This window comes from uncultured Megasphaera sp. (assembly GCF_900539295.1).
Classification (GTDB): Bacteria; Bacillota; Negativicutes; order Veillonellales; family Megasphaeraceae; genus Megasphaera.
In genome coordinates this window covers 57,672-115,342 of record NZ_UQBH01000003.1, presented here as the reverse complement: position 1 = coordinate 115,342, position 57,671 = coordinate 57,672, and the positions used below count along the sequence as shown (strand labels likewise).

The 57,671-nt window shown below is 50.8% G+C and carries 52 protein-coding genes, 1 tRNA gene, 2 CRISPR repeat arrays and 1 riboswitch (1 of these 56 only partly in view); of the genes, 13 read left to right on the top strand and 40 right to left on the bottom strand.

All coding sequences use genetic code 11. From position 1 onward, the window contains the following. Positions 1-1,124, bottom strand: the 5' portion of a protein-coding gene (gene ppk1 / locus QZQ46_RS01835) for a polyphosphate kinase 1 (RefSeq protein ID WP_296826250.1). Its footprint begins 1,036 nt before the window's first position; only the first 1,124 of its 2,160 coding nucleotides appear in the window; it begins with the start codon at positions 1,122-1,124; the stop codon falls past the left edge of the window. 7 nt (positions 1,125-1,131) lie between these two features. Beyond that, entirely contained in the window at positions 1,132-2,676 is a 1,545-nt protein-coding gene (locus QZQ46_RS01830) for a Ppx/GppA phosphatase family protein (protein ID WP_296826249.1), read from the bottom strand. A 418-nt stretch (positions 2,677-3,094) separates the two neighbouring features. Here QZQ46_RS01830 and ppx point away from each other — a divergent pair, with 418 nt between their 5' ends. Continuing rightward, the gene (gene ppx, locus QZQ46_RS01825) at positions 3,095-4,630 is read left to right on the top strand and encodes an exopolyphosphatase (RefSeq protein ID WP_296826248.1); all 1,536 of its coding nucleotides are present in this window, start codon (positions 3,095-3,097) and stop codon (positions 4,628-4,630) included. Positions 4,631-4,707: 77 nt separating this feature from the next. Here ppx and thiC read toward each other — a convergent pair whose 3' ends face one another. Further along, positions 4,708-6,009, bottom strand: coding sequence for a phosphomethylpyrimidine synthase ThiC (thiC, locus tag QZQ46_RS01820; protein ID WP_296826247.1), 1,302 nt, complete (start codon positions 6,007-6,009; stop codon positions 4,708-4,710). A gap of 76 nt (positions 6,010-6,085) precedes the next feature. Further along, positions 6,086-6,189, bottom strand: a riboswitch (TPP riboswitch). Between the two features lie 153 nt (positions 6,190-6,342). On the opposite strand from thiC, the gene QZQ46_RS01815 reads away from it, so the two are divergent. Together QZQ46_RS01815 and QZQ46_RS01810 are read left to right on the top strand one after the other, a co-directional pair. Further along, a complete protein-coding gene (locus tag QZQ46_RS01815; protein ID WP_296826246.1) occupies positions 6,343-7,062 on the top strand; it encodes an SIMPL domain-containing protein in 720 nt (239 codons plus the stop codon). A gap of 129 nt (positions 7,063-7,191) precedes the next feature. Further along, positions 7,192-8,061 carry a phosphoribosylaminoimidazolesuccinocarboxamide synthase gene (locus tag QZQ46_RS01810; protein WP_065360535.1) on the top strand — a complete coding sequence of 290 codons (870 nt, stop codon included), beginning with the start codon at positions 7,192-7,194 and terminating at the stop codon, positions 8,059-8,061. A 59-nt stretch (positions 8,062-8,120) separates the two neighbouring features. On the opposite strand, the gene QZQ46_RS01805 is transcribed toward QZQ46_RS01810, so the two are convergent. The 5 genes from QZQ46_RS01805 to ade form a co-directional block, all read right to left on the bottom strand. Then, positions 8,121-9,185 (bottom strand): ABC transporter substrate-binding protein, encoded by a 1,065-nt coding sequence (locus QZQ46_RS01805; protein ID WP_296826245.1) that lies wholly within the window; start codon positions 9,183-9,185, stop codon positions 8,121-8,123. A gap of 14 nt (positions 9,186-9,199) precedes the next feature. Then, a complete protein-coding gene (locus QZQ46_RS01800; protein ID WP_296826244.1) occupies positions 9,200-9,982 on the bottom strand; it encodes an ABC transporter permease in 783 nt (260 codons plus the stop codon). Next, complete coding sequence (locus tag QZQ46_RS01795) at positions 9,979-10,806, bottom strand: ABC transporter permease (RefSeq protein WP_044504105.1); 828 nt, start codon at positions 10,804-10,806, stop codon at positions 9,979-9,981. The genes QZQ46_RS01800 and QZQ46_RS01795 overlap by 4 nt, the downstream gene beginning before the upstream one ends. Then, positions 10,799-11,869, bottom strand: coding sequence for an ABC transporter ATP-binding protein (locus QZQ46_RS01790; protein ID WP_296826243.1), 1,071 nt, complete (start codon positions 11,867-11,869; stop codon positions 10,799-10,801). The genes QZQ46_RS01795 and QZQ46_RS01790 overlap by 8 nt, the downstream gene beginning before the upstream one ends. Positions 11,870-12,112: 243 nt before the next feature. Continuing rightward, positions 12,113-13,855 carry an adenine deaminase gene (gene ade / locus QZQ46_RS01785; RefSeq protein WP_296826242.1) on the bottom strand — a complete coding sequence of 581 codons (1,743 nt, stop codon included), beginning with the start codon at positions 13,853-13,855 and terminating at the stop codon, positions 12,113-12,115. A gap of 193 nt (positions 13,856-14,048) precedes the next feature. Here ade and QZQ46_RS01780 point away from each other — a divergent pair, with 193 nt between their 5' ends. Then, entirely contained in the window at positions 14,049-15,443 is a 1,395-nt protein-coding gene (locus QZQ46_RS01780; RefSeq protein WP_296826241.1) for an NCS2 family permease, read from the top strand. Positions 15,444-15,533: 90 nt separating this feature from the next. Further along, a CRISPR array of direct repeats spans positions 15,534-15,759; the repeat unit is 31 nt; unit sequence GTTTCAATCCACGCACCCGTTGGGGTGCGAC. 423 nt (positions 15,760-16,182) lie between these two features. Here QZQ46_RS01780 and QZQ46_RS01775 read toward each other — a convergent pair. Together QZQ46_RS01775 and QZQ46_RS01770 are read right to left on the bottom strand one after the other, a co-directional pair. After that, entirely contained in the window at positions 16,183-17,121 is a 939-nt protein-coding gene (locus QZQ46_RS01775; protein WP_296826240.1) for a sugar phosphate isomerase/epimerase, read from the bottom strand. A gap of 26 nt (positions 17,122-17,147) precedes the next feature. Then, positions 17,148-18,326 (bottom strand): Gfo/Idh/MocA family protein, encoded by a 1,179-nt coding sequence (locus tag QZQ46_RS01770; RefSeq protein ID WP_296826239.1) that lies wholly within the window; start codon positions 18,324-18,326, stop codon positions 17,148-17,150. A gap of 294 nt (positions 18,327-18,620) precedes the next feature. On the opposite strand from QZQ46_RS01770, the gene QZQ46_RS01765 reads away from it, so the two are divergent. The 5 genes from QZQ46_RS01765 to QZQ46_RS01745 all read left to right on the top strand — a co-directional run bounded on the left by QZQ46_RS01765 (position 18,621) and on the right by QZQ46_RS01745 (position 24,624). After that, positions 18,621-19,463 (top strand): AraC family transcriptional regulator, encoded by an 843-nt coding sequence (locus QZQ46_RS01765; protein ID WP_298014610.1) that lies wholly within the window; start codon positions 18,621-18,623, stop codon positions 19,461-19,463. 619 nt (positions 19,464-20,082) lie between these two features. Then, positions 20,083-21,399, top strand: coding sequence for a sugar porter family MFS transporter (locus QZQ46_RS01760; protein WP_296826271.1), 1,317 nt, complete (start codon positions 20,083-20,085; stop codon positions 21,397-21,399). Positions 21,400-21,447: 48 nt separating this feature from the next. Next, positions 21,448-22,368: a sugar phosphate isomerase/epimerase family protein gene (locus tag QZQ46_RS01755; RefSeq protein WP_296826238.1), complete on the top strand. Its 921-nt coding sequence runs from the start codon at positions 21,448-21,450 to the stop codon at positions 22,366-22,368. Between the two features lie 21 nt (positions 22,369-22,389). Beyond that, on the top strand, positions 22,390-22,710 hold the full coding sequence (locus tag QZQ46_RS01750) for a PTS lactose/cellobiose transporter subunit IIA (protein WP_296826237.1): 321 nt from the start codon (positions 22,390-22,392) through the stop codon (positions 22,708-22,710). A 957-nt stretch (positions 22,711-23,667) separates the two neighbouring features. Beyond that, positions 23,668-24,624 (top strand): C-Myc-binding protein, encoded by a 957-nt coding sequence (locus QZQ46_RS01745; RefSeq protein WP_296826236.1) that lies wholly within the window; start codon positions 23,668-23,670, stop codon positions 24,622-24,624. Between the two features lie 112 nt (positions 24,625-24,736). Here the strand turns inward: QZQ46_RS01745 and QZQ46_RS01740 are convergent, their stop codons facing one another. The 9 genes from QZQ46_RS01740 to QZQ46_RS01700 all read right to left on the bottom strand — a co-directional run bounded on the left by QZQ46_RS01740 (position 24,737) and on the right by QZQ46_RS01700 (position 32,906). Next, entirely contained in the window at positions 24,737-25,645 is a 909-nt protein-coding gene (locus QZQ46_RS01740; protein WP_296826235.1) for an HAD family hydrolase, read from the bottom strand. 49 nt (positions 25,646-25,694) lie between these two features. Further along, positions 25,695-26,303 carry a dTDP-4-dehydrorhamnose 3,5-epimerase gene (gene rfbC, locus QZQ46_RS01735; protein WP_296826234.1) on the bottom strand — a complete coding sequence of 203 codons (609 nt, stop codon included), beginning with the start codon at positions 26,301-26,303 and terminating at the stop codon, positions 25,695-25,697. A 47-nt stretch (positions 26,304-26,350) separates the two neighbouring features. Further along, the gene (gene rfbD, locus QZQ46_RS01730; RefSeq protein WP_296826233.1) at positions 26,351-27,253 is read right to left on the bottom strand and encodes a dTDP-4-dehydrorhamnose reductase; all 903 of its coding nucleotides are present in this window, start codon (positions 27,251-27,253) and stop codon (positions 26,351-26,353) included. Positions 27,254-27,285: 32 nt separating this feature from the next. After that, entirely contained in the window at positions 27,286-28,308 is a 1,023-nt protein-coding gene (gene rfbB / locus QZQ46_RS01725; protein ID WP_296826232.1) for a dTDP-glucose 4,6-dehydratase, read from the bottom strand. A 60-nt stretch (positions 28,309-28,368) separates the two neighbouring features. Next, entirely contained in the window at positions 28,369-29,253 is an 885-nt protein-coding gene (gene rfbA, locus QZQ46_RS01720; protein ID WP_296826231.1) for a glucose-1-phosphate thymidylyltransferase RfbA, read from the bottom strand. Between the two features lie 426 nt (positions 29,254-29,679). Further along, a CRISPR array of direct repeats spans positions 29,680-30,162; the repeat unit is 31 nt; unit sequence GTTTCAATCCACGCACCCGTTTGGGTGCGAC. A 159-nt stretch (positions 30,163-30,321) separates the two neighbouring features. Continuing rightward, positions 30,322-30,612, bottom strand: coding sequence for a CRISPR-associated endonuclease Cas2 (gene cas2, locus QZQ46_RS01715; protein WP_296826230.1), 291 nt, complete (start codon positions 30,610-30,612; stop codon positions 30,322-30,324). A gap of 8 nt (positions 30,613-30,620) precedes the next feature. Then, positions 30,621-31,652, bottom strand: a complete 1,032-nt coding sequence (cas1c, locus tag QZQ46_RS01710; protein WP_296826229.1) for a type I-C CRISPR-associated endonuclease Cas1c — start codon at positions 31,650-31,652, stop codon at positions 30,621-30,623. Beyond that, positions 31,649-32,314 (bottom strand): CRISPR-associated protein Cas4, encoded by a 666-nt coding sequence (gene cas4, locus QZQ46_RS01705; RefSeq protein WP_296826228.1) that lies wholly within the window; start codon positions 32,312-32,314, stop codon positions 31,649-31,651. Before cas4 ends, cas1c begins: the two co-directional genes overlap by 4 nt. Before the next feature lie 106 nt (positions 32,315-32,420). Beyond that, complete coding sequence (locus tag QZQ46_RS01700; protein ID WP_296826227.1) at positions 32,421-32,906, bottom strand: hypothetical protein; 486 nt, start codon at positions 32,904-32,906, stop codon at positions 32,421-32,423. Between the two features lie 432 nt (positions 32,907-33,338). Between QZQ46_RS01700 and QZQ46_RS01695 the strand changes: the two genes are divergently transcribed. Next, positions 33,339-33,674, top strand: coding sequence for a DUF898 family protein (locus tag QZQ46_RS01695; protein WP_296826226.1), 336 nt, complete (start codon positions 33,339-33,341; stop codon positions 33,672-33,674). 283 nt (positions 33,675-33,957) lie between these two features. Here the strand turns inward: QZQ46_RS01695 and QZQ46_RS01690 are convergent. From QZQ46_RS01690 to trmL, 15 genes are all read right to left on the bottom strand, one after another. After that, positions 33,958-34,046, bottom strand: a tRNA-Ser gene (locus tag QZQ46_RS01690). Between the two features lie 228 nt (positions 34,047-34,274). Continuing rightward, a complete protein-coding gene (gene rsmA / locus QZQ46_RS01685; protein WP_296826225.1) occupies positions 34,275-35,141 on the bottom strand; it encodes a 16S rRNA (adenine(1518)-N(6)/adenine(1519)-N(6))-dimethyltransferase RsmA in 867 nt (288 codons plus the stop codon). After that, positions 35,141-35,686 carry a ribonuclease M5 gene (gene rnmV / locus QZQ46_RS01680; protein WP_296826224.1) on the bottom strand — a complete coding sequence of 182 codons (546 nt, stop codon included), beginning with the start codon at positions 35,684-35,686 and terminating at the stop codon, positions 35,141-35,143. The genes rsmA and rnmV overlap by 1 nt, the downstream gene beginning before the upstream one ends. Further along, positions 35,679-36,929: a methionine gamma-lyase family protein gene (locus QZQ46_RS01675; RefSeq protein ID WP_296826270.1), complete on the bottom strand. Its 1,251-nt coding sequence runs from the start codon at positions 36,927-36,929 to the stop codon at positions 35,679-35,681. Before QZQ46_RS01675 ends, rnmV begins: the two co-directional genes overlap by 8 nt. Before the next feature lie 33 nt (positions 36,930-36,962). Beyond that, complete coding sequence (gene miaA, locus QZQ46_RS01670) at positions 36,963-37,889, bottom strand: tRNA (adenosine(37)-N6)-dimethylallyltransferase MiaA (RefSeq protein ID WP_296826223.1); 927 nt, start codon at positions 37,887-37,889, stop codon at positions 36,963-36,965. Continuing rightward, positions 37,877-38,677, bottom strand: a complete 801-nt coding sequence (locus QZQ46_RS01665; RefSeq protein ID WP_296826222.1) for a class I SAM-dependent methyltransferase — start codon at positions 38,675-38,677, stop codon at positions 37,877-37,879. Before QZQ46_RS01665 ends, miaA begins: the two co-directional genes overlap by 13 nt. A gap of 5 nt (positions 38,678-38,682) precedes the next feature. Continuing rightward, entirely contained in the window at positions 38,683-40,665 is a 1,983-nt protein-coding gene (gene mutL / locus QZQ46_RS01660) for a DNA mismatch repair endonuclease MutL (protein WP_296826221.1), read from the bottom strand. Then, positions 40,662-43,235 (bottom strand): DNA mismatch repair protein MutS, encoded by a 2,574-nt coding sequence (mutS, locus tag QZQ46_RS01655; protein WP_296826268.1) that lies wholly within the window; start codon positions 43,233-43,235, stop codon positions 40,662-40,664. The genes mutL and mutS overlap by 4 nt, the downstream gene beginning before the upstream one ends. Positions 43,236-43,272: 37 nt before the next feature. Then, positions 43,273-44,601, bottom strand: coding sequence for a tRNA (N6-isopentenyl adenosine(37)-C2)-methylthiotransferase MiaB (miaB, locus tag QZQ46_RS01650; RefSeq protein ID WP_296826220.1), 1,329 nt, complete (start codon positions 44,599-44,601; stop codon positions 43,273-43,275). 212 nt (positions 44,602-44,813) lie between these two features. Then, a complete protein-coding gene (locus QZQ46_RS01645) occupies positions 44,814-45,938 on the bottom strand; it encodes a DUF362 domain-containing protein (protein WP_296826219.1) in 1,125 nt (374 codons plus the stop codon). Between the two features lie 126 nt (positions 45,939-46,064). Next, positions 46,065-47,876, bottom strand: a complete 1,812-nt coding sequence (typA, locus tag QZQ46_RS01640) for a translational GTPase TypA (RefSeq protein WP_296826218.1) — start codon at positions 47,874-47,876, stop codon at positions 46,065-46,067. A 192-nt stretch (positions 47,877-48,068) separates the two neighbouring features. Further along, positions 48,069-49,376, bottom strand: a complete 1,308-nt coding sequence (locus tag QZQ46_RS01635; RefSeq protein WP_296826217.1) for a serine dehydratase subunit alpha family protein — start codon at positions 49,374-49,376, stop codon at positions 48,069-48,071. A 241-nt stretch (positions 49,377-49,617) separates the two neighbouring features. After that, on the bottom strand, positions 49,618-50,544 hold the full coding sequence (gene murB, locus QZQ46_RS01630; RefSeq protein WP_296826216.1) for a UDP-N-acetylmuramate dehydrogenase: 927 nt from the start codon (positions 50,542-50,544) through the stop codon (positions 49,618-49,620). Continuing rightward, entirely contained in the window at positions 50,537-50,881 is a 345-nt protein-coding gene (locus tag QZQ46_RS01625) for a YlbF family regulator (protein ID WP_296826215.1), read from the bottom strand. The genes murB and QZQ46_RS01625 overlap by 8 nt, the downstream gene beginning before the upstream one ends. 37 nt (positions 50,882-50,918) lie before the next feature. Then, positions 50,919-51,407 (bottom strand): tRNA (uridine(34)/cytosine(34)/5-carboxymethylaminomethyluridine(34)-2'-O)-methyltransferase TrmL, encoded by a 489-nt coding sequence (trmL, locus tag QZQ46_RS01620; RefSeq protein WP_296826214.1) that lies wholly within the window; start codon positions 51,405-51,407, stop codon positions 50,919-50,921. 158 nt (positions 51,408-51,565) lie between these two features. Between trmL and QZQ46_RS01615 the strand changes: the two genes are divergently transcribed. The 3 genes from QZQ46_RS01615 (at position 51,566) to fliB (ending at position 53,638) form a co-directional block, all read left to right on the top strand. Continuing rightward, the gene (locus tag QZQ46_RS01615; RefSeq protein WP_296826213.1) at positions 51,566-51,994 is read left to right on the top strand and encodes a hypothetical protein; all 429 of its coding nucleotides are present in this window, start codon (positions 51,566-51,568) and stop codon (positions 51,992-51,994) included. A gap of 25 nt (positions 51,995-52,019) precedes the next feature. Beyond that, the gene (locus QZQ46_RS01610) at positions 52,020-52,685 is read left to right on the top strand and encodes a metal-dependent hydrolase (RefSeq protein WP_296826212.1); all 666 of its coding nucleotides are present in this window, start codon (positions 52,020-52,022) and stop codon (positions 52,683-52,685) included. Between the two features lie 68 nt (positions 52,686-52,753). Continuing rightward, positions 52,754-53,638 (top strand): flagellin lysine-N-methylase, encoded by an 885-nt coding sequence (gene fliB, locus QZQ46_RS01605; RefSeq protein WP_296826211.1) that lies wholly within the window; start codon positions 52,754-52,756, stop codon positions 53,636-53,638. A gap of 75 nt (positions 53,639-53,713) precedes the next feature. Here fliB and QZQ46_RS01600 read toward each other — a convergent pair whose 3' ends face one another. The 6 genes from QZQ46_RS01600 to QZQ46_RS01575 form a co-directional block, all read right to left on the bottom strand. Further along, complete coding sequence (locus QZQ46_RS01600) at positions 53,714-54,568, bottom strand: polysaccharide deacetylase family protein (protein WP_296826210.1); 855 nt, start codon at positions 54,566-54,568, stop codon at positions 53,714-53,716. Positions 54,569-54,578: 10 nt separating this feature from the next. Continuing rightward, on the bottom strand, positions 54,579-54,977 hold the full coding sequence (locus QZQ46_RS01595) for a hypothetical protein (protein WP_296826209.1): 399 nt from the start codon (positions 54,975-54,977) through the stop codon (positions 54,579-54,581). Positions 54,978-55,126: 149 nt separating this feature from the next. Further along, entirely contained in the window at positions 55,127-55,411 is a 285-nt protein-coding gene (gene rpmA / locus QZQ46_RS01590) for a 50S ribosomal protein L27 (RefSeq protein ID WP_020311207.1), read from the bottom strand. A gap of 19 nt (positions 55,412-55,430) precedes the next feature. Further along, entirely contained in the window at positions 55,431-55,739 is a 309-nt protein-coding gene (locus tag QZQ46_RS01585) for a ribosomal-processing cysteine protease Prp (RefSeq protein ID WP_296826208.1), read from the bottom strand. After that, positions 55,739-56,050 (bottom strand): 50S ribosomal protein L21, encoded by a 312-nt coding sequence (gene rplU / locus QZQ46_RS01580; RefSeq protein ID WP_296826207.1) that lies wholly within the window; start codon positions 56,048-56,050, stop codon positions 55,739-55,741. The genes QZQ46_RS01585 and rplU overlap by 1 nt, the downstream gene beginning before the upstream one ends. 231 nt (positions 56,051-56,281) lie before the next feature. After that, the gene (locus tag QZQ46_RS01575; RefSeq protein ID WP_296826206.1) at positions 56,282-57,478 is read right to left on the bottom strand and encodes an N-acetylmuramoyl-L-alanine amidase; all 1,197 of its coding nucleotides are present in this window, start codon (positions 57,476-57,478) and stop codon (positions 56,282-56,284) included. Positions 57,479-57,671: the final 193 nt, after the last annotated feature.

Below are 57,671 nucleotides of genomic sequence, written 5' to 3'. Positions count from 1 at the left end.
AGGACATCGGGGTCGATGGCAGCCTGGTGAATGAAGTATTCTACCGTTTCAAAGGTTTCAAACGGGTGGTGTACCATGATGTCCCGTTCAGCAATGGCCGACCAGATGTCGGTGCTGCCCATGGCGGTCAGTTCCGACGAAGGCTGCGGCTTAACCGGAGGATAACGCAGTTCATTGTACCCGTCGATGCCGACGAAGGAGAAGAACACCTTGCAGTCGAGAGGTCCCGGAATATAGTAGATATCCCGTTCTTCAAGCTGCAGTTCGTCGCGAAGGAGTTCGCGGATCATGCGGCTCGCCGAGGCAGCTAATTCCAAGCGGACAGCAGCCCCTTTGCGGCGTTTTTTCAGGCTCTTTTCGACTTCTACCAAGAGGTCTTCGACGTCATCGTCGATAGCCAAATCGGCGTCGCGGGTAATCCGGAAGGGCTCTACTTCTAAGATGTCACAGCCGAGGAAGAACCGATCGGCATAAGCGGCGATGATATCTTCCAAGAAGAGGAACTGGTGCCCTTCTGCCTGCTGGCCAATAGGCGATACGCTCTGGGGAACCTCGATGATACGGTCGATGACCGATGACGGAACCGGCAGGATGGCCGTTTTGACCGATTTATCACCGTGCTGACGGCGAAGGAGGACGGCCAAATTCAGGTTTAGGCTGGACAGGAACGGGAAAGGATGGCTCGAGTCGACGGCCATCGGTGTAACGACGGGATAGATTTCCCGGCCGAAGAACTCATCGAGCCACATATGCTGATCGTCATTCAAATCGTCAACGCCGATAAAATGGAGGCCGTTTTCATGCAGTTTCTGCTGAATGCCATCGTAATAGCGGTACTGATCAGCTACCAGTTCGTGGACCATGGACTGGATGGCGTCGAACTGTTCCGACGGCGTCATGCCGGCGATATCGATAAATTTACTGCCGCTTTCGACGAGATGTTTGACGCCGGCGACGCGGATCATGAAGAATTCATCTAAATTCGAAGAGGCGATGGCGATGAAATTCAATTGTTCCAACAAGGGGTTGGACGGCACGATGGCTTCGCGCAGGACCCGTTCGTTGAACTTTATCCACGTACACTCGCGGTTTAAAAAATATTGTTCATCTGTAAAATCTGGCATAATTATCTTATCCTTTCACTAATTTCGTCGAAATGCCAAAGACTTCGGAAAAGTAGACAGCCATTTTCATATAGGTCCACCGTTCTAAGGAAATATCGGAATCGGCCGTATAGTATACGATCAATTCATCTTCGCCGAGTTCGGCCCGAAGATCCGTGATTTTTCCCAAATGACTCTTATCCAAAGAGTCGGCCAATCGGAAAATAGCCGTTAATTTTGAGGTAATGACTTTTTGACGGGGCAGCAGCTTGCCATAGACGGGCGACGCATCCTGCAGCGTCCCGTCAAAGGCGTAATACAAGACAGCAGCCAAGATTTCCTTTTCGTCGTCAGCTACGCCGAAGAGGTCCGTCCCGCCGATGAGATTGTATGTACAGAGGTTGTGTTTGCGGATATTGATGAATTTCCCCGTTTCATGGAAAATCGCTGCCATCTGCAGTAAATACTTCGTTTCATACCGGAGACCGATAAACTTATACAGGGCTTCAAAGAGGACGTTGCAGTACTCTTCAATCCGTGTAGAATGGACGGAATCGGACAAGTATTTATAGGCCATGCGGCGCATCATATCGAGGCGCAGGTCCTGCAGGTGTTCCAAATAGGGATGCTTCGTCTTTTTGGCTACGTAATACATGGTGTAGCCTTCCGTAAAGGTCGTCGGCATGACGACCAGCATATCGATGTCCACCAATCGGAGAAGCTCGTAATACAAGAGGATCGTCGGCATGACGACGTTGGCCAGATTCTGTGACAGGCCGAAGCGCTTCATGATTTTAAAAGGCGTGACGCCTTTCATGGAATAGATGAACTGGCGCAGTTCTTGTGCCGTAATCAAGAACAGGCCGTCTTCACTGGCCTTGCCCATGAGCCGCGCGATGAGGTTGCCGCCGCGGCCGGAGAGGACGATGTACTTGATGCCATACTGCTGGACGCCCTTCCATAAGGGGTACAAGGTGCCGTAAATGTACTCGCGGACCGCCGTCGGGAAGGTCAATTCATTACGCTGCTTTTCTGTGAAATTTTCCAAGATGCGCAGCGAGCCGATGTTGATGTTCTGCTGGAACAAGAGGCAGTCGTTCTTCCAGCCCGTGAGGCCGACGCCGCCGGAAGTGATGTCGAGCAGCATGACCGCCTTGTCGGCAAAATTGAATTTCCCTTTCAGCACATTATAATAAAGACCAAAGAATTTATAGAAGATTTCCTTGGTCATGTGGGTTACTTCAACGTGGAACCCCGTGCGGATGCGAATCTGATCGAGCACATTAATCAAATTGTCGGCTTCACTGATAGCCGTCGTCGATAAAACGCGGACGTCTTTCACATCATAGTCGCGAAGCAGCTGTCGGAACCCCAATAAGACCTGGCAGATTTCATTCAGTGATTGAAAGCTGACGTGGCGGCTCTGAAACACCATTTCGCCATATTTTACTTCTTGAGCTACGTTTTCGATGATCTCCATATCGTCAAGCGATGAATAAGAGATGATTTTCATCGTCATATTGACCGTGCCGATATGGATGATGCCCAAAACATTCCGGGTCTGTTTTTCCATTATTCTCCCCACTTTTCTAAGCAAAATCCTCGCTGTTTAGCTGAGGCTACTTCTATTATACATGAAAGTCAGACCCATTATGTATATTTTTTGTAAAAAATCTTCCTCAAATTTTACACTTTTCTTGCATCGTGCCCTACTACGAGACAGTCTGTATTTGTATTTTTCGAGATAAACGTTTCTGTGCCCCAAAGCATTTCTCCCTGTATTTATCCCATTTTTTCGGAAATTTTTCCACCTTATAAACGATTCGTTATAGGTTCTGCCGGTGACGCACTAAAAAAGTCGATATCCATATAAAAAGGACACGACCTCGAGATATCGGCATGATAAAGGAATTTTTCATTTTTTTACTCATTTGTAGTATAATAGAACGGATAACCGATTCCGGTAAACATATAGAGAAATGAGGTATACCATGGAAAAATTAGCCATTATCGACTTGGGCTCCAACTCCATCCGCTTCGTCGTCATGCAAATCACAGACAACCAGTCCTATTCCTTATTGTATCAAGAAAAGGAAGCCATCCGCTTAGGCCACGGTCTGAACCAGACCGGTGCCCTCAGTGAAGATGGAATCCAGCGGGCTTTGACTTGTCTCCATGTCTATAAACATATTATGACCGTCCTCGGCATTAAAGAATGTCGTGCCGTCGCCACAGCTGCCGTCCGCAATGCCAGCAACGGCGAAGAATTTCTAAAGCGCGTCAATGACGAAACGGGCATCACCATGAACATCATCACCGGTGAACGCGAAGCCTATCTCGGTTATTTGGGCGTCATCAACACCATTGCCATGAAGGACTTCCTCCTCTTCGACTTAGGCGGTGCCAGCGTCGAAATGACCTTGGTCCAAGACGGCGAAAACATCCATTCCATCTCCCTCCCCATCGGGGCCGTCACCTTGACGGAAAAATTCAACACCCAGGGCAACCCCGACGAGGAAGCAATTTCCGCCTGCCTGAAATATATCCGCAAAAAGATGAGCGAAGTCGAATGGCTTCCCCATATCAACCTGCCTATTATCGGAATCGGCGGCACAGCACGTAACATTGCAAAAATGGACCAGCGGGCGACAAATTATGAGTTGTCGAAACTCCATAATTACATCATGCCCCTCGAACACTTTGAAAATGTCTTTGAAACCCTCTCGACCCATTCCAGCGCCAACCGCAAGAAGATTCCCGGCCTTTCCAGCGACCGCTCGGACCTCATCGTCGCCGGCGCCGCCGTCATCAAAGCCATCTTCGATGTAACCGGCAGTTCAGAAATGGTCGTCAGCGGCTGCGGCCTCCGCGAAGGCTTGTTCTTTGAATACTATGCGTCGTACTGCAACCTGCCGTCACCTCGCTTCGATGACATCCTCGACTTCAGCGTCAAGAATTTTATCGGCACCTTGAACGGCTTCATATTAAATAAAGATCACTACGACCAGGTCACGCGCATTGCTACCCAGCTCTTCGATGAGCTCCAGCCCCTTCACGGCTACGGCGAGCGCGAACGCCTGCTTCTGCAGACAGCGGCCCGGCTCCACGACGTCGGAAAGATCGTTAACTTTTACGACCATGCCCGCCACTCGGCCTTCATGATTTCCCAGGCCCCGCTTTACGGCCTCACCCAAATCGAACAGATCCTGACCGGCTTTATCGCCGGCTTCCACCACGGCATCAGCCGTAAAATTCTCCGGGCATACCGCTATGACCACATGGCTTCGGCCGATGACTGGGTCATGATCCGAAAACTCTCGACCATTTTGGCTTTGGCCGAGGCTTCGGATTTGACGTATGAACAAATCGTCACCGACGTCGACGTCACCATGGCAGAAAACGTCGCCGTCGTCATCTTGTCGACGAAGCCTGACTCGACGTATAACGCCGCCGATTATGAAATGAAACAACTGAACAAACAATTCAAAAAAGAATTTGGCGCCTCCCTGTTATTGGTCTGGCGATAAGAACTTATACATACCAAAGGGGCTGTCTGTGAACTTCATTCACGGACAGCCCCTTTATAATGGGTGATTTTATGTAATTAGCGGATCGATACGTCTTCACCGGCCAGGATGCGTTTCATCGTACGAGCCGGGCACATCTTGCCGCACATCGTGCAGGTCCCTTCGCATTCGGGCTTGCTCGATTCATAATACCGGCGGGATTTTTCCGGATCGATAGACAGGGCAATCATGGTGTCAAAGTCGACTTCAACGCGGGCCTTGCTCATGGCGTCGTCCCATTCCTGGGCGCCGGGAATACCTTTGACGAGGTCGGCAGCATGAGCGGCAATACGGGCAGCGATGATGCCTTCCTTAACGTCTTCAACCGTCGGCAGGCGCAGGTGTTCCGCCGGCGTAACGTAGCACAGGAAGTCGGCACCGCTCGATGCCGCAATGGCACCGCCAATGGCACTGGTAATGTGGTCATAGCCCGGAGCAATATCGGTAACCAAGGGTCCGAGAACGTAGAACGGAGCCCCGTGGCAGAGGCGTTTTTCCAGCTTCATGTTGGCAGCGATTTCGTTGAGCACCATATGGCCCGGGCCTTCGATCATGACCTGGACATTGTGGTCCCAAGCCCGTTTCGTCAATTCGCCAAGCGTAATCAGTTCTTCGATCTGAGCAGCATCAGTCGCATCGTGGGTACAGCCGGGACGGCAGGCGTCGCCGAGGCTCAAGGTGACGTCATATTTTTCACAGATGTCGAGGAGGCGGTCGTAATATTCATAGAAAGGATTTTCCTGGTCATTCATTTCCATCCAGGCAAAGAGGAGCGAGCCGCCGCGGGAGACGATATTGGTCAGGCGCGGATTGTCTTTAATGCGCTGTGCCGTCTTGCGGTTCATGCCGCAGTGGATGGTCATGAAATCGACGCCGTCTTCGGCGTGCTGTTCGACGACGGAGAAGAATTCGTCGTCGCTGATGTCTTTCAGGTCTTTATCGAGCATGCCGACGGCATCGTACATGGGAACGGTCCCGATCATAGCGGTCGACATTTTGACTAATTTGCGGCGGAAGTCCCGAGTCTTGCCGAAGTTCGACAAGTCCATGATGGCTTCGGCCTTCATATCGATGGCGTTCTGCACCTTCTGCAGTTCTTCTTCGTGATTATTGTGTTCCGGCGAAACGCCTAAGTTGACGTTGATCTTGGTGCGGCAGTCCTGGCCGACTGCTTCAGCCGACAGGCTTTCATGCATCTTATTGGCCGGAATGGCGACCTTGCCGCTGGCGACGAGAGCCATTAATTTTTCAATGGCCATCTTTTCCTTTTCAGCGACGACCTTCATCTGCGGCGTTACGATACCCTTGCGGGCCGCATCCATTTGTGTTGTGTAATCCATTATAAAATCCTCCTATATAGAAAATGACGATTGCCACAAAAAAAGCCCACCATGCGGCCTCTCCGCAGGTGAGCTTTATAATCCCGTAAAGCTTCCCTCCGGCGGCATTATCCGCATCAGGTAAAGGGTCAAGTGTAATCCAGCACTTTTCTCAGCCCGAAGGCTCCCCTAGCTTCTTTTATGTATCTTTAAATATTATAGTATGCCCGGTCAAAAAATGCAATACTTCTGTAACATTCTAAGTAGACAAATGTCCTGATTTTCTTTTGGGAGTGGATATGTTCTCTCAGATATGATATAATCGATACAATCATTACAAAGGAGGTTATTTACATGAAAAAAATGTCTTTAAAAGGCCTCGTCGTGGCCGCTATGCTCGCATCCTCTCTCTTTGTTACTGCCCCTCAGGCTTTCGCTGAAGGTCCCCAGCCGTCCGTCGTCACCGTCACCGGCTATGCCCAGCAGGAAGTCGCTCCTGACACGGCATATATCACCATCGGTACATCCAGCACCGATGCCGACGCCCAGCAAGCTCGGACCAAGAACAATCAAGTCATGAACAACGTCACCAACGCCATCAAAGCGATGGGCATCCCGGCAGACAACCTGAAGACCACCGACTTCTACATGTCGCCCAACTATGATGTAAAAGGCTCTAAGGTCACCTCCTATACGGTAACCAACAGCCTGACCGTCAAAGTCAGCGATCTCAGTCTGATTTCGCAGGTCATCAGCAAAGCCGGCAGCCTCGGTGCCAACCAGATCGACAACATCCGCTTCACCAACGAACATTCCGATCAGATTAAAGACAATCTGATTAAAGAAGCCGTCCACAACGGTCAGCGTGCCGCTCAGGCTGCAGCCGCTGCCGCCGGCAACCAGCTCGGTGCCGTAAAGGAAATCAATATTTCCGGATCCAGCCCGTCCTACAGCCGCGCTTACAGCAACGTAAGAATGTTGTCGGCTAAGATGGAAGACGCTGAAACTACGCCTGTCGAAGCCGGCACCAATACCCTGAGCCAGACGGTCAGCCTTACCTATTATCTGAAATAAAAAGCCTCCCTTATGGGGACGAACCTAAAAAGGAGCCTTCGGGCTTCTTTTTTATTTCCTTAAAATATGCTATGATATTAGTGTTCAAAAAATAAATTGAATAGTTCTGAATCATGGAGGCCAGACAAGATGAAAGAATACACCCCTTTTAAATCCGGTAAAGTACGTGAAGTCTATGACGCAGGTGACAGCATCATCATGGTTGCAACGGACCGCATTTCCGCTTTCGACCATATCCTGAAAAACAAGATCACCAAAAAGGGCGCCATCCTGACGCAGATGTCCAAATTTTGGTTCGATATGACATCCGACATCATTCCGAACCACATGATTTCTGTCGATAACGCTGACATGCCGGAATTCTTCCAGCAGGAACAGTTCGTCGGCAACAGCATGAAATGCCAGAAACTGACGATGATCCCCATGGAATGCATCGTTCGCGGTTATATCACCGGCAGCGGCTGGGAAAGCTACCAGCAGAACGGTACGGTTTGCGGCATTAAATTACCGGCAGGCCTCACAGAATCAGAAAAACTCCCGGAACCGATTTTCACGCCGAGCACCAAGGCTGAACTCGGTGACCACGATGAAAACGTCTCCCTCGAAGTAGGCGCCGCTTACATCGACAAGGTCTTCCCGGGAAAGGGCATGGAATACGCTGAAAAGATTCGCGACTACACCATTGCCCTCTATAAAAAATGTGCCGAATACGCCCTCTCCAAAGGCATCATCATTGCCGATACGAAATTCGAATTCGGCCTCGATGAAAATGGCACCATCGTCTTAGGCGACGAAATGCTTACGCCGGACAGCTCCCGCTTCTGGCCCCTCGAAGGCTATAAAGCAGGGCAAAGCCAGCCGTCGTATGACAAACAGTTCGTCCGTGACTGGCTCAAAGCTAACCCGGACAGCGATTATCTCCTGCCCCAGGACGTCATCGACAAGACGATTGAAAAATACGAAGAAGCCTATGAAATGCTGACAGGCAAAAAAATCTAATTTCATCCAGGCATCAAAAAAAGGACTGCACCCATCGGGTGACAGTCCTTTTTCGTTATCTACCAGACTTTTACCTGAATCCACTGATCGTTATAATACTTGTCTTCCCGTTCCCCTAAGTAGCGGTACGTTTCCTGACCGGCATAGGCTTCTTTCGGCGGGAAGACGACGGGATTATCCTTATAATCTTCATCTTCTTCCATCTCTGGAACGGCGATGTTCGGCGTCGAATAGGTCAAATATTCAAAGTTCTTCAAGGCAATGTCGGGACGACTCATGAAATCGATGAATTTATGGGCATTTTCGACGTGGGCCGCATTTTTAGGAATGACCCAGGAGTCGATCCAAAGATTGGTCCCTTCCTTAGGAATGACGTATTCCAAATTCCGATTGGCCAAGATCATCCGCAGGGCTTCGCCGGAAAAGACGACACCCATGGCCGCTTCGCCGGAGACGAGTTTATCTTTAACATCATCGATGCCGTAGGCCTGAACCAAGGGCTTCTGGGCTATGAGCAGGTCTCTGGCCTGTGCAATTTGGGCCGGATCCGTCGTATTGAGGGAATAGCCCAGGAGTTTCAAGGCCACCATGAAGGAATCGCGGGGCGAATCCTGCATGATGATCTCGTTCTTATACTTGTCATTCCACAAGATGGACCAGCTGTCGACAGGGTCGTCGACCATGGTCTTATTATAGACGATGCCGACGGTACCCCAACAGTACGGCACGGAATAGCGGTTGCCCGGATCGAAGAACTCCGACTGCTGCCAGAACTGCTGGCCGACATACTGCCGGGCATTGGGCAGTTGGGAGTAATCGAGGGGCTGCAGCAACCCGTTGTGTATCATCTTTTGAATCATATAGTCCGACGGGCAAATGACGTCGTAACGTTCGGCTCCTGCCGCCACTAACGGATACATACTTTCATTGGTGTCGAATTCATCCATGATGACGCGGATGCCCGTTTCTTCTTCAAACTGTGTAATCGTATCGGGGTCGACATAGTCCCCCCAGTTATAGACGTAGACGACGTTATCTCCGTCTTCCTCCCCTTCCAGGAACCCGCAGCCCGATAAGGCAAGGACACAAAAGAGTCCCATGAGGAGCAGTCGAATATATTTCATGACAGGCCTCCCTTTTATAAATCTCGTCCCAAGGCCAATCGCTTGCGGTTCATCGTGAGTAAGACCGCAAAGACCAAGACAAAGACGAACACCAGTGTCGACAGGGCATACATTTCCGGATGGATGCCGAGTTTCAATTCTGCGTAAATTTCCGTCGGCAGCGTATCGATGCCGGCGCCTTTCGTAAAGTGGGTAATGATGAAATCATCGGCAGACATGGTAAAGGCCAGCATGAACCCGGCCAAGAGACTGGGCCGCAGCTCCGGCAGGACGACGCGGCGAAAGGCGACAAAGGGCGTTGCCCCGAGATCGCGGGCGGCATCGTAGCAGCTGCGGTCGAGGGCCAGGAACTGAGGCATGATGCACAAAATGACATAAGGCAGATTAAAGACGACGTGAGCCATGAGGATGGAGCCATAGCCAAGGCGCAGCCCCATGCCGAGAAAGAGCAGCATCAGGGAAATCCCGGTAACGATATCGGCATTTAAGAGTGGCAGACTGGCTACCCCGAGTAGGACCGAGCGCTGCTTGCGTCCCATACCGCGCAGAGCCATGCAGGTAATGAGGCCCAGGATGGTCGCCAGAGCCGCCGACGTCAGGCCGATGGTAATCGTATTCTGCAAGGCTTCGAGAATCCCTTCATTTTGAAAGAGTTCGCCGTACCACTGCAGGGTAAACCCCGTCCAATGGCCGCGATAGCGGCTGGCGTTGAAGGACTGTGCAATGAGGACGCCAATGGGCGCATAGAGAAAGAGAACGACTAAGGCAACATAGCCTTTTTTCCATTTTTCCATCATTTCTTCACCTGCCCTTCACTGCGGTCAAAGTAAGCCGTCATCACCATATTGACGATGATGAACAGCATCAGCACCAGGGATAAGCCGCTCCCTAAGTGCCAGTCATAGGCCATGGTAAATTCCTGTTCGACAATGTTGCCGATGAGGAGAACCTTATTCCCGCCTAAAAGGCCGCTGATAAAGAACGTCGTCAGCGACGGGATAAAAACCATAGTAATGCCGCTGATGGCACCGGGCAGGGACAAGGGCAGGATGACCTTGGTGAAGGTCTGCCAGGAACTGGCCCCGAGGTCGCGGGCGGCGGCGATGACGTTGCGGTTGATTTTGCTCAAGGATACGTAGAGGGGCAAGATCATATAAGGTAAAAAGTTATAGATCATGCCGATGACAATAGCTGCCGGCGTGTTGATGAGCACGACGTCCGGCAGGGACAAAAGACGCAAGAACTGATTAAGAATACCATTCTTTTCAAGAATCGTCTGCCAAGCCATGGTCGTCAGCATGGAATTCATCCACATAGGAAGGACGAACAACAGAAATAAAAGGGTGCTCTTACTCCGCTTTTCTTCAGTCAAAATGAGGCACAGCGGATAGGCCACGAGAAGACAGACAACCGTACTGACTAAGGCCAGGAGCAAGGACAGTTCCAGGGATTTTAAATATTCCCAGTGAGCAATGAGGCTGATATTCGCTAACGTAAAAGTCCCACTGCTGTCGGTCAGGCCGTACCAGGCGATGGCCACGAGGGGACAGAAAATAAACAGGATTGCCCAAATGAGGAAGGGCAACGTAAACAGATTGCGGATCGCTGCCGAGTTAATCATTTTCCATCGCCCTTTCGTCTTCGGATTCCGGTTTATTCATGATTTGGATATTAAAAGGATCGACTTCCAAGCTGACTTCGTCGCCCGGTTCATAATTTTTCGTCGACTTGACCAGCCATTCGATATTCCGGGCCTGAATGGTAATGTTATAGTTCATGCCTTCAAAAATGACTTTGGTGACGACACCGTTGAAGCCGCCTTCACGAGCCGGCCGCAGTTCCATGTCTTCCGGCCGTATCTGGACGTCGACGGGACGATTCGTACCGAAGCCGACGTCAACGCATTCGAAATCGTAGTCGGCAATGCGGACCAACTTATCGTGGACCATGAGGCCGTCGACGATGTTGCTGTCACCGATGAAGTCGGCAACAAAAGCGTTTTCCGGTTCATTGTAGATACTTTCCGGCGTGCCGATCTGCTGAATATAGCCTTGGTTCATGACGACGACGATGTCGGACATGCTGAGTGCTTCTTCCTGATCGTGGGTTACGAAGACGAAGGTAATTCCCAGCTCTTCTTTAATCTTGATGAGCTCGAGCTGCATACTGCGGCGCAGCTTCCGGTCCAGGGCACTGAGCGGTTCGTCAAGAAGCAATACCCGCGGCTCGTTGACGATGGCTCTGGCAATGGCCACACGCTGCTGCTGGCCGCCGGAGAGGTCGACGATGTTGGCATGTTCATAACCGTCGAGATTGACCAGTTTCAAGGCATAGCTGATTTTGTCACGGATGTAATCGCGAGGCTTGCCATGAATCTTAGGCCCGAAGGCGATATTCTCGGCGACATCCATATGCGAAAAAAGGGAATAATTCTGGAACACCGTGTTGACCTGACGCCGATTGGGCGGCAGCTGGGTAATATCCTTTCCATCAAAGAGGATTCGCCCTTTATCGGGTGTTTCAAAACCGGCAAGAAGCCGCAAAGTCGTCGTCTTGCCACAGCCGCTCGGTCCTAAAAGGGTGACAAATGAATTTTCTGAAATGGTAAGATTCAGCTCATCTAATACCAGGTGCCCCTCATAGGATTTGGATACATTGTCCAAATAAATCAATTCTTTTGCCATTCTCACTTCTCCTTTTTATCCAACAGGACTCTAAAAAAAGGGATTTCGCACAAGCTGTCCCTTATGCGAGGTCCCTTCTTTCTATGATGGAATGTGGTTCCTGCCCCGTATGCAAAGTGCCTTACTAAAAGGCACCGTCTTTGCAGGAAGCCTGATTCAGGCTTCCCGATACATTAGGTATACTTTATTTTATTATAGCATATACCGTTGTATTTTTTCAAAGACAGGATACACTCTTCCGTTTCAGGACAGTTCAACCGGGACAAAATCAAAGGCCTCGACGTCGAATAATCCCGTATCGAGTAATTTAAGTTTTGGAATGACCGGCAAGCTCATGAAGCACAACGTCATGATGACATCGACATCGGCACTGACGCCTAAGATACTGCGTGCCTTATCATAGAGGTCATCGAGAGCGGCGTCGACTTCGGCAGCCGGCTTATCGCTCATCAGACCGGCAATGGGCAGCGGAATGGCGGCCAATACCTTTCCGTCAAGAATGACGGCCATACCGCCCTTCTGTTGTTCCAAGACTTCGACAGCCGCAGCCATATCCTTATTGCCGGCGCCGGCCACGATGATATTATGCGAGTCGTGGGCGATAGAAACGGCGACAGCTCCTTTTTTCAGGCCGTAGCCGCGGAGCAGGCCGAGGCCGACGTTGCCCGTGCCGTGATGGCGTTCGATGACGGCGACTTTGATGATATCAGCCGTTTCATCAAAGATGAAGTCGCCCGTTTCATCACGTCGGATTTGGGCTTCCCCTTTTCCGGTAACGACGCCGCCGGGCATGATATCGATGGTCCGCACATGATCGCTCTTTAAATGCATGACCAGTTTTTCTTCCGAGAAATCGGCAATCGTCACTGAACTACCGACCGAACTGTAATCGGCTCTCGTAAAGGGAGGCAGATACTGACCGTTTTCAGCGACCTTCTGCCCTTCAATAAAGGTAGCTCGGACCTTGAAGTCCTGCAAGTCTTCAAAGAGGACGATGTCAGCTCGCTTACCCGGTGCCAAGGCGCCGCGGTCGTCAAAATGATAGCATTCAGCCGCATTTAAGGTGCCCATGGTGATGGCAGCTTCCGGTGAGAGACCGGCGGCAACGCATAAGCGCAGGTGTTCGTTGAGGTGGCCTTTTTCAAAAATCGTCTTGGGATGAAGGTCGTCCGAGCACAAGAGGAACCGCCGTAAACTGGCCGGCGTCACGGCTTTTACCAGCTTCGGCAAATCGTGGCAGGCCGAGCCGTTGCGCAAGAGGACGTACATCCCGGCTTGAACCCGTTCTTCGGCGTCGCTTTTGCTGAAGCATTCGTGGTCGGTCAGGATTTGGGCCGAAATGTAGGCCTGAAGATCCTTGCCATGAACACCGGGGCTGTGACCGTCAATGGGTTTTCCCGTGCCATAGGCCGTAATGAGTTTATCGAGGACAGCATCGTGTCCTTCGAGGATACCCGGGCAGTTCATGAATTCGCCGACACCGAGGATGCGGTCATCGGCCAGGGGAGCTTCCATATCCTTGGCTTCAAGGGTGGCACCGCTGTGGTCAAAAGGCGTCGCCGGCACGCAGGACGGCACCATAAAATGGATGTCGAGAGCCGTTTCTTCTGCCGCCTTCATCATATAATCCAAACCCTTCAAGCCGCAGACGTTGACGATTTCATGCGGATCGGCAACGATGGTCGTCGTTCCGAAAGGCACGACTAAGCGGCCGAATTCTTCAGGACTGACGTAACAGGACTCGATATGGATATGGCTTTCGATGAGGCCCGGCGCTGCATAGGCTCCCTTTGCATCGATTACTTTCTTCCCTTCATAAGGGCCGCCTACGCCGGCGATGACGCCGTCGGCGATGACGATATCCCCTTTTCGCGTCGTCTGTGTATATACATCTACAATATGGCAATCTTTAAGGACAAGATCCCCCGGTTCGAGGCCCCGGGCAACGGCAATACGCCGTTTTAACTGGTTCCGCGTCACTGTCATAATGTACCCCTCTCTTTCGGTAATATCATGTATTTTATTGTTCTGACTCATTGTACCATATTATCGCTTTTTTTGACAAAAGTATTGCTCAAATATGCCAAAGCCCCTATAATGATAATATTCCATAATATTGCTTGTCATTATTTATTATATTCATTTATGGCAGTATTAAAAAAAGGAGTGTGAACATGTTATGGAAAACCAACCGTCTTTTCTCGACCGTATTTTTCACCTTCGTGAAAACGGCACGACGGTCCGTACCGAAATCCTAGCCGGGATTACGACTTTTATGACTATGGCTTACATTCTGGCCGTCAACCCGACGATCATGAGCGCCGCCGGCATGGATAAGGGCGCCGTCCTGACGGCAACGGCCCTGGCCTCCCTCATCGGGACCTTGTGCATGGCCGTTTTTGCCAACTATCCTTTCGCTTTGGCGCCTGGCATGGGGCTCAACGCCTTCTTTGCCTTTACTGTCGTACTGCAGATGGGCTACACCTGGGAAATGGCCTTGGCGGCTGTATTCGTTGAAGGGATTATTTTCATCGTCTTGTCCCTGACCAATGTCCGCGAAGCCATTTTCAACGCCATCCCCATGACCTTGAAACGGGCTGTATCCGCCGGTATCGGCCTCTTCATTGCCCTTATCGGCCTCTTGAATGCTCAGATTATCGTCGCCAATCCGGCTACGAAAATCGCCCTCTTTTCCTTTAAACAATCCGCCGCTACGGGTACCTTCAATACCGTTGGCATCACAGTTCTCCTGTCCATGATTGGCATCATGTTCACCGGGGTCCTGATGGTCAAAAAAGTCCGCGGCAACATCCTTTGGGGCATCCTCTTCACGTGGATTTTGGCCATTATCTGCGAACTCACCGGCCTCTACGTCCCCAATCCGGAATTACACATGTTCAGCGTCATCCCGGATCTCTCCGGCGGTGCTGCTGCCTTTACCCCGGCCAGCCTGGACCCGATTTTCGGTCAGCTCGACTTCAGCCGCGTCTTCAGCCTGGACTTCTTAGTCGTCATGTTCGCCTTCCTCTTCGTCGACATCTTCGACACCTTGGGAACCCTCATCGGCGTATCGTCCAAGGCTAACATGCTCGACGAAAACGGCCGTCTGCCCCGCATCAAAGGCGCCCTTTTAGCCGACGCCGTCGCAACGACCTTCGGTGCCGTCCTCGGTACCAGCACGACGACGACCTTCGTCGAAAGTGCTACCGGCGTCAGTGAAGGCGGCCGCACCGGTTTGACTGCCGTCTGCGTTGCCATCCTCTTCGCCCTGTCTCTCTTCTTATCGCCGTTCTTCATGGCCATCCCGGCCTTTGCTACGGCACCGGCCTTGGTTATCGTCGGCTTCCTCATGCTGACCGCCGTCGTCGGCATCGACTTTGACGACTTCAGCGAATCCATTCCGGCATACATTACGATTATTGCCATGCCCTTCTGCTACAGCATTTCAGAAGGTATCTCCTTTGGCATTATCTCCTATGTCTTCATCAACGTCTTGACCAACAAGCGGGAAAAGATTTCCCTCCTCATGTACGTCCTAGCCGTCATCTTCGTCTTAAAATATATCTTCTTATAAGGTGATAGCAAAAAGGCTGTACCCCGTGAGAAACAAAATCACGGCGTACAGCCTCTTTTTTTGTGCCAAAATTTAGAGCAACTGAACCCGGCCTCAATCCACGCACCCGTTGGGGTGCGACCATGGAATTCGTTGTCCGGGGGACGAGTTACGATGTTTCAATCCACGCACCCGTTGGGGTGCGACCTGGCGTCCGGCAATGGAAAAATCTTGGCACGGAGTTTCAATCCACGCACCCGTTGGGGTGCGACACGACAGCGATTGCCGGTTATTTTGAGCCAGCGCGTTTCAATCCACGCACCCGTTGGGGTGCGACAGCAAAAATTTTATTTCCCCGTGTTTTCCTTGATATGCAATGCAGCTAAATCCCCACTGACAGTCCCTATATCGCAGTCATTAGGGATTTACTCCGTCCTTCTCTCTATCGATGGCACTTTTTATCGGGAATTATCATGGTCACTTTCCTTTCGCATTATAGTCTGACTGGCCTTCTTAAGATTATTATAGCACACGTGACGCTTCTTTCCGTAAGCAAATCACTGTTCCTTATAGTCAGTAGCATACCAGCGCATAAAAAAGCCACCGCAGTATATCTGCTGCGGTGGCCAGGTCTAACGTTTTGAGGTCACTACATTTGAGTCGTACTTTATTTTTCAGATGAGTTATCTTGCACCCCTTTAAGAGATAATATCTCAAATGAGGATTTATTCATGTCGAATAATCCCCACTGATAATCTCATCACTGACTAATCGTCTGGCGCAGGGCATCGATGGACGTATGAACACCGGCTTCAACGCTCATGGTAAGGTCTTCCATTTCAAGAGAAACATCACCATGATAGCCCATCATCGACAGGACCGAGAAGAATTCTTTCCACCACTGCAAATCCTTACCACAGCCAACGGCGACATAATTCCAAACACGGTCTGCTGACTCCGTAACCGGGCGCGGCTCAAGAAGGCCATTCGTATCGGCAAGGCCTCGTTCGATACGTGCATCCTTGCCGTGAACATGGAAGATGCATCCCTTGAGAGCCCGTGCCGCTGCAATCGGATCAGCACCAAGAACCATCATATGTGACGGATCAAGGTTGATGCCGATAATCGGATCGGTCGCCTCACGAAGTTTGAGCATCGTCTCTGCCGACCAAACCATGGTCCCCGGGAATTCTTCAATGGCAATCTGTTCAATATGATGCGCTTTTGCGTAAGCTGCAAACTTTTTCCAGAAAGCAATCGTGACTTCCCACTGATACTGATAGGAGGGTTCCATGAAATCCGGCCACGATACAGTCGAAACGATCCAATTCGGCGTTTCATCTTTCGGACTCCCTGCCGGAAGGCCTGCCATGGCAACGATTTTTTTGACGCCAAGTTTTTTCGCCAAATCGACACAGGCATACATGGAATTTTCATAGGCTTTGCCCGTTGCCGACGGCCAGAGCGGATTACAAGAAGTATTGAGGGCAGAGATACGCATACCGCGTTTGGTCAGTTCGTCCTGAAAAGCCTGCAGCTTCTTCGAATCCTTCAAGAGTTCCTGCGTATGGCAGTGCTTCTGTGCACCCCAACCACCGGCAGTCATTTCAACCGCATCAATACCAAGGGATTTTACTTTATCGAGCATATCCGTGTACGAAAGGTCCTGGAATACATCGGTACAAATTGCTAACTGCATTTCATTCACCTGCTTTCTTATCTCACTTATTTAAAGGGAACCCAGACGCCGCCTTTATCTGCGGATTCGACACATTTCGTGATCCAGCGGATGCCGTCAATGCCGGCGTTGATGTCCGGATAATTAATTTTCTTAAGACCTTCTTCATCGCCGCGGTTCTTGGCATCGATGGCCATGGCAATCTTGAGGTAGATATTGGCCCAGCTTTCACCGAGGCCTTCCGTATGAAGAGCATTCATGCGTTCGAATTCAGTGCAGTCGTCACTGAGATAGGGCATGCCGCGATACAGTTTCTGATTCGGCTGGCCCTGGACTTCATAAATGAGTTCATTAGACTGCCAATCGTTGAATTCAACCGACGCTTTGGAACCGACGATACGGATATGCTGAGAATCCATGCTGCCGGCATCGACCGCCGAAACCCACATACGGCCAACAGCGCCATTGTCATAATGCATGAGGACATAGGCATTATCTTCCAGAGGAGCCCGAGATTTAACAAAGCTCTGACAATCACAGAGAACTTCTTTCAGTTTGATATCCGGGCAAATCAGCTGGCTCATGTAGAAAGTATGCGTCGACAGATCGCCAAGGACGAAGGACGGGCCGGATTTTTTCGGATCGACACGCCATTTCTGTGCTTCATTCTGCTGGTCGCCGATTTCACTGCAGGCAAAGCCATGGGTATAGCTGAGTTCAATCATATGAATCGTACCGAGATCACCGTTCTGAATCATCGAACGCATCTGCAGCAGCATCTGGAAACCAGAGAAACCATAAGTGACACCGACGATTTTACCTTTTTCTTCCGCCAGTTTCTTGATTTCTTCGCCTTCTTCTACCGTAAAGAACAACGGTTTTTCACAGATGACATGGAGACCGGCGTTAAGGGCTGCTTTGGTGATTTCATAATGCGTGAAGTTCGGCGTAGCGATGGAAACAACTTCGATGCCGTCCGGACGTTTGGCTTCTTCCGTAAACATCGTTTTGTAATCCGGATAGAGGCGTTCTTCGGCGACGCCGAGGTTGCGGCCGAAATCCTTGCAGCGGTCATAATCAACATCGAAAGCTGCCGCCAAGAGCTGATATGTCGTGTTGTCGCGCAGCGCCCCCGTGCGATGTTTATAGCCAACCTGTCCCGTGCGGCCGCCGCCGACAATGCCCCAACGAAGTGGTCTTTCAATTTTCTTTTCGCCATTTAACATGATAATTATCTCCTTTTCTTGCGCTGAACTTTTTATTCGTCAGCGTGTCATTGTTTATGATTGTTATTAGGGTAAAACGCGCGCGTCAGAAAGGTTGTTAGCAAAATAAGGCTCATAAAACCTTATAAAATCTTGATTTTCATCTTGTCTTACTTTGTTCTTGCCTTTCGTTTGATTGCATTATAAAATAAATACCAGCAAGCGTAAACGGTCTATCTTGTCAAAAAATACATCAATCTTGCTAAAGGCATCAAATCATTCACCATAATTTCCTAAACAAAGGTGGTCTTACTCATGAAAAGCGTCGATCCTGGCATTTTGCCGCAATCAATCTGTTTTTCCTTTACTCCCTCCGCTGCAGCGAAAGACATGCTGTTCTATCCGACTTGGTGCGGGCACTATTATTGTATGAAACAATATTTCATGCGCCGCGAATCATACGCTGCCCTCCTGCTCATCTACATACGAAGCGGCATTATGAATATCTCTTTCCGAGGCAAAGACTACCGAGCCCATCAAGGGGATGTGGTCCTCCTCGACTGCTATGAGCCTCATTATTATCAGGCAGAAGACGGCCTCGAATTCCTCTATCTCCATTTTGACGGTTCTAACGCCCGCGAACTCACGGACTATATCCTTGAAAACACCGGGCCCCTCATTCAGCTGGACACCAACAGCGAGATTGATCAAGGGCTGTATGACATGGTTTCCTTCTATGAAAAAGACGGGCTCGAAACGCCGTTCCAGGTCTCCCTGCGCATCTACAAACTGCTGGCCCTTCTCTCCATTCCCAACAAGACCACGGTCCGCAGCCAAGATCCCATCGCCAGTGCCGTAAAATACATACACAATCATATCGGAAAAGACATCACGCTGAAAGAACTGGCGGAGGTAGCCCAGCTCAGTCCTTACTATTTTGCCCACTGCTTCAAAGAGCAGACCGGCTACGCTCCCATTGAATACGTCATAAACAGCAAGATCAATCAGGCCAAGATTATGCTCGTCCATGGCACGGAGTCCGTTGAATCCATTGCATTCTCCCTTGGCTATTCCTCCAGCAACAGTCTCATCAACCTCTTTCTCAAGCGTATCGGCATGACGCCCCATCAGTACCGCAAACACAATCGTAATCATTAAATACTATATAAGCAGGCAAAAAAAGCAGGCAAATCATGTCTGCTTTTTTTATTATCCTTTATCCGAAATTCATAAAAAATCCATCCTTTGCTCGTAACGATTTATTCGTCAGCAGGCCCATCGGTCTTCCTCTCGGATATATCGGCATGCCCTGTCTATCAATATCGCAAACACCATCGCAATCATTATTCATCATAATTATTAATTACTGCATTAGCAGACAGATTCTGCCTGATTTTTATCTTTTAGTATCAGCTATCCGAAAAAAAGCAGAAATAGTGCCGATAAATAAAAAGCAAGACAGATATATTTTTCAGCAAGCAGGCATCTTTAAGGCATACATTCTATTCGGTATAATCATAATTAGATAAAGCAAGACGGGCAGATAGATAATGATATACGGATTATTTGATACGTCCTGCTCTTCGTACAAAGCGCTCTGTATTATCAATACTCTCATTTTCTTTTATACACAGCTATTGAATGATTAACAAAAGGATGTGATGTTTATGTCTCAACCATCAAATGCACAAAGTTATTTAAAGAAAATCATGATCATATCCACGTTCGGCGGTCTTCTCTTCGGATATGATACGGGCGTCATCAACGGTGCCCTGCCATACATGTCGGCCCCAGATCAGTTGAACCTCTCCCCCTCCATGAGGGCTGGGTCGTCAGTATTCTGCTTCTGGGTGCTGCAACAGGCTCTATCGTAGGCGGCCGTCTCTCGGATATGCTCGGCAGACGTCACAATATCATCTGCCTGGCCGTGCTTTTCTTCTTCGCGGCCATTGGCTGCAGCCTGGCCCCCTCCTTTGAAGTCATGCTCTGTACCCGCTTTCTGTTAGGTCTTGCCGTTGGCGGTGCCTCCGTCACCGTACCGACCTATCTGGCCGAACTCGCACCGGTGGAAAATCGAGGCCGCATGGTCACCCAGAATGAATTCATGATTGTTACCGGTCAGTTCTTGGCATTCGTCTGCAATGCCATCATCGCCATCGTTCTTGCCGGCGACCCTCATATCTGGCGTTACATGCTTGCCGTCTGCGCCTTGCCGGCAGTCTTCCTGTTTTTCGGAATGCTCAAACTTCCGGAAAGCCCTCGCTGGCTGTTCATGAAAGGGAAACTCTCTGAATCTCTCGCCGTGCTTTCTGTCGTACGCAGCACCAAAGAACGGGCTATCGCCGAGTTCAACGAAATCCAAGATCTCATCAAAGCCCAGTCGATTCAACGCCAAGCAACCTATCGCGATCTCATGACACCCTGGGTTCGCCGCATCATGCTGATTGGCATCGGCATTGCCGTCTTCACGCAGCTGACCGGGGTCAACTCGGTCATGTATTACGGTACTCAGATTCTGACCAAAGCCGGATTCTCCAGAGAAGGCGCCTTGATTGCCAATACCCTCAATGGTTTGACTTCAGTCTGTGCCGTAGCCTTTTGTTTCTACCTCATGACAAAAATCAAGCGCCGCACGCAGATGCTTGCCGGATTTATCGGTACGACAACGGCTTTGCTGCTGATCACCCTAGCTTCACATTTTCTCAGCGAGACAGCCTTCTTTCCCTTCCTGATTCTCGGCCTTACGGTTATGTTCCTTGCATTCATGCAGAGCTGCCTCGGCCCCATTCTCTGGTTGGAGCTCTCTGAAATCATCCCCTTGAAACTGCGCGGCCTTGGTTACGGTATCTGCTCCTTCTTCGTCTGGATGGCGAATTTCTTTGTTGGCCTGGCTTTTCCTGTCATGCTCAGCTCCCTCGGCCTTGACATGACCTTCTGTGTCTTTGTCATTATCGGCCTTGTCTCCATTACCTTTACCAAGCTCTTCGTGCCGGAAACAAAAGGCCGTTCCCTTGAAGAAATTGAAGCCGGCTTCCGCCACTATGATGAAAATCAGTCAGCGAGCAAGGACACCATCAAACCAATATCCCTGTAATAATGTCTCATTCCTTATTTTTAATACCCAAACAGGAGGTCTTTCCCCATGAAAATTGCCTTTGATGTCGACGTACTGTCGAAACAGATGAGCATCAACGGTCTCGTCCATCAAGTTGCCGACTGGGGCTATAAATACATCGAACAATCACCCCATCCGCGCATCAATCCATTCTACAAACATCCTCTCTTCTCCAAAGAGTGCGAAGAAGAATACCGCAAAGCCCTCAAAGAAACAGGCGTCGAAATTTCCTCATTCATCTGCGTCTACCGCTGGTCCGGTCCAACGGAAGAACAACGCAGGATGGCCGTAGCCAACTGGAAAAGAATCATCGAAATCGCCGTCAACATGGGCGTACCGGTCATCAACACGGAACTGTCAGGCGATCCGAACCAGCAGGAAATCTGCAATGGCATGTGGTTTCGCTCCATGGAGGAGCTGCTGCCCATCATTGAACGCGAGGGCCTGCGCGTCGAGATTCAGTCGCATCCGTACGACTTCTGCGAACTCAACGATGAAACCTGCGACATGGTCAAGTCCTTCCGTTCCAAAAACCTCGGTTACGTTTATTCTTCTCCGCACGGCTTTTTCTACGACCAGGGAAAAGGCGATGTCCGCCATATGCTCGCCTACGCCGGTGACGAACTGACCCATGTACTGTTCGCCGATACGTACAACCAGACTCTCGACTGCCGCTACATCTTAAATCCGCCAACGCTGAATCAGCGAGGCCGCGAGGATGTATCCGTCCATCAGCATCTAAACCTCGGCATGGGCGATGTCGACTTTGACGGCATCTTTGAAACCCTGCGCCAGATGGATTTTGCCAACAAGCAACTCCGATCGGACGCTCCGAAAGTCGGCGGCGACAACATTGCCTGCGTCTCCATCTTCGGCTTCCCCGAAAAGATGGCCGAATGGGCACCGCAGGCACGCGAACGCATCGAGAACGAACTGCTTAAGAAATAAAAACAAAAAGGAGATTCCAATATGTCTAAACCAGAAGATGTTGCATTCGAAATTATCGCAGCGGCCGGTGATGGCCGTGCCAAAGTTGCAGATGCATTAAAACAGGCACGCCGCGGAAACTTTGGCGATGCCGAAGAGAGCCTTAAGGCAGCTGATGAGTATTTGCTCAAGGCACATAGACTACAGACAGAAGAACTACTGCAAAAAGAGGCCAACGGTGAACTGAAAGGACCGTTTAACGTACTCATCGCTCATGCCCAGGATTACGTCATGACCGGCATGGCCATGAAAGATATGGCAAGTGAAATCGTCAATCTCTACACACAAATTCGTGCAAAGTAACCATTCTTTTCCTGCCACTTCTTTTTCCTAATACCATCTCACTAGAATATGTCGTAAAAAGCGGTCCGCTGACTGATGCTAGTCGGCAGGCCGCCTTTGCTGTAAGGGGCATGTACTTTACAGCTCTTGCATATATGAATCATGCAGGTTCTCTTGCCCACTTGAAAAAACAACGAGGGCACGACCTATGCTAAAAAGCTGTCGTGCCCTTACTTTTCTATATATGAATATGCATCCTTAGATATTTTTTCATCCGGACCGAGAATCCCTGGGTACCCTTGGTAATCTAAACCATGCGCCGACCTACAGATAAACTACCTGCAATGCTTCCAAAATAAGGCATTTCTTCGGCAAACAAAATGTAAGAAAAACCATATCATCAGTCAACAACAAAGATACTATTTATCTCGCAAAACCCGTATAACTATTACAGAAAAAGTATACATATAACCATCTAAAATCCGTATGTTTCCTTATCCCCAGTGTTTCAAATCTACGCACCCGTTGGGGAGCGGCTCTGTTCACCGACGACACTGTAGTCATTGCAGGGGTTTCAATCCACGCACCTGTTGAGGTGCGACACAAAATTTTTATTTTCCTGTGTTTTCCTTGATATGCAATGCAGCTAAATCCCCACTGACAGTCCCTATATAGCAGTCATTAGGGATTTACTTCGTCCGTCTCTCTATCTATGGCATTTTTTATCGGGAATTATCATGGCCACTTCCCTTTCGCATTATAGTCTGACCGAGCCTTCTTAAGATTATTATAGCATAAGTAATCCTTCTTTTAGTAAGCAAAAACACCGTATTCCTCATTCTTCGTTCTCCATAAAAATATCTTCTGTCAGATTCTCTGCCGCTCTCCCTATGGATTTCGCTGTATCTTACGCCTTACATTCTCTTCCGGAATGGCTTATAATAGAAACATTCCAGTACCTTGAGGAGCCTTATTATCATGAAAATCACGCAGATACTCTATACGAATTCCTTTTCGGGCCTCTCCTGCCGCGGCGAAGATCGTTTTCTGCCTTACGGCGAAGCCATCTGTCTTGCCGGCCGTCCCGTCCCGACAGCCCGATTATGGCAGAAATTAAAAGACAATCCGGCTGTAACCTTTCCCGATCAGACGGGCCTTATGACCGGCCAGTGCCAACTGACTCAGGAAAGCTTCACGCCGCGAAAAGCCGAATATACCCTGCACCGCAGCGATGACAACATTACGAAAGCTATTGCCTCCGTAACGATTGAGCAATTCTCTCGTCCGACGGCTATCAAAGGCCACAAGGTCCGCGGCCGCATCGCCGTCACCAACACGCCTGTTCCTTCCGATACAGCCGAAGCCTTAAAGCTTGCCGGCATCCTCGATACGGCCGGACAGATTGCCCTCGGCCTGGGCCTCATTCGCCTCGTCTATAATGATACGCCTCCCATCTTCGATGATGAAGCAGCCAGCCTGCGCGACGAATTGAACCAGACAAAAGCCGCCTTTCAAGCTCTGCAGGAAAATTACGACGGCTATGTAAAGACCTTGGAACAGTCTATTCAGGAATGGGAAGCTCGCTGCCCCCAAGAGGATTTAGAGCAAGGGGCCTTCCCCCTTCCTGACGACTACACGGTACGCCTCGAAAAAGCCGCCGATGCCCTTACGGTCTGTGTCGCCGGCGGCAGTGATTTATGGCACGAAAAAATTAAAACTCGCTTTCCCGAATGGACGATTTTGGAGAATAAAAATTTCGACGGCCAAAAACTGCAGGGAGCCGACGTTCTGATCATCAACACCAATCACACGGGCCATGCCTTGGTCCGAAAAGCTTGTCAGCAAGCTGCCTCGCAGGGCACGATGGTCTGCTACACCAGCCACTACAACTTAAACGCCGTCGCTGCCGACATTCTCTACGCCTTGGGAGAATAATCTCCCCTGTCGATTTACGCTCCAACCCAATATCTTATGCCTAACAAAAAAAGCCTTTCACAAACAAGCTGCTGCTCCTGCCTGTGAAGGGCTTTTTGCTGCCTTTATTCGATTAAACCAGATGTTTCGGTGCCGAGGAAATAGCCCCTTCGAGGCTTTCTTTTTCGGCAAAATAGATTCGCCGTGCCATTTCATCGACCTTATGGGTCAGCCACATATAGGCCGTCGTCCCCTCACGGTAATCGGCTTCGGCATACATGTCGATGCGGCCGTCTTCGCGCAGCTGATTGACTTGTTGAAAGGCCGTATCATTTCCCTTAGGATAGATGGCAAAGGTCGCGCCGCCGAATTTATTGATGACCGAAAAGGCCGGCACGTCGCTGGGGCCGTCGGCAATGTAGATCATATTCGGAAAGGCCACGCGGCGATAGGCGTCAGACATCTTGGCGTTGACATCGATGTCGGGCCGCTGAGGAACGCCCTTGTTGATTTCAAACAAGGCCCGCGTCTTGGTCGTGTTGTCGATAGTGTAGCCGATTTCGCTGATGACCTTCTGCTGATTTTCATCGACGCTTTCGATGAAGTCACAGCCCCAAATCGCTTCGACGTAGGGCATGACGGCCGATCCTTTGATAATGGCCAGCATCCCCGTACTGACGATATAGTGTTCTACTTTTATATTGTATTCCTGATAGCGAGGATTATTTTCTACGACAGCCTTGAGGTTTTTGAAAATATCGGGAACACCGGGATAATACTTCTGCTTTTCTCCAAAGCTCCGCAGCTTTTCATTGTTCAGTCCCTTAAAAGTCCCCTTGCGGGTCTCGTTGATGAACTGGTTCAAATAAATGGTATCGCCATTGACGCGAATGCCTTCTTCGGCATATTTCGCCGGCAGGGCATTGACTTCCCGCCAAAATTCGGTCTTATCGATATTATATTCTTCAAAAATCGGATCCTGCATATTCCCGTCGATGAGGGTCTTGTCAAAGTCCCAAATGACGGCGATGATGTTCTGCATAGGCTTCACCTCGCTGCTGCGCTCGAAGAAAAAAGGGCTTTACATTCGGTTAAAAGGAAAAAGTATCTTTCAGTCCCAACCAATTCTGGTCTTTATCACTCATGGTAAGGGGCGTCCCGTCGGCCAGGGTGTAGCCGGCAGCACTGCAAGTTCCATCATAGGTCCCCTTCAGGCCAGGCCAAACGATACCGATTTCAGGATCGTTCCAGGCCATGCCTCCTTCATCATTGGGATGCCAAAAGTCATTGACTTTATAACAAAATTCAGCGACGTCGCTGAGGACCAAAAAGCCGTGAGCAAAGCCCTCAGGAATGAGGAACTGCTTCTTATTTTCTGCCGTCAGTTCTACGCCGTACCACTTGCCGTAGGTCTTTGACTGACGGCGAAGGTCGACGGCGACGTCAAAGACGCTGCCTCGGACGGCGCGAACCAATTTGCACTGAGGGAACTGTTTTTGGAAGTGAAGGCCCCGCAAAACGCCTTTCACCGACATGGACTGGTTGTCCTGAACGAAGGCGATATCAAAACCGGCTTCTTCCATATCCCGCTGATTGTATGTCTCCATAAAGAAGCCGCGGTCATCGCCGTGAACGGCCGGGGTGATGATACAAAGGCCTTCAATATTTCCGACATTTTTTTCTACTGTAATCTGACCCATTTCGTGTTGTCTCTCCTTTTATATCCCGTAACGCCTGTATCAGACGGTTACTCTAAATAGCGCTTCAAGGCGTCCTTCCAATCAGGAAGAGGCGTAAATCCGGCTGCGACGAGCTTCTGTTTATCGAGGCGCGAATTGAAGGGGCGTTTGGCCTTCGACAGGCCGTATTCTGCCGTCGTGACGGGAATGACCTCAGTCTTATAACCGGCTTGGCGATAGATTTCGCAGGTAAAATCATACCAGGAAATATAGCCGCCCTCATTAGTCGCGTGATAATAACCGTACTTGTCCGTTTGGATCATGTCGACCAACAGGCGTGCCAAGTCAAAGGTATAGGTCGGCGTCCCGATCTGATCATTGACGACTCGGACCGTATCGTGGGTCTTGCCGACATTCAGCATGGTCTTGACGAAGTTTTTGCCGTTCTTGCCGAAAACCCAGGCAATGCGGACGATGAAATACTTGTCCAGCGTCTGTGATACGGCCAGCTCCCCTTCGAGCTTGGTCTGGCCATAGACATTGAGGGGCTGGTAATCACGGCAGTCCGGCTGCCACGGTTCGCTTCCCTGTCCGTTAAAGACGTAGTCCGTACTGAGATAGAGCATCTTGCAGTCCAATGCTTTGCAGGCATCGGCAATGTGCTGAGTCCCGCCGGCGTTGACGGCGCGAACCTTGTCGACCAGTCCGTCGTCTTCAGCCATATCAACGGCCGTCCAAGCGGCACAGTGAATGACGGCGTCGGGCCGGACTTCATTCAAGACCTCCGAAACGGCTTCTTTATCAGTAATATCCAAGGAGCGATACGGTGCCTTGGTAACGGCAGAGCCATCGTCAAGGCCGCTGTATGCCGGCGCCAAATCGCTGCCGATACCGACATGGCCGCGAAGGGCCAATTCATTCATTACGTCATGTCCCAGTTGTCCGTTGACACCGGTCACGAAAATTTTCATAAGTTCACCCTCATTTCCCTTCGTCAGTTGCCTTAGCCTCGGTGTCCATACATCTCTTGATAATAGGTCTGGTATTCGCCGGAGACAATAGGCTGCCACCAATCCTTATGATCCAAGTACCAGGCGATGGTCTTTTTGATGCCGTCCGCAAATTTTGTTTCCGGAAGCCAGCCCAGTTCGTCGTGAATCTTCGTCGGGTCGATGGCGTAGCGGCGGTCGTGGCCTTTGCGGTCAGTTACATGCTGAATCAGTCTTTCGTCTTTGCCCAGCTCCCGGCAGATCAAGGTGACGATGTCGATGTTCTTCATTTCATTGTGGCCGCCGACGTTATAGACTTCGCCGACACGTCCTTTTCGGATAATGAGGTCGATAGCCCGGCAGTGATCTTCTACATAGAGCCAGTCACGGACGTTAAGACCGTCGCCGTAAACCGGAAGGGCCTTATCATTCAAAGCGTTGATGATCATGAGAGGAATCAATTTTTCCGGAAAATGATAGGGCCCGTAGTTATTGGAGCAGCGGCTTATACTCACAGGAAGGCCATAGGTCCGGTGATAAGCCAGAACTAACAAATCAGCCGACGCCTTCGACGAGCTGTACGGACTCGAGGCATGAATCGGCGTCGTTTCCGTAAAGAACAGGTCCGGACGGTCCAAGGGCAAATCACCGTACACTTCGTCCGTCGATACCTGATGATAACGCTGGATGCCGTACTTACGGCAGGCATCCATGAGCACCGCCGTGCCCATGATGTTCGTTTCTAAGAAAATCGAAGGATTTTCAATAGAACGGTCGACGTGAGATTCTGCCGCAAAGTTGACGACCATGTCCGGCTTTTCTTCTTCAAAAAGCTGATATACGGCCTTACGATCGCAGATATCGGCTTTGACGAAGCGAAAATTCGGCTGTTCCATGACCGGCTGCAGCGTCGACAAATTGCCTGCATAGGTCAATTTATCCAAGCAAATAATCCGATCTTCCGAATGTGTTTTTAACATGTAAAAGACAAAATTAGAACCAATAAATCCAGCACCGCCGGTGACGATGATATTCATGAAAAAGTTCCTCCCATTTCTCGATGTATCCTGCACATAGAATTCCTTGGAGCGATGAAATTATTCGTCCCGCAAGAACCGGCCTTCGGCAACTTTTTTCAAGTACTGTCCATAAGGGCTCTTGCCGTATTTTTCAGCGCTTTCTTCGAGGACTTCCTTGGTGATCCAGCCGTGACCGTAGGCAATATCTTCCAAGGCGGCAATTTGAATTCCCGCCCGATTTTCCACGGCCTTTACGAAAGACGAGGCTTCACTCAGGCTGTCGACGGTTCCCGTATCGAGCCAAGCGTAGCCCCTTCCGAGGGTTACGACATCGAGTTTTCCTTTTTCCAAATAAATCTTATTCAAGTCGGTAATTTCCAGTTCACCGCGGGCAGACGGCTTCACTTGCTTGGCATACTCGCAGACGTGGTGATCGTAGAAATAAAGGCCCGTTACGGCATAGTTCGACTTCGGCTGCTGCGGCTTTTCTTCGATAGAAATAGCCTTTCCGTCGCCGTCGAATTCAATGACGCCAAACCGTTCCGGATCGTCGACATAATACCCAAAAACGGTAGCCCCTTCCTGCATCTTAGCGGCTTGCTGCAGATGACGGGTCAGGCCGGCACCGTAGAAAATATTGTCGCCGAGGATCATGGCGCACGGTTCCCCGTCGATAAACTCTTCCCCGAGGATAAAGGCCTGGGCCAAACCATCGGGAGAAGGCTGGACCTTATAGCTCAAATGGATGCCGTAATGAGAGCCATCGCCGAGAAGGCGTTCAAAGTTCGGCAAATCCGTCGGTGTAGAAATAATTAAAATGTCCCGAATCCCGGCCAACATCAAGGTCGACAAGGGATAATAAATCATGGGCTTATCATAGACCGGCAACAACTGTTTCGATGTTACCGTCGTCAGCGGGTACAGCCGGGTCCCGCTTCCGCCAGCCAATACAATACCTTTCAAAAGATCACTCCTCACTTATGCCTATTAAGTATACCATATTTCAGCTTTCTTTGCCCAACCTGAACGAACTCAGAATACTACATATTTCTAACATATCGGGTCATCAAGCTCGTCCTAAATCCGCAGAAGTCATTTCTGGAAACGATTAAGAAACATATCGTCAATTATGAAGATGCGGCAAGCAGTCCTAAAGAACTACTTGCCGCATCCATTCTTTCAACCCGCGCACCCAAAAGGGTGCGATACTGCTTCACAGAAGACAACTACAACATATATGTTTCAATCCACACACCTTCTTCAAGATTCACAAGAGGAAAAGGTGTGACACTTACTTTTTTATTATACCATTCCCACCATCGCCCTTTCAATCGCCACGGCCATTTAACTTAAAAAATAGGGCAACATAGTCACGAAAATACGACTTACATGTACATCCACGCACCCGTTGGGGTGCGACAATTTTCTACGCGCCGAACGACAACGATACGGGGTTTCAATCCACGCACCCGTTGGGGTGCGACGATGACTTCCTAAAAACACATGAAGCAATAACAGTTTCAATCCACGCACCCGTTTGGGTGCGACTGACGACGGAAAGATACACGGTTCTATTATCCCGTTTCAATCCACGCACCCATTTGGGTGCGACCCAACGTCGAAAGTCTGCGCATTGTCTTGGTCGCGTTTCAATCCACGCACCCGTTTGGGTGCGACCGGACCCGGTGCCGTTAGCTCGTTTCATGCCCATGTTTCAATCCACGCACCCGTTTGGGTGCGACTGTTGCAGGCTCCCCGTTAGTTATACACGCCAAAGTTTCAATCCACGCACCCGTTTGGGTGCGACTCGGCGTGGCCGTATTGGGCTTTTTGTTGGTTTTGTTTCAATCCACGCACCCGTTTGGGTGCGACAGCGACAACCCATGTTTCCTCAGCTACTATCCTGATAAAATTGGGCTGTATTCCCACTTTTATACTAAATCGCCTTAATTTTCTTCCTATTTTCTCTTTATATCTCCTTTAAAACCCCACAAATCAGCCTGAAAATGGAATGTCCTTCCCTTTCGCACCTTATATGATGAGAGTGCTTTCAATGTCATAGGCCGGCTTGGCTCCGACGTGTTTGACCTTTAAGTCCTTTGTCTTTCCCAAGTAATAGAACCGCAGACTATCCTGAGCTTCGTCAATAATCTTGATCAGCTTCAGTTCCAGCGTCTTGCACTGGGCCGGATCTACCTTGCATTCAAAAACGGAGTTTTGAACGCGCTGTCCGTAGTTTTGGCAGACCTTTGCTACCTTTCGCAGACGGCTTTTTCCGGCGCTGTCGACGGTGCTGATATCATAAGTTATTAAGACGTACATAGCCATCCCTACTTCCATAAAAACGGCGGGTATCCGTCTAAATCGCCGCGCAGATACCGTGCCAACAATAAGGCCTGAGCATGAGGAACGAGCCCCCATTTTATCTTTTCCTGCAAAAAAGGATGCTGAATCATTTCTTCTTTATGGTCGTGCCAGTACGACAAGACTTTTCGGCGTCCTTCGTCGGTAAGTAAGACGGCGCCTCCGTCTTCCTGATAAAAATCGCTGCCCTTGATTTTCTTGGTGTTGACCATGGCCAGGGCCGTGCGGTCCACCATGACCGGCCGAAGCTCTTCCATCAAATCCAAGGCCAGAGACTGACGTCCCGGACGGTCGCGATGGAGGAAACCCACGTAGGAATCGAGACCGACGCCCTCTAAGGCTGCGCCGGCATCATTGGCCAACATGGCGTATAAAAAGGACAATAAGCAGTTCATTCGATCTAGGGGCGGCCGCCGGTTGCGTTCTGTAAAGAAGAAATCTTCTTTTTGATTGAGTATCATAGCATCGAAAACGGAAAAATAAGCTGCTCCGGCCTTTCCTTCAATACCTCGTATTTCGTCCAGATCCGCTGCCGAAAGCAGGGACCGGCAAGCCTCTTTCATAAGGGCCGACGTCTTTTGAAAATCTTCCATGGGCAGCCTCATTTCGTGGTCGCGCATCATGCGTTCCAATACCCAGCGACCATTATAGAGCTTCCCTAAAATAAAGGCCCGTGCCAGGGAAACACTCCGTTCCTCACAGTCAGACCAGCGGTACTGCTCTTTGCGAAGCAAGACGTTGCCGTTGGTCTTGCCGATGACTCGTGCCTGAAAACGGCCTTGCGGCGACATGAAATTCAAGGCGATGTTCATATCGGCACATTTTTTCATCAAGGCCGGGCTGGCTCCCAGATAACTGAAGGTTGTGATCTGCTCAAAATTATGCAGGGGAAATCGAGCCAGGGCAGCCTGATCTTTTAAGACGACGATATTCTCTCCGTCTAAAGACAGGTAGACCCCGTCCGTCGTTACAAATAAGGTATTCAATAAGGGCTTCATTCGACCAGCCTCTTTTCTAAATAAGCCTGAACCGAGGTATCCGGCTTTAATTTCGGTATACAAACATCCTGCAGGGAGCATTTTCGGCATCCCTTACGCCGCCTTACTTTAGGCGTGTATCCACGTTGAATATATTGGCGCATCTGTTTCAGCAGCTCGATGATGGTTTCCCGCTGCTGCTCTGAAAATACCGTTTCCTGCCGACGCCTCGTTTCTCCGTAATAAATATAGCCGTAGGGAATAGTCGTACAGAACATCTCTTCCAAACAGAGTGCCTGTAATTTCAGTTGAAGAACATCTTCCTCGCCCTCTTTCGGCCGTCCCCGCTTATATTCGATGGGAATCACTTCGTAGGTCCCGTTAAAAGCCGGAATGAAGACACCATCCTTCTTTTCATGGAGTTCTACGATATCACAATCGCCGGAAATCCCTAAGGATGCAGAAAAGACACGCATCCCCCGTACGATAATCTTCCCCTTTCGCTTTTCCCGGCTCATGGGGTCATGAGCCTTATCGTGCAGGGCATGGCCCTCGATGGTCAAGACATTTTCCTGCCACTGCCCTTCAAGGTAATCCAAGGCCCACTGGCGCGGACAGAAGGCAAAATGCTGAATTTCTGCAATCTGTAAATACTCTTCTTCTGAATAAGTTCGATTCTCCATGTTATCACCTGTTTCAAAACGAAAACATCCTTTCTTAATGAATTCGCCGCAGACAACAAAAAACCCTGCAAAATTCATTGCAGGGTTTGGTGATTGTTATAACAGATTAGTTATTAACGTGGGTTCTCCAGTATTCCGTGGCGCCCGTAATGTCAGCGATTTTCCAGAACAAGCCGTCAAAGAAGGCCTGGTTGTTTTCCGTCATTTCTTGTCTGACGTTTACGCCATTATGCATAACTCGGTCGACGGAGATATAGCGTTCGGAGTTGCCCGTGTAGGTCGAGAAGGTAACGTTGTACGGGTCGAGCTGGCTGATAGCAACGTCGCCGCTGCCTTTCTGTACTTTGTAAACCAATCCACCTAAAGCAGGAACACTGCTTTCACGGTTGGAAAAATAGGTGCTGGAAGGATCCAGATAATAGTTACTGTCTTCATCAGAGCCGATAAACGGATAGGTTCCGTAGAGAGGCGCCGTGGAATATGACGATTGACCGGCAGGAACTATCGTAGCTGCAAAAGAAGTCGACGACACAGGAAGTAATACTGCGGCTAAAACCCAAAACATTGCAATTAACATACTTTTTTTCTGCATAGTAACATCCTCCATTTCCAGTTTTCAAATGCTATTAAAAATTACTTTTTGTTATTATAACACAAATCAAATAGTCAGTCTAGATAAAATGTATCCTCTACCAACGCTTTTGTCTTATTGCACGGCAATGAATACTTGACTGATAAACCGCTCCGTTCCAGGTATTATACCGTACGTCCCCCTCAAAATCACCAGCTCATTTCCGCCGCACATCCCCTGCTTCAGCCGATATCGGGAGTCCTCTTTCAGTCGGATTTTTTCATTATTGCCACAAGGATATTCTTATATTACCTTATTTAAGTGTATAATTGGTATAATAAAGACAAAAATTTGGTATAATAGAACCAATCCATCTCGACTCGATAATTGGGAATATAGGAAAGACGGCAAGTCCCTTATCGCAGCGAAATTTAAAGAAAGCAGGTGTTATCCATGAACGTTTCAAAAGAATCTCAATTCGAAGGATCGGTACTCGGTTTTATCGGCTACTACCTGATCATGACCCTCCTGACGATATTCACCTTAGGCATTGCCTATCCCTGGGGCTTCGTCATGTTCCAGCGTTGGCTCTGCCGCAATACGGTCATCGACGGCCACCGTCTCTATTTCGACGGAACGGGGGCCCAACTCTTTGGCAATTACATAAAATGGTGGTTCTTCACGGCAATTACCTTGGGAATCTACGGATTCTGGCTCTACAATAAGATGACCAATTGGCGAGTAAAACACACCCACATGGTATCGTCAGGAGACAGCCTCGAAACCTAATAAGGAAATGAGGATGAACTCGCAGCAATCACAAAGCCGCGAGTTCATCCTAAAGGGCTCACTGCCGGAAGCAATCTATTCTGACCTTGGATTGTGTGAAAGGATTACAATATCGCCCCCGCCTGACTGGAAGATATGTATCCCTTCGGAAGGCACGATCAATGCACGAAAAACACTGTTGGGGTAGATGTTGGGGTAGAGAAAACCCTCAGCCAATAGAAATTATAAAAAAGAAAGCCGCACTGTTAAACCTATAAAAGGCTTAACAGTGCGGCTTTTCGTATGGCGGAGCGGGTGGGATTCGAACCCACGAGACCTTTCGGCCTAACTGATTTCGAGTCAGCCCCGTTATGACCACTTCGATACCGCTCCACAAAAGACTTAATTAGTATATCACGGTACATTCTATTCGTCAAGTAATTTTCCCGTAAGTTCCTCATCGTCGCCAGAAGAGCTGCTCTTTTAAACCGTCTTTGCCAGCGCGCTTCCTTGGGGTGGAAGAGGTATCACGATGGGATTCCCCATGAACGGAGGTGAAGTCACCTCCATTCACAGCGAATCTTTATCGGGAGCATCCGAAATTTTCCGAATAAAGATAGCTTACAAGGTTTCACCCTTTGTCGTTTTCACCCAGTCATTGGCGATGTCGGCAAATTCTTGGAGCGACAAGGTTTCACCCCGGCGCTGACCGTCGATCGATGCAGATTCCAAGACCTTGGCAATCTGTTCCTTAGTCATGCCCGTATTCTTTAAGGCATTGGACAAGGTTTTCCGCCGCTGCTGGAAGGCCGCTTTGACGACCGAAAAGAACCGCTTTTCATCGGTCAGTTCTACCGGCGGCTGTTGGCGGACGTCCATGGCGACGACAGCCGACGTAACTTCCGGTGCCGGCATGAAGCATTTCGGCGAGATTTCAAAGAGCATCTTCGGTTCCGTATAGTACTGGACCGAAACCGAGAGAGCCCCGTAGATTTTATGACCCGGCACGGCTACCATCCGTTCGGCTACTTCCTTTTGAACCATGACGACGATCCGTTCAATAGGAAGTTTCTGTTCTAAGAGCTTCATGATGATCGGCGTCGTAATGTAATAGGGCAGGTTGGCACAGACCTTGAAGGGCTTGTGGTTCATAAGCGTTTCGATATCCGTACGCATGATGTCCCCGTGGACGACTCGGACGTTGTCGTAGTGTTCCAGTGTCTTGTCGAGGACGGGCAGCAGATTATCGTCCAATTCGACAGCCGTAACGGCAGCTCCTGTTTCGGCCAAAGCCTGGGTCAGGGTGCCGATGCCCGGCCCGATTTCAAGAACCGGATCGCCTTCACTGAGATCCGCCGCATCGGCGATGTCATCGACGACACTGTGACGGATGAGGAAGTTCTGCCCTAATTTTTTATTCATGCGCAGGCCAAAGCGGTTGACGACGTAGCGGACGACGTCGGGATTAGATAAGTCGACTTCTTTCATTATTTCACCTCATCGATCTGGCGAATAGCCTGGTCCCACTCCTGGCGGGTAACACCGTAATGATTTAATCGTTTTAAAAACTGCTTGGCATTGCCGTAGCCGATGCCGAGAATGGCCCCGACTTCAGCCCGACGGTCAGACGCGTCAGGACTGCCGTTCAGGCCTGCCCCGGAAAGGTCGCTCATGGAAAAGATTTCCTGGGGCTCATAGACGGCAGAGCGGACCTTGGATAAGGCCAGGCGGATGGCTTCAGGAGAAGCCTGTTCGACGCCGAGGTCGTCGTTGGCAATGGCATCCTTCCGGGGAATAAAGGCGTGCTTGGCTTCCGGAAAGCGGTCGGTCAGAAACTTTCGAATCTGTTCGCCCGCCCGGTCGGGATCGGTCAAAATGATGATGCCCCGCTTTTCATAGGCACAGCGAATCTGATCCAGCGTATGGGGTTTTAAGTTGAAACCATCGGTCGTAATCATGTCGACGTCAATGTGACTGGCCCGGATACGGGCGACGTCAGACCTTCCTTCGACGACGAGGACTTCCTTAATCATGAGCCGCTCCTTCCCGATGTTCGGCGATGTACTGGGCGGCGCTTAAGATGGCCAGTACATTGTGTTCAAAGACGATGCCCCCTTGGAGGTAAATCATGTACGGTTCGCGAATGGGACCGTCAGCCGACAGCTCAATCGACGAACCTTGGACGAAGTCGCCGGCTGCCATGATAATCTTATCGGCATAGCCCGGCATATCATCAGGAATGGGCGTTACATGAGCATCGACAGGCGAAAAGCCCTGGATTCCCTGGCAAAAGAGGCACATATTCTGCTCGTTTTCTAAATAGATAGTCTGAATCAAATCGACGCGGGGCGTCGTAACGGCCGGCGATACGCGAAAGCCCATTTTCTCAAAAACGGCAGCTGCAAAGACTGCCCCTTTAATGGCCTGAGCCGTTACGTGAGGCGCCATGAAAAATCCCTGGAAAAAGAGGCGGTAACCGGCAGCATAGGAACCGAGTTCGTCGCCGAGTCCCGGAGCCGTCAGGTAGTCGGCTGCGGCTTCGACTAATTCGGTCTTGCCGGCGATATAGCCGCCCGTAGGGGCAATACCGCCGCCGGGATTCTTGATGAGCGAACCGGCGATGATATCGGCTCCGGCTTCGATAGGTTCCCGTTCAGCGGCAAATTCACCGTAGCAGTTATCGACGAAGCAGATCGTCTTCGGGCTGACTTTTCGGACGACGGCGATAATCTTTTCGATATCTTCGATGGTGAGCGATGCCCGCGTGCTGTAGCCGCGAGAACGCTGGATGAGGACCAGTTTCGGCTGCTTTGCGCCGACCTGCTGTTCAATACCGGAAAGGTCATAAGCATTGTCCTTCAAAGGAACTTCTTCGTAGGCGACGCCGATTTCTTTCAAGGAGTGCGGCGTATGGCGGGCATAGCCGATGACGCCCTGCATCGTATCGTAAGGAGCCCCGACGAGGCTCATCATAAGGTCCCCCGTATGGAGGAGGGACAACAGGACCGTCGCCAAAGCATGGGTGCCGGAAACAAAATGAGGCCGGACCAAGGCTTTTTCCGCCTTGAAGACCCGGGCAAAGACTTCATCGAGTTTTTCCCGGCCCATGTCACTATAGCCGTAACCCGACGTGCCGGCAAACTGATAGGAAGAAATTTGAGCTTCCTTATAGGCTTTCAATACTTTTTCCGTATTTTTCAGACAAATGGTGTCAATGCGTTCAAACTGAGGGGCACACTGTGCCAGTGCTTCTTTTCGTAAAACTTCTAAATCCAGAGACAATGTCGTTGATTCCTTTCTATCTATAAGCTAAAAATTGATATCCTCCAAAACAGCGGTTATCAATCCTTGTTCGTTATCATAGTGATCCTTATCGTACCAGTGAATATATGGCATCCGCTTGAACCAGGTCAGCTGGCGCTTGGCAAAATGCCGCGTCCGGGCCTTGATTTGACGAATGGCCTCGTCAAGGGGCATCTGCCCCAGGACGTACTGCCCCAGTTCCTGATAGCCAATGGCTTTCATGGCCTGGCTGTCCAAAGAAATGCCAAGGTCCAACAGGTGCCGGACTTCATCGACCCAGCCGTCATCTACCATGACGTCGACCCGCTCTTCGATGCGGGAATACAAAACTTCCCGCGGCAGGCGAAGGCCGATGACATAGGCGTCATAGACGAGGTCATGAGCCTTGCCCTGACGGACGAAAGAGTGCCCTTCCCCCTGCTCGATGGCGCTGACCAGCCGGGTCAGGCGATGGGTGTTGGACAGGAGTTCGTGCCAGTCCGGCGGCTCCCAATCCGTTTCTTTCCGGATATAGTCTTTGAGGGTTTCCTCATCGAAGCCTTCTAACTTGGCCTGAGCTCGCCGTTTATCGGCTTCCGTCATCCGCGAGGTCTGAAAGTCATAGCCTTCGAGGAGGGACTGGACGTAGAGGCCCGTACCGCCGACGAGGATAGGAATTTTCCCTTCGCTATTAACAGCCGTAATGGCTTCGCCAGCCATCTTGCAGAATTTAGCCGCTGAATAAGGCTCATCAGGGCCTGCGATGTCGATCAGGTAATGGCGGTAACGGGCCAGTTCATCCGCCGTCGGTTTTGCCGTGCCGATATCCATATGGCGATAAATCTGATAAGCATCGCCGGAAACGAGGTCCGTTCCGTAATGGTCGGCCAGAGCAAAGCTGAGGGCCGTCTTTCCGACTGCCGTCGGACCGATGATGGCAATTACTTTTTCCATGATTCACACTCCAATACGGCATAGCCAATATGGCTGTATTTGCCGCCATACAATTTCGCCTGGGGGAAATCCCGGCACAGCTGCGTAAAGTCCCGCTCTTTAATGACGACCCGGCGCCGCGCCTTCTGAATAGCTTGTTCAATGAGGTCCGGCGTAAGACTGCCGTGATTCATAATGGCCCGCACGGGCTGGAATTGGCAGCTCCCTTCAACGGGGCGCTGGAACATGGGGTCAAAATAGAGGACATCGTAATGAGGGCCCTCATCGTTTTTAAGATAAGTGCGGTAATCGCCGCGGCGAAGGGAAATGCGGCGCAGTGCCGCCGTGATGTCGTCCTTTTCATGGACGAAATGAGAAAAGCCCCAGGACGTTACGGCCGCCAGGAGGGGCGACACTTCTAAGGCCTCTACCACCGATCCCTCGGGAAGTCCGAAGGAAGCGACGATGGAGTCGGCGCCAAAGCCGCAGGTGCAGTCCAGAACCGACAAGGGCACATCCCCCGGAGTCCCGCCCTGAAGGGCCGTCAACAAATGATCCGGCTGGCCCTTTCGGATGTGCTGCGTCCGGAGTTCAGCCATATTGAGGCTGAAAAAATGACTGCCTTCGGGACGGTCGATCTGCGGTCCCCGCGAGGAATAGACGAGAAAATTCGGCCCGTAGTCGGCCATCAAATCGGAGATGGTCCTCTTTCGCCGCGGCACAAAGGAAAAACCCATTTCTTCGGACCAGGCTCTTCCCTCATCCTGCAATTTTTCTTTGGCCTTCAAAGAAGGCACGACGTATATCATGGGCCTCATGTCCGTTTAAAGAGATGAGCCAATTCTTTTGGCGTAAAGCGGATGATGATCGGCCGGCCATGGGGGCAGACGTATGGCTTTTCTGTATGGAAGAGATCGTCCAGAAGCTGCTTCATCTGCCGAATGTTGAGGCGGTCTCCGGCCTTTACGGCACCGTGACACGAGAGATAAGCCAGGGAGCGGTGGCGGACCATGGCCTTATCGGGCTCCTTCTGATCGTGGAGGAGCTGGCAGATATCCTTCAAGGAATCGGCGATGTCGCTGCTCTGCAGGTCGCAGGGGACTTCTTCGATACGAAGAGTCGACGGCCCGGCTTCGGAATAGGCATAGCCCAGGTCGGAAAAGACATCCTGCCGCTCTAAGAGGAGGTTCATGTCGTCGCCGTCGACTTCGATGAATTCCGGCGTCAACAGCTGCTGACTCGGCATCCGTTCGACGCGACGGCAGAAGGTATCGTAGCGAATTCGTTCGTGGGCCGCGTGCTCGTCGACGATGTACAGATCCTGCCCTTTCTTGGCAACGATGAAGCAGTCGGCTACGACGCCGAGGGGAATGAAAACGTCGTCATCGCCTTCAAAGACGATTTTCGGCACCTCTTCCCCAGGCCCTGCCGCAACGGCTTCCGTCGCGCCGCCCTGGCCGTGCTGAGCCAAGGCCTCTGAAAAGAGGCGGCTGCTGTCGCTCGAACGAGACGGCGGTTCATAGTTCCGCTCCGTTCGAGGAAAAGACGAAGCAGGCCGACTGGTAAAGGAAAGGGTCGGACGCGATTCTTCCCGCAGGGCATCTTTTTCTTCCGGAGGAATAACTTTGCGCTCCCCTTCAAAGAGCGTCGGAATCGCCGGTTTGGGAGCTTCTGTCATCGGTGTAAAGGCCTTTACGACAGGCGCCGCTTCTGAAGCCCCAAGGCGTATTTCCTCGACAGCCGGTCGTTCTATCGTCTTTTCTTGCGACGGCGGCTCAATGGTCTTGGCCATATCTTCCGGCTTTTCCTGAGCCACGAGAGCCGTTACGATGCTGCGGTAAATGGCTCGATAGACGGCCTGTTCGTCAGAGAATTTAATTTCCGTCTTAGCCGGATGGACGTTGACGTCAATGACGGCCGGGTCGACGCGGAGGTGGAGCATGGCAAAGGGATAGCCCGATTTGGGCAGCATGGCATGGTAGGCGTTGTCGATGGCCTTGAACATCAAGGGGTTGTGGACGATGCGCTGATTGACGATGCACGTCTGCCAGCCGCGGTTGCTCTTTAGGACCGACGGTTTTCCGACGTAGCCTTCGATGGTAATCCCGTCTTGATCATAGGAGATGGCAAAGACTTCACGGGCCACTTGGGCACCGTAAATGTTGGCAATCGTCTCCCGCAGATCGCCGGTACCTCCGGTCTTCATCGTCGTACGGCCGTTATTGGTAAAAGTAAAGGCAATGGACGGGTTGGCTAAGGCCAATTTGGTCACCATTTCAGAAATTTTGGAGCTTTCCGTCCGCTCGCTCTTTAGGAACTTCCGCCGCGCCGGCGTATTGTAGAAGAGATCGCTTACTTCCATCGTCGTCCCGACGGGAGCGCCGGCCTGGTCTTCTGCCGTAATGACGCCGCCGTCGAGGAGGAGATGGGTTGCAAAGTCGTCACCTTCCTGACGGGTCGTAATCTGCATGTGCGAAACGGCGGCAATACTGGGCACGGCTTCCCCGCGAAATCCTAAGGACGTAATGGAAAAGATATCTTCGACGGAACTGATTTTACTCGTCCCGTGGCGGATGATGCACTTTTTGGCATCTTCGGCACTCATGCCGCAGCCGTCGTCGGTAACCCGCATATAGGATTGGCCACCGTCGGCGATTTCCACTTCAACGGCACCGGCGCCGGCATCGATGGCATTTTCGACGAGCTCTTTAATACACGACGCCGGCCGTTCGACGACTTCACCGGCAGCTATTTTATTGCGCGTTGCTTCATCTAAGACATGAATGATTGAACTCAATGGATTCCACTTCCCTCTTTGGCATCTTTTTGCAGACTATATAAGAAAGAAATCGCTTCGATAGGCGTCATGCTGCTCACATCGACGCCGAGCAGCTTGTCGATAACGGGACTCGAAAAGAGGCTGTCCCCCATAGGCGACGGCTCGGTAACGACAACGGGTCTCGCCGGCATCATCCCGCCGCCTTGCTGTTCAAGTTCTTCGAGGATGACATCAGCCCGCTTCAAGAGGCTTTCCGGAAGGCCTGCCAGCCGTGCGACGTGGAGGCCGTAACTGCGGTCGGCGCCGCCGGGCACGATGCGGCGCAGGAACTTGATGTGTTTCCCTCGTTCCTTGACGGCAACGGTGTAATTCTTAATCTTCGGCGAGTCGTCGGCCATGGCGATGAGCTCGTGATAATGGGTAGCAAACAAGGTCAGGCCATGGACGTTTTTTAGGCAGTATTCGATGACCGCCCGAGCAATGGACATGCCGTCAAAGGTACTCGTTCCGCGGCCGATTTCATCGAGGATGAGCAGGCTGCGGCTGGTGGCGTGCTTTAAGATGTAGGACACTTCTTTCATTTCCACCATGAAGGTACTCTGGCCGGTCAAGATATCGTCGCTGGCGCCGATACGGGTAAAGATGCGGTCTACCGGGCAGATTGACGCTTCCTTGGCCGGTATAAAAGAGCCGGCCTGGGCCATGAGGACCAATACGGCCACTTGGCGCATATACGTCGATTTACCGGCCATGTTGGGGCCTGTAATGACCAGGATTTCGTGGTCGTCGTGATTTAAGTTGACGTCGTTGGGGACGAACAATTCATCTTTTAAATACTGCTCTACAATGGGGTGGCGGCCGTCTTTGATGCGAACGGCTGCCTTAGTATTGAGGGCCGGCCGGACGTAACGGTTGTCATAGGCCGCTTCTGCCAAGCTGTACAGGCAGTCGATGCGGGCGATGGCTCGGGCCGTTTCCTGCATGTCCGGGATGTGGGCCTGAATGTCACGGCGGATGTCGCCGAACAATTTGTATTCTAATTCCAGCATCCGTTCCTGACTGGTCAGGGCCTTTATTTCAAATTCCTTCAGCTCCGGCGTAATATAGCGTTCGGCATTGACCAATGTCTGCTTGCGCACGTAGTAATCGGGAATCGGTTTTGTGTTGGAATGGGAAATTTCAAAGTAATAGCCGAAAACCTTAGTATAGCCGATTTTCAGCTTAATACCGGTCTTTTCTTTTTCCGCTTCTTCTAACTGCTGCAAAAAGGCATGGCTGTTGGCGGCAATGGAGCGGATTTCATCGAGATCCGGCGAAAAGCCGTTTTTGATGACGCCGCCGTTGCGGATAACCAACCCCGGTTCATCCTTGATGCCCCGGCATAAGAGGTCGTAGACGTCGTCATGGGTTTCCAGTCGGCCATTGAGACTGTGCAGCAAATCGGCTTCGGCACCGGACAAGACCTCTTTCAATTGAGGAATGACAGCCAAAGATTCGCGCAGGGCAACCATGTCCTTCGGCGTCGCCGTCCCCGTTTCGATACGCGTCAAAATCCGTTCGAAATCGTAAATCCGGTCGAGGACGTCGGCCAGGTCCTGGCGCATGATGTCGTGGAGGACCAGGTCTTCTACGGCATCTTGACGCCGCGTAATATCGGCGATGCGGATGAGCGGTGCTTCTAACCACTTGCGAAGAAGCCTTCCGCCCATGGCCGTATTGGTCTTGTCGAGGACGTCGAGGAGGGTCCCCCGGCGGCCGCCGTCGCGGACATTCTGGGTAACTTCCAAATGGCGCAGGCTGGCGGCGTCGATGACCAGGCGCCGTTCATTGTCGATATGTTCTAACGAATTGATGTGGGACACATCGGACTGCATGACGTCGCTGACATAAGCCAGGAGCATGCCGATGCAGGCGCCGGCCCGGGCAGCAGCGGCAAAGGATTCCGGCTGAAAATACGGCCGTGCCTGTTCCCGATAGTCAACATCGTCATCGACGGCAAAGGCCGTCACCGTGCACTGGGAAAGGTGCCCTTTCAGATAGCGCTGAACCTTTTCCATATGCTCGTCCATGTGGGCATAGATGAGTTCGCTCGGCTCGTAGACGGCAAGGATGTCAAACAACACGTCGCCCATCTCGGAGGCAGCGCAGTCAGCCCACAGGCATTCGCCGGTCGTAACGTCGGTCAGGGCAATGGAAATGATGCCCTGTCCTTCAGTCAGGCAGCCGATATAGTTGTTCTGTTTCGATGCGACGGCGTTTTCAAGGGTAATCGTCCCCGGCGTGATGACCTTGATGATCTTCCGTTTGACGATGCCTTTAGCCAGTTTCGGATCTTCTATCTGCTCACAAATCGCAACTTTATACCCTTTCTGGACTAAGCGCTCAATATAGGTATCGGCCGAATGAAAGGGGACGCCGCACATAGGGATTTTCTCCTTATTGCCGCCGGCCCGGCCGGTCAATGTCAAATCGAGTTCGCGCGATACCGTCAAGGCATCGTCAAAAAACATTTCATAGAAGTCGCCGAGGCGGAAAAAGAGGATTTTATCTTGGCACTGCTCTTTGACTTCCATGTACTGCTCCATCATGGGCGTTAATTTTTTCCCTGCCAAAGTCTCACCTTCCTTAGTGTACTAAGTGGCCTTTGAGAACCCACGTCTGGCCTTTGTCGACGGCGACGGGGACGGTATCGCCGATGGCGACGGACCCGTCATTTTCCCAAATAATCATCTTATTGCCCGTAGTCCGGCCAAACCAATGACCGGCGTCATTCTTCGTCGGACCTTCGACGATGACGTCGTAGACGCGGTTCTCCATCTCTTTATTTTTCTGTAAGCTGTATACGTTTTGGACATCCATCAGGCGCTGCAGACGGCGGCTCTTTTCATCCTGGGGAATCTGGTTTTCCATCGTCGCTGCCGGCGTTCCCGTTCGCGGCGAATAAATGAAGGTATAAGCCATGTCGTACTGGACGCGCTTCAAGAGCTCAAGCGTATCCTGGAACATGGCCTCCGTTTCCCCGGGGAAGCCGACGATGATATCCGTCGTCAGTACCAGGTCGGGCATGCGCTTTCTGGCGTAGTCGACGAGTTCCAAATAATGTTCCGTCGTATAACCGCGGTTCATCTTCTTTAAGAGTTCATCGGACCCGCACTGAATGGGAAGATGCATGTGATTGACGATTTTCTTGCTTTCGGCAATGGCATCGATCATGGCAAAAGTCATGTCCTTCGGGTGACTGGTCATATAGCGGACCCGTTCGATACCGTCAATGTCATCGACAGCCCGGACAAGCTTGGAAAAATCCGTTCCGTCCTTTAAGTCGAGGCCGTAAGAATTGACGTTCTGGCCGAGAAGGGTAATTTCCTTATAGCCTTCAGCGGCGACTTTCTTGATTTCTTCGACGATGGCCTCAATGGGACGGCTCACTTCGCGGCCCCGGACGTAGGGCACGATGCAGTAGGTGCAGAACTTATTGCAGCCGTTCATAATGGGAATCCAGGCAAAGAAATTTTGAAAGCGCTTGACCGGCATATCGTGGAAAGCCGGCAGACTCATATCGGCTTCCATGTAGTGGGCCTTCTTGCTGTTTCGCTTTTCGATGAGCTCAATGAGTTTATGAATGTTGTGGGTCCCAATGACCAGGTCGATATGCGGCGCCCGCTTAAAGAGCTTATCCTGCCACTCCTGAGCCATGCAGCCCGTGATGGCGATGATGAGATCTGGGTTTTTGGCCTTCAAATGCTTGAATTCGCCGATTTTCCCCAAGGTCTTATCTTCCGCCGTTTCCCGGACGCAGCAGGTGTTGACCAAGATGACGTCGGCCATGTCGAGGTCTTCCGTGTGGTGGTAGCCCAAGGCTTCCAACTGGCCTGCATAGTGCTCACTGTCAGACACATTGGCCTGACAGCCGTAGGATATAATATGATAAAATTGATTGCGCTGAAAATCCATGTATGTCTCTCCATTTATAAAAATCGTAATTTAGGTTTACATTACATGATAGCATATATCAGTATCCTGTGGCAAGAAAAAAGGAAGGGCCCTTTTTCCTACCAGATGTGCCTTTTGCCCCACGTCATAACGCGGTCTCAGGACCGAAAAAGCCCCTATAAGCCGGCGTGACTTATAGGGGCAAAGCACCTGTGGAGACAGGTTCTGTGTGCTTAATGAACGATGACTAATTCGTAGTCCCGCGTACCCAAACCGATTTTTTCCGCATGTTCCAAGGTCGTCTTCCAGTCGACGTTGGGGTTGCTGTCGAGGAAATGATCGTGGTGATGCTGCCAATCAGGCTGAGCCAAATTGTCGGACAGCTGGCTGTTGGGCATGGGAGCAGCCTTCTGACAGGCATCGACACAGGCTTGGTCGAGGGCAACCGGGTCAAAGGATGCAAACATGCCGATATTCGGCAGAATCGGTGCGTCGTTTTCGGCATGACAGTCGCAGTTCGGCGAAATGTCCATGACCATGTTGATATGGAAGCACGGACGGTCCTGACAGACGGCCTGAGCATATTCAGCCATTTTGCGGTCGAGTTTTTCGTTAGCATCCCATTCAACGGTCTGGATGGCGTCAAAAGCACAGGCGCCGATGCAGCGGCCGCAGCCCTTGCACAGTTCCTGATCGATATGAGCCACGTTGTCATCATAAGTAATGGCGTCAGAGCCGCATTCACTGGCGCAGCGATGACAGTTCCGACACAGGCTTTCATCGACGACGGGTTTGCCCGACGAATGCTGTTCCATCTTGCCGGCACGGCTGCCGCAGCCCATGCCGATGTTTTTAATAGCCCCGCCAAAGCCCGTCGATTCATGGCCTTTGAAGTGAGCTAAGCTGATGAAGACGTCGGCATCCATAATGGCCCGTCCGATTTTAGCGGCTTCGACGTATTCACCGTTTTTAACGGGAACTTCGACTTCATCCGTTCCGCGGAGGCCATCACCGATGATGATCTGACAGCCTGTCGTCACCGTGTTGTAGCCATTGAGGTTGGCACAGTCCAGGTGTTCCAGGGCATGTTTACGACTGCCCGGATAGAGAGTGTTGCAGTCCGTCAAGAAGGGGCGGCCGCCCAATTCCTTCACGAGGTCGGCAACGGCTTTGACATACTGCGGACGCAGGGATGCCAGACAGCCTAATTCCCCGAAGTGGAGTTTGATAGCCACGAATTTGCCGTCAAAGTTGATATTTCCGATGCCCGCCTTTTTACAGAGCTTCTGCAGCTTCTGTAAATTGTTCGTTCCTGGATGACAGCGAAAATCCGTAAAAAATACTTTTGATTGTTCCATAACCTTACCTCCTACCATAAATGACCTTAAACGGTTCTTTCTCATTATACGCCTTAGAGCATGCTCAAAGTCAAGAAAAAAGAAGGTTTGCCGCAAATGCAGCAAACCTTCTCTTTATATCGGTTATTACTGACCGCGGCGCATGGCCTTTTTGCGGTCGTGTTTGTCGAGGATAGCCTTGCGGATACGGATGCTCTGCGGCGTAACTTCGACGAGTTCGTCGTCATTGATCCATTCCAAAGCTTTTTCAAGGCCCATATCCTGAGGCGGCGTTAAGCGCAGTGCTTCGTCCGACGCGGAGGAACGGGTGTTGGTCAAGTGTTTCTTCTTGCAGGGGTTGACATCGATGTCGACGTCACGGTTGCTTTCACCGACGACCTGACCGAGATAAATTTCCTGGCCCGGTTCGATGAACATCGTACCGCGGTCCTGGAGGTTGAAGATACCGTAGCCCGTCGTCGTGCCCGATTCAAAGGCTACCAAACTGCCGCGGGTACGGCCCGGGATATCGCCCTTCCAAGGAGCATAGCCCTGGAAGACGTGGTACATGATGCCGTTGCCTTTAGTGGCCGTCAAGAATTCACTGCGGAAACCGATGAGGCCGCGGGCCGGAATGATGAATTCCAAGCGGGTGTAGCCGGAGATATCGGTCATGTTGACCATTTCAGCTTTACGCGTGCCGAGTTTTTCCATGACGGCGCCCATGAATTCAGGCGGAACGTCGATAGTGAGAGCTTCCAGCGGTTCGCAGCGCTGGCCGTTGATTTCTTTCGTAATGACGCTGGGCTTACCGATCTGGAGTTCATAGCCCTGGCGGCGCATTTCTTCGATGAGGACGGCGATGTGAAGTTCACCGCGGCCCGATACTTTGAAGGCATCGGCGCTGTCCGTTTCTTCGACACGGAGGGATACGTTGGTCTGGATTTCGCGGAACAGGCGGTCGCGGAGATGACGGCTGGTGACGTATTCCCCTTCCTGACCGGCAAAGGGGCTGTCGTTGACGTAGAAAATCATGGACAGGGTCGGTTCGTCAATGTCGATGCGCGGCAAGGCTTCCGGATTCTGCGGATCGGTAACGGTTTCACCGATCTTGAGGTCGGGAATGCCGACGATGCAGGCGATTTCGCCCATACCGGCTTCTTCCTGTTCGACACGCTTCAAGCCTTCATAGGTGTAGACGCGGCCGATTTTAGCCTTGCGCTGGCTTTCACCGTCGGTTACGACGACGTTCTGGTTAGCCCGCATTTTGCCGCGGACGATACGGCCGATGGCGATTTTACCGACATAATCGTCGTAATCGAGGGTCGTGACCATGAACTGGAGCGGGCCTTCGAGGTCGCCCTTGGGAGCCGGGCAGTGTTCGATGATCGTATTGAACAGCGGTTCGAGGTTGTCGCTGTCTTCATCCATAGAGGATTTGGCAATGCCGTCACGGCCGTTGGCGTAGACGACAGGGAAATCGAGCTGTTCGTCGTTGGCATCGAGTTCCATGAACAATTCAAGAACTTCGTCTTCGACTTCCGATACGCGGGCACCGGGTTTATCGATCTTGTTGATGACGACGATCGGCTTGAGCTGCTGTTCCAAAGCCTTGCGCAGAACGTATTTGGTCTGCGGCATAGGGCCTTCAAAAGCGTCGACCAGCAAAAGTACGCCGTCAACCATGTTCAGTACGCGTTCAACTTCGCCGCCAAAGTCAGCATGCCCCGGCGTGTCGACGATGTTGATTTTGACGCCTTCATGCATGACCGATGTATTTTTGGATAAGATTGTAATGCCGCGTTCACGTTCGATATCTCCCGAGTCCATGACCCGTTCTTCTACTTTTTCATTCGAACGGAAAACATGGCTCTGTTTGAGCATGGCATCGACGAGGGTCGTCTTACCATGGTCAACGTGAGCGATAATGGCAATGTTTCTAATATCTGTGCGTTCCATCTAATATCCTCTCTCTCATATAACAACATAGTTATAAACTAGGTTAGTATAGCACGAATAGAAAAAATTGTCCATGTTTTCAACGCGCCGGCATTAATTTTACATCTTTACTTAAATTTTAATTAAGAAAGACAACACAGCCCGGAAAGCAAAGCGCATCTTGCCTTCCGGGCTGTATCAAGATTTTCTATTTTATGCTTGGTTTTTGTGGAGCATGATTTGAAGGACTTCGTCGTCCGTCTGCTGCATCCCCTTGGTCGCCAAGAAGCCGACATTGCGCAGGCATTCATCGGCAGAGTTGGCAACGAGGCCGTCGGAGCCGGCAACGCGGACGTCGCTGAGGGCCAAGAGGACGGCTTCATAAGCACTGGTAACCGAGGCCAAGACCTTCATGCCGCAGCTGTTGGCAGCGCCGTCACAGACCATGCCGACGACGGATCCGGCCATCGTCGCCACGGCCTTTTCAATGACGTCTAAGGGATTGTCCTCAGCCAAAAGCCAGGCCATGCCGGCAGCGGCCCCCATCGCCGCCGTGACGGTGGCACAGAAGGCCGAGAGCTTAGGCAGGAAACTGTGGGCATAGATGGCGACCATACTGGACAAGGCCAGGGCGCGGACGCGTTTTTCTTCGTCGGCCTTTAAAAAGTCGGCTACGACGGTCACCGGCTCGGTAGCGGCAATGCCTTGGTTGCCCGACCCGGAATTGGTCATGGCCGGGAAGGCAGCGCCGCCCATGCGGGCGTCCGAGGCAGCGACGGAACGGATGCGGATGGCCTGCATCAAATCGTCGGCCAAGAGGCCCTTTTCAATCATTTTCTGCAGGCTGCAGCCCACTTTAAGGCCGTAATTTCCGGTCAGTCCCTCTTTCGACAAGTGGTCGTTGAGGCGTTCGGCCTCTATCAAAAAGGCGATATCTTCATACGGCACCTGTTCGGCAAATTCGACGATATCGGCTAACGTCAGGCCGTTTAGGAAGGCAATCTTGGGATCTTCTTCGCTGCCGGCTTCAACGCGTTCATCCAAAATCGGCCGACCGTCTTTTTCGATATAAACGATATTCGTATGGTCGTCGACGATGATGACCTGGACCCGGTGATTTTCGCCGTAGACGACGGCTTCGGCATAAAGCACATGAGGCGTATTGTCTTTAACGGAAACGGTAATCTTGCCGTCAGCGACATATTTCTTTCCGAGAGCCACGACGTCCGGCGTCAGATGCTGGAGCACCTGGAGGCCGGCATCGGCATCGCCGCCGAGGGCCCCGACGGCAGCCGCAATGGCAAGACCCGGCATCCCTGTTCCCGGCACGGTGACGCCCATGCCGTTTTTCATCAAATTGGCCGACACGAGACCGTCGATAAAGCGCACGGGCTCACCGAGTTCACGAGCCGCCGTCGCTGCCGCATAAGCCAGGGCAATGGGCTCAGTACAGCCCGTCGCCGGCGTTACATCTAATTTTATGATATCGATCATTTGCTTCCACACAGCCATCTTATCCATGGTACTAACCTGCCTTTTCATAAATTTCCCCGAACCCCTTCTTTATGATACTATAATAACATTTTTATAATGCTCACACAACATAACAGATCGGAATCACGGCCGCAGCACGAGGGACAAAACGGGCGAAAAAAAGGCAGCCTCCCGCCAACCGTCATGCCGCAAAAGGGCCATGACAACTGAAGGTAAGCTGCCTTTCGATATCGAGTTTTGGTAGCCCGACAGCCGCTGGGACTGTCCTTTAATCTTCTCCGATGATGCGGACTTCCGGTTCCAAATGGACGCCGTGAGCCTGTTCGACCCGAGCCTGCACTTCATGGATGACGTTGAGGACATCCTTGGCCGAGGCGTGACCCGTATTGACGACGAAGCCGGCATGCTTCACGGAAACCTGGGCATCGCCGCAGGACAATCCTTTTAAGCCGGTCTGATCGATGAGGGTCCCGGCAAAATATCCCGGCGGGCGCTTAAAGGTACTGCCGGCACTGTGCATCTCGAGGGGCTGCTTGCTGCGGCGGCGATTCATGAGGTCATCCATCTTAGCCTGGATTTCGTCACCCTTGCCGCTGCGCAAGGTCAATTCCACTTCGACGACAAATTCCTGAGACTTCTGGAATCGGCTCTGACGATAGGAAAAGCCGAAGTCCGGCGCTTCATAGGTGCGGACGCTGCCCTTGCGGTCTACGACCCGGACTCGGGACACGACGTGACTCATTTCACCGTCGTAAGCGCCGGCGTTCATAAAGACGGCACCGCCGAGAGTTCCCGGAATGCCGCAGGCAAATTCCATCCCCGTCAAGCCATTTTCCTGGGCGAACTGGCAGACGTCCTTCAGCATGTAGCCGGCACTGGCCAAGATCTTGCGGTCATGGCAGACCAAGGTCTTTTTCAAAGACTGGAGCTGAATGACGACGCCGCGGATACCGCCGTCGCGGACGAGGACGTTGGAACCGCCGCCAAGGACGGTGATGACCAGATCCAGTCGGCGGGCAGCCCGGATTGCCAAAGACATCTCCTTGACCGATTCGGGCAGCACTAACACATCGGCCGGACCGCCGACGGCGAAGGTTGTATGTTCACTCATCGGTTCGTTCAGCAGGATCCGTCCACTGGGAATGGATTTACTTAATTCTGAGACGAAAGTCGTCAGTGCATATTTATTAATCAAGGATGCTCATTCCTTCTGCCATTGAGTTCTGAATAATCTGAAATACTTCGCCGGCCATAGTCTGCCACTTATTATAGTGCGTCAAATATTCTACAGCCGTTTCGTTCTTTTTAACCAATTCGGCTTTCTGATTCAAAAGTTCAATTTTCTTACGAATCGGTTTGTCACCCATGGACTGGGCATAGGCGAGCTGTGCCTGGAGCATCAGAAAATCGCGGACCAATTTCTTGGTCTTTTCATCACTGTTGAGCTTCTCACCGGCTGCCAGGAGGGCTTTGTATTCTTCACATTCCTGAATGACGCCGGCCAACTCATGGGCCTTATCATAAATTTCCACGTTTACACCTCATTATCTCTAAAATAAACGGCCTTGACTAGGTAAGATTCTTGATGCCAATGCCGCTCTTGGCCAACCCCGGGAAGCCGAGTTGGCGCATGGCTTCATACGATACGATAGCGACCGTATTCGACAGGTTGAGACTCCGGGCATCCTCTACCATGGGGACGCGGAAACAGCGTTCGGGATTGGCCTTTAACAGGTCTTCCGGAAGGCCTTTGGTCTCCTTGCCAAATACGAGAAAATCATCTTCTTGGAACCGGATATCGGCGTAACACTGTTCCGATTTCGTCGTTAAATAAAAAAAGCGATGCTCCTTATATGTATCCAGAACTTCTTGAAAATTTTCATGAATCCGGACGTCGACGAGGGACCAGTAATCGAGCCCTGCCCGTTTTAAGTGCTTATCATCAATGGAAAAACCCAGCGGTTTTACCAAGTGCAGTGAAATGTGATTGGCTGCACACAATCGGGCGACATTGCCCGTATTGCCGGGAATTTCCGGCTCTACCATTACGATATGCATGTTATATCACTCTCCAATGGATATTGTACAGGATTTATACAGGAAGTACAAGAGGAACATTGCGTTTATGACTTTTTTATGGTACACTTATGAATAATAGTTATTATTTAATAGAAATACAGTTTTTCTGTAAATTTTTTAGAAAGAGGTGTCTTTTTATGGACAATTTTGACAACATTGCTCAGTATCCTATGTATTTCGCTCCCGGCTGTAGATTGCTGCAGCTGCAGCCCCAGATGGTTTCCGAAGTCTACGATTACCTGCGTCAGCTCTTCGGCAGCAACATGCATCTTTACACCCGCTGCTGTTTCCTCGATGACGCTAATCAGCACAACGACGAAGCCGTCTTCATCACCTTATGCGATACCTGTTTCAAAATCTATGGTGAAACCTATGCAAACCTGCATATGCGCGACTTCTGGAACGTCTATGACGAATACAAGGACGTCTATCCTCTCGGCGCCAAAGAAGCCGAACTCCGCGAAACCTTGAAGAACACCTTCTGTGGTTCGCTCCCGCAGAAACACGTTAAAGACTGGCTCGAAGAATGGAAGAAATGGAGCTTGAACAGTACGGAAAAAGACTAATTCGTCTTTAGGAGCAGAGGCTATCATGAAATTTAACTACTATGGTCATTCCGCATTCACCCTTTCTGATGACGTTACGACGATTCTCTTTGACCCGTTCATTACAGATAATCCCTGGACAGAAGTAAGTCCTACTGACATTGCCTGTCAATACATCATCATCACCCACGGTCACGGCGACCACTACGGCGATGCTGAAGCGATTGCCAAGGCCAATGACGCAACGATTATCAGTACCGCTGAAATTGCCAACAAGGCGGCTGATGCAGGCTGTAAAGCCCATGCCATGCATGTCGGCGGCAGTGCAGCCTTCCCCTTCGGTAGGGTACGACTGACTCCGGCCTTTCACGGTTCGGGCATTGCAGGCGGACTGGCCTGTGGTGTCATCGTCGAATTCGGCGGCAAACGCGTTTACTTTGCCGGTGATACCGGCCTCTTCTCAGATATGAAAATTCTCGACCGCTTCGGTCAAATCGATTGTGCCATCCTGCCCATTGGCGACAACTTCACCATGGGTATGGAAGATGCGGCGCTGGCGGCCTTATGGGTGCAGCCCCATTTCGTCATCCCCATCCACTACAAGACCTGGCCGATCATCGAAGCCGACCCGCAGGAGTACAAAACGTTAACCGAAACGAAGTACAACATCCCTGTACAGGTCGTAGAGCCGGGAACGACATATGAATTCTAACGCAAAAAGGAGCTGACTCTTGGCAGCTCCTTTTTTGTTCCCATCTCACGATAAAGGAAGGCGATTCATTGATTATTCCTTATTTTTATACCGATTTCCGCTGTAAAGCCGGTGACTGCAGACATACCTGCTGTCGGGGCTGGGAAATCGACATCGACGAAGATACCGCCGCTTACTATCATGAACTGCAAGGTCCTTTAGGCGAGGCCATCCGCAGCCATATAGAAAAAGGCGACGATGCCTGGCACTTCATCCTGACAAAAGATGAGGCCTGTCCCTTCCTCCGTACAGACGGACTCTGCCGGCTCATCCGAGAAGGCGGCGAAGACCTCCTTTGCCAAATCTGCCGTCTCCACCCCCGCTTCTTCGAGGTCGTGACCGACAAAGACGGCCGGGAAAGAGAACTCGGCGGCGTCGGTCTTGCCTGTGAAGCCGCCTGCGAGCTCCTTTTAAAAGAAAAAGGACCGCTTCATTTTTTAGACAGTGACGATCCGTCCGCCGCTTGGACCTTATCGGACATCCTGACAAGCCTCGGCTATACGCTGCAGGCAGACAGCCTCACCTATAGGCCTGACACGTCAAAAAAGAGGACGGACCAATTGTTGACAGTCCTCACTGAAACCGAACCCATCGACGCTGCTTGGACGGCCTCCCTCACGGCCTTAACCAAAGAAAGGCCGACGGAAGAGAGCTTACAGGCTTCCCTCCGAAAGGACCGCCCTTTATACCAAAGGATATACGACTACATCTTTTACCGTCAGCTGGAAACCTTTGCAGGCAGCTCCTTAGAAGTTCTGTCTCGATATGCCGGCCGCAATACGGACTTTATCGCCCTTACGGCGGTCGCCTCAGGCCACCTTCCCGAAGCCCTGCGCCGCTGGTCGGAGCAAATCGAATACGACATGGATAACGTAAGGCTTTTACAAGAAGCAGTCCTTACAGGGCGGCTGTAAGCCGGAGACCATCAAAAAATTCCTGTTTCAGGATATACCTGAAACAGGAATTTTTCTCAAGGAAAGGCCTTCCCACTACGGTTCGGGAATATGCTGGGCCAAATCCTTGGTTATTTCTATATGGCTGAAATATTGGTGACTCTTCCATAACAGGGCGCTGAAGGCACTGAAGGTCAGACGGAACCGGAAATGGTTGAAACTGATAGGGCCTTCAAACAGAGGAACCCGGTCGAGGTCATAAGGGTCATCCCAGGGAAAATCACGGCCCGTATTGACCGTAAAGGCGTAGCGGTACCCCGCTTCCTTCGTTTCTTCCATGACCATGTCATTATACTTCCCTTCCGGAAAGGCAATGAATTCGCAAGGTTTTCCCGTGGCCTTTTCAATAGCCGCCTTCGAGGCCTGCAGTTCATATCGCGCACCGGCCCGATCGAAGCTGGTCAGTGGCTTATGGCTCATCGTATGGGATCCGAATTCCATCCCGTCAGCCGCCATTTCATGAACTTGGTCCCAAGTCAGATAGCCCGGTGTTCCCACGAGGTTGATGATGAGGAAAATCGTCCCCCTCATGTGATACTTCTTTAAAATGGGATAGGCATCTTCATAATTGTCGACGTAGCCGTCATCAAAGGTGATGAGGACCGGCCGGTCGGGCAGATCGCCTTCGCCCCGCATGTAGGCATCGAACTGTTCCAAGGTGATGGAATGGTAGTCGTTGTCATGAAGGTATTTGATCTGTTGTTCAAAGTCAGCGGGCTTCATGGTCAAGACCGTATTGAACTTATTATTTACCTGGTGATAATTTAATACGGGCACGCCGGTCAGATGATAGTTCGTCGAACCGAAATACCAAAAAGAGAACACCCCGATGAGGAGGACCAAGATGGTGAGAGTGACGCCAATGATCCAGGAACATATTTTTTTCACCATAAGACTTCCTTTATTTTTTCAATTTTTCTGCAGTCTTGAAAAAATGGTTCTCTGTCAGCCATTCTTTGTTGCCCGTTTCCAAGGCTTCTTTCAATTCCTTGGTGCAGATGTTTTCCATCTGAATCGTCTCCAAGGTCGTCGTCATGTACTTCGTTTCTTCATACAGGTAGTTGTCCCATTCTTCTTTCACGACGGCGTCTTTCAATTCAAAGAGCAGGTCTTCCGACTCCTGCTGTACAGCCAGTAATTCAGTCCAATGGGCGTATTCTTCTTCCGTCAGGACGAACTCGCCGTACATATCCGTTTCCAGCTGCTCCTGAGAACAGACGATCGGCTTGGCATAGTCCCTTCCCGTCTCACGATCATAGACGTGGAGCTCACGGTTTTCTCCATTGACAGTAACGCGCATGGTGTACACCTCCGCTTGAGTTTAATCAAAGTAAATACAAGTTCTATTATACAGGATTTTAAGGCCGCGTCAAAGAGATTTTTACAAACAAAAAAAGAACTGACGCAGTCGGACTGAGCCTCACTGCGGCAGTTCTTTTCTTCACGTATTTACGCTTCTACAGGGTATACGCTGACTTTGCGGTTGTATTTACCAGCGCGTTCAAACGCAACTTTTCCTGCAGCCGTAGCAAATAACGTATCATCTTTACCGATACCTACGTTAGTGCCCGGATGGAAGTGCGTACCACGCTGGCGAACGATGATGTTGCCGGCTTTAACGATGACGCCGTCGTGGCATTTTACGCCAAGGCGTTTCGATTCGCTGTCACGGCCGTTACGCGTGGAGCCTGTCCCTTTTTTATGAGCGAAAAGCTGTAAGTTGAAATTGAACATTCCGTCCACCTCCTGACATCTATAAGTCGAGTACGACGTATTCTCCATACTGTCGCACCATTTCCTGCAATCCTCTTGCCATAGTCCCTAAGATGATCTGTGACGCTTCACAGGGCTTAGGAACTGTCACCGATAAGAAGCCTTCGTTTACTTCATAGGGTACGTCTTCCGAAGCATACTCCATGAGACCCAACAAGGCTGTCTGCGACAACGCCGATACGGCGGCACAGACGATATCACTACCTGCTTCAGCATAGTCGGCATGGCCGCTTATGCTAAATCCCGTATAGCGATCGTTCTTATCACGATGCATCGTAATGGTAATCATTAGCCTTCAATCTTTTCGATAGAAACTTTCGTGAACGGCTGACGATGACCCTGACGACGGCGATAGTTAGATTTTGCTTTGTATTTGAAAACAAGGATCTTCTTTTCTTTACCCTGAGCCAATACTTTTGCCGTTACTTTAGCGCCTTCGACAACGGGAGCACCTACTTTAACATCACCGTCGTTGACGACTGCCAATACCTGGTCGAATACGACATTGGAATCAATATCAGCGTCTAACTTTTCAACAAAGATGCTGTCGCCTTCCTGGACACGATACTGTTTTCCACCTGTTTTAATAATAGCGTACATGAGTGACACCTCCTCATCAATATACTCGCTGGATACGGCGTTCCGCAAAAGGACACTTGACGGCCTCTCCACGCGGCTTATCCATAGCCACTTATGCTACGACTCATCTACTATATCATGAATCATCCGTCCTGTCAATATAAAAGGCCTTTCAAAACGGCATTGATTCCGGACAGACAATATCCCCGTCACGGCATAACCGATAACGGGGATATTCGAGAGGAAACGGTCTTAGTTTCCGTTGTGATTAAAGTAGTCGGCCAACCCTTTTACGATGCTTTCAGCAAAGTTCTGCTGCTGAGCGTCTGTATTGAGGGCCTGTTCTTCACTCGGATTGGAGATGAAGCCGAGTTCGAGAAGCGTCGCCGGCATATTGGTATGCAGGAGGACGTAGAAGTTAGCCGTCTTTACACCGCGGTCCGAGAAGTTCGTCGCCTTCATGTTCTGCAGGTGAATGTAGTTGGCCAGGCCGTAGTCATAAGGCGTCTTACTGTTGTAATAGGCCGTGACACCGCCGGCAGACGGCGAATCGAAGGAATCGATGTGGATGCTGATGAAAACGTCAGCCTTAGCTGCATTGCCGATGTTGCTGCGGGCCTGCAGTTCTTCTACGGCGCCGTCATAAGGAGCATAGACGTCGACGTCGGTCGTGCGGGTCATGACGACGTTGGCACCGGCCGCATTCAAGAGCGCTGCCACCTTCTTGGAAATAGCCAGGGTAATGTCTTTTTCCTTAGAAAAAGCACCTACGGCACCGGAGTCGCTGCCGCCGTGACCGGGGTCGATGGCGATGGTCTTGCCCTGAAGGCCCTTGGTCAAGCTGTAAGACTGACTGCTGGCATAAGCAGGAACCGTCGTGGCTGTGGTTTTAGCCGGAGTCGATTTCGTTGGAGTCGTCGTCGGCTTCCAGGTCGTCGTCGGCTTCGAAGCCGGTTTTGATGTTGTCTTATTCCCACTGGCAGTACTCCACTGGCTCCACTGCTTTACCTTGCCGGACTTATCGTTAATGTCGATGACGACGCGGCTTGAGCCTTTCGTACCCGTCGCCCCCGGAAGGGTAAATACTTTGACGTCGTTTTTAGTCACAGCCTGGGGCACCTTGATGGTGACATCCGTACCGGCTGACCGCGACGACAGTGTCACGCGGGATATGACGTTGCTGTTAGGCTTGTATGTTTTATCTACTTTCTTACCGATTTTAGTATTGGGCAGAGTCACGAAAACATACTCGCCAGAGTTATCGATGTAAAGTTTGGGATTTACCTTGCCGCTGACATCGAGAACGGTCCGAACAAAAGGCGTATTGGCATCGTTTCGCGTTGCCGTCCGCACATTGGTAATTTCCGTTTTCGCCGCTGCATGAGCTGATACCATCGGGATCAGACAGATGAGCATAATAAGCGGAAGCATCCATATTTTTTTAAGCACGCTATCTTCTCCTTTACGATCCTAAACTGTTAACTTATTTATTATCCCACGAATAGCCAAAAAAGTCCATATTGAAGTGCGAATAAGTCAATCAGCCCCTCTTTTTAATCCCATTTTATGATAAATCTCAGATTTACTTTCGTTTAGTGACAGCGATGAACTTATTTTTGACGATTTTTTAACGACCTTCTGT

Coding starts and splice junctions, on each gene's coding strand:
- QZQ46_RS01805 (WP_296826245.1), bottom strand. CDS start 9,185: ATGAAATATATTCGACTGCTCCTCATGGGACTCTTTTGTGTCCTTGCC.
- QZQ46_RS01830 (WP_296826249.1), bottom strand. CDS start 2,676: ATGGAAAAACAGACCCGGAATGTTTTGGGCATCATCCATATCGGCACG.
- QZQ46_RS01795 (WP_044504105.1), bottom strand. CDS start 10,806: ATGATTAACTCGGCAGCGATCCGCAATCTGTTTACGTTGCCCTTCCTC.
- cas2 (WP_296826230.1), bottom strand. CDS start 30,612: ATGTACGTCTTAATAACTTATGATATCAGCACCGTCGACAGCGCCGGA.
- QZQ46_RS01595 (WP_296826209.1), bottom strand. CDS start 54,977: ATGCGCGTTACTGTCAATGGAGAAAACCGTGAGCTCCACGTCTATGAT.
- QZQ46_RS01645 (WP_296826219.1), bottom strand. CDS start 45,938: ATGGAACAATCAAAAGTATTTTTTACGGATTTTCGCTGTCATCCAGGA.
- QZQ46_RS01615 (WP_296826213.1), top strand. CDS start 51,566: ATGGACAATTTTGACAACATTGCTCAGTATCCTATGTATTTCGCTCCC.
- QZQ46_RS01770 (WP_296826239.1), bottom strand. CDS start 18,326: ATGTTAAATGGCGAAAAGAAAATTGAAAGACCACTTCGTTGGGGCATT.
- QZQ46_RS01815 (WP_296826246.1), top strand. CDS start 6,343: ATGAAAAAAATGTCTTTAAAAGGCCTCGTCGTGGCCGCTATGCTCGCA.
- QZQ46_RS01665 (WP_296826222.1), bottom strand. CDS start 38,677: ATGATATACGTCGTGCCTTCTTTGAAGGCCAAAGAAAAATTGCAGGAT.
- rfbD (WP_296826233.1), bottom strand. CDS start 27,253: ATGAAAATTTTCGTGACCGGTGTCAACGGACAACTGGGACATGACGTA.
- QZQ46_RS01745 (WP_296826236.1), top strand. CDS start 23,668: ATGAAAATCACGCAGATACTCTATACGAATTCCTTTTCGGGCCTCTCC.
- rsmA (WP_296826225.1), bottom strand. CDS start 35,141: ATGAAAGAAGTCGACTTATCTAATCCCGACGTCGTCCGCTACGTCGTC.
- miaA (WP_296826223.1), bottom strand. CDS start 37,889: ATGGAAAAAGTAATTGCCATCATCGGTCCGACGGCAGTCGGAAAGACG.
- QZQ46_RS01740 (WP_296826235.1), bottom strand. CDS start 25,645: ATGCAGAACATCATCGCCGTCATTTGGGACTTTGACAAGACCCTCATC.
- ppx (WP_296826248.1), top strand. CDS start 3,095: ATGGAAAAATTAGCCATTATCGACTTGGGCTCCAACTCCATCCGCTTC.
- QZQ46_RS01585 (WP_296826208.1), bottom strand. CDS start 55,739: ATGATTACCATTACGATGCATCGTGATAAGAACGATCGCTATACGGGA.
- QZQ46_RS01775 (WP_296826240.1), bottom strand. CDS start 17,121: ATGCAGTTAGCAATTTGTACCGATGTATTCCAGGACCTTTCGTACACG.
- rplU (WP_296826207.1), bottom strand. CDS start 56,050: ATGTACGCTATTATTAAAACAGGTGGAAAACAGTATCGTGTCCAGGAA.
- QZQ46_RS01800 (WP_296826244.1), bottom strand. CDS start 9,982: ATGATGGAAAAATGGAAAAAAGGCTATGTTGCCTTAGTCGTTCTCTTT.
- QZQ46_RS01750 (WP_296826237.1), top strand. CDS start 22,390: ATGTCTAAACCAGAAGATGTTGCATTCGAAATTATCGCAGCGGCCGGT.
- QZQ46_RS01765 (WP_298014610.1), top strand. CDS start 18,621: ATGAAAAGCGTCGATCCTGGCATTTTGCCGCAATCAATCTGTTTTTCC.
- QZQ46_RS01610 (WP_296826212.1), top strand. CDS start 52,020: ATGAAATTTAACTACTATGGTCATTCCGCATTCACCCTTTCTGATGAC.
- cas1c (WP_296826229.1), bottom strand. CDS start 31,652: ATGAAGCCCTTATTGAATACCTTATTTGTAACGACGGACGGGGTCTAC.
- QZQ46_RS01755 (WP_296826238.1), top strand. CDS start 21,448: ATGAAAATTGCCTTTGATGTCGACGTACTGTCGAAACAGATGAGCATC.
- QZQ46_RS01790 (WP_296826243.1), bottom strand. CDS start 11,869: ATGGCAAAAGAATTGATTTATTTGGACAATGTATCCAAATCCTATGAG.
- cas4 (WP_296826228.1), bottom strand. CDS start 32,314: ATGGAGAATCGAACTTATTCAGAAGAAGAGTATTTACAGATTGCAGAA.
- trmL (WP_296826214.1), bottom strand. CDS start 51,407: ATGCATATCGTAATGGTAGAGCCGGAAATTCCCGGCAATACGGGCAAT.
- rpmA (WP_020311207.1), bottom strand. CDS start 55,411: ATGTTCAATTTCAACTTACAGCTTTTCGCTCATAAAAAAGGGACAGGC.
- rfbB (WP_296826232.1), bottom strand. CDS start 28,308: ATGAATATCATCGTCACCGGCGGTGCTGGATTTATTGGTTCTAATTTT.
- QZQ46_RS01810 (WP_065360535.1), top strand. CDS start 7,192: ATGAAAGAATACACCCCTTTTAAATCCGGTAAAGTACGTGAAGTCTAT.
- QZQ46_RS01635 (WP_296826217.1), bottom strand. CDS start 49,376: ATGGATAAGATGGCTGTGTGGAAGCAAATGATCGATATCATAAAATTA.
- rfbC (WP_296826234.1), bottom strand. CDS start 26,303: ATGGGTCAGATTACAGTAGAAAAAAATGTCGGAAATATTGAAGGCCTT.
- mutS (WP_296826268.1), bottom strand. CDS start 43,235: ATGATGGAGCAGTACATGGAAGTCAAAGAGCAGTGCCAAGATAAAATC.
- ade (WP_296826242.1), bottom strand. CDS start 13,855: ATGACAGTGACGCGGAACCAGTTAAAACGGCGTATTGCCGTTGCCCGG.
- thiC (WP_296826247.1), bottom strand. CDS start 6,009: ATGGATTACACAACACAAATGGATGCGGCCCGCAAGGGTATCGTAACG.
- miaB (WP_296826220.1), bottom strand. CDS start 44,601: ATGGATTTTCAGCGCAATCAATTTTATCATATTATATCCTACGGCTGT.
- QZQ46_RS01600 (WP_296826210.1), bottom strand. CDS start 54,568: ATGGTGAAAAAAATATGTTCCTGGATCATTGGCGTCACTCTCACCATC.
- QZQ46_RS01780 (WP_296826241.1), top strand. CDS start 14,049: ATGGAAAACCAACCGTCTTTTCTCGACCGTATTTTTCACCTTCGTGAA.
- typA (WP_296826218.1), bottom strand. CDS start 47,876: ATGGAACGCACAGATATTAGAAACATTGCCATTATCGCTCACGTTGAC.
- rnmV (WP_296826224.1), bottom strand. CDS start 35,686: ATGATTAAGGAAGTCCTCGTCGTCGAAGGAAGGTCTGACGTCGCCCGT.
- QZQ46_RS01700 (WP_296826227.1), bottom strand. CDS start 32,906: ATGCAGAAAAAAAGTATGTTAATTGCAATGTTTTGGGTTTTAGCCGCA.
- QZQ46_RS01695 (WP_296826226.1), top strand. CDS start 33,339: ATGAACGTTTCAAAAGAATCTCAATTCGAAGGATCGGTACTCGGTTTT.